Below are 56,009 nucleotides of genomic sequence, written 5' to 3' on the forward strand. Positions count from 1 at the left end.
CCAGATTTTTCGCTACTACACTTCTGGCGATGAGTTTCTGCAAATCAATACCACTGGCGGCGTGGACATCGACGACATTGATGACATCAAGCTCTTCGTGTACGAGGACAGCTTCGGTATCAACGAGGAACGTCACTGGCGTTCAGCTATTGCGCCCGCGGCAATAGGGCCGATAACGCTCGACTGGCAGGAACGACGCTGGCAGCGCTTTTTTAACGCTGAAGAGCCGGGAAATATTGAGCCCGTCTACATGCTGGAAAAGGTTGAAAATCAGCAGGCAGAGAGATGGGACGTTCACAATTTTACGATGGGCTTCCAGCGTCAGGTGGCGGACGATACCTGTGAATATCTTTTATTGACCGGAGAAGAATCATTTAACGAGCGTGGCGAGCCTGAATGGGTATTTTCACGCGCGCTTGGTGTGGATATTCCACTCACTTCACTAACGGTTATTGGCTAAGTACTTAAAGGACAATTATGCATATACTGGATTCATTATTGGCTTTCTGCGCCTATTTTTTTATTGGCGCGGCAATGGTCATTATATTTCTTTTTATTTACTCAAAGATAACGCCGCATAATGAATGGCAGTTGATAAAAAATAACAATACTGCGGCATCGCTGGCCTTTAGCGGTACGTTGCTGGGCTATGTCATCCCTTTATCCAGCGCGGCGATAAACTCAGTCAGTATCCCGGACTATTTTGCCTGGGGCGGCATTGCGCTGGTTATTCAACTGCTGATTTATGGCTGCGTAAGGTTATACATGCCTACGCTGAGCGAAAAAATTATTCATCACAACGTGGCGGCGGGACTGTTTATGGGAACCGCAGCGCTGGCAGGCGGCATTTTCAACGCTGCCTGTATGACATGGTAATGGAAGATCATGGCAAAAAAACGACAATCCAGAAATAAATCCCATACGCGTTATTCGGCAACAACCCGGATAGCTGAGCCAGTGAATCCCTTTGAGCGGAAACAACATCGTTATACCCCCAAATACCTGACGCTGGCGATTATGGGCGGCGCGGCCTTTTTTCTCCTGAAAGGTTGCGGCGATGACGGTAATACCGACAATGATGGCGACGGTACGTTTTATTCTACGATGAATGACTGTATTGACGATGGCAATAGTGCCAGCGTTTGTGCTGACGGCTGGAATAATGCAAAAACAGAATTTTACGCCAATGTGCCTAAACAATTGACGCAGGAAAACTGCCAGTCGCAGTTTGGCGACTGCTACTTTGATAGCACCGAGCGAAGCTGGCTCCCCGTGTTTAGCGGTTTTTTGCTCAGTCGGATAATCCGTCAGAATCGTGATGAACCCTATATCTATAGCAGCGGTGGTTCATCCTATGTGTCCCGCCCCGTCTGGCGCACCGCGTCCGGCGACTATGCGTGGCGCAGCGGCACAGGAGAAAGCAATACTGTGACCCGCCATAGCTATACGACGCGGAAAGCCTCCACCATTTCCCGCGGCGGCTATGGTCGTTCTTCCAGCGCCCGCGGGCATTGGGGAGGTTAACCATGCTACGACATAACGTGCCGGTGCGCCGGGATCTGGATAAGATCGCCTGCGATCACGGTTTCGACTTCCATATTATCGATGACGAAATTTACTGGGATGAAAGCCGGGCATACCGTTTTACATTACGACAAATTGAAGAACAGATCGAAAAACCGACCGCAGAGCTTCATCAGATGTGCCTTGAGGTCGTAGAGCGTGCGGTCCATGATGAACAGATCATGCGGCAACTGGCGATCCCGCCGCTGTACTGGGATGTCATCGCGGAAAGTTGGCGCCGCCGCGATCCTTCGCTTTACGGACGAATGGATTTCGTCTGGTGCGGCAAAGATCCGGTAAAGTTGCTGGAATACAATGCCGATACACCGACTTCGCTCTATGAGTCCTCCTACTTTCAATGGCTATGGCTGGAAGATGCCCGCCGTAGTGGCGCCATCCCGCGTGATGCCGATCAATACAATGCGATACAGGAGCGGTTGATCGCCCGCTTCAGTGAGTTATATAGCCGGGAGCCACTCTACTTTTGTTGTTGTGAAGATACCGATGAAGATCGCACGACAGTACTGTATCTCCAGGATTGCGCACAGCAGGCGGGTCAGGAGACGCGGTTTATCTATATTGAAGAACTGGGGCTTGGCGTAGGCGGTGTACTGACCGACCTGGAGGACAACGTGATTCGCCGCGCGTTTAAACTCTATCCGCTGGAGTGGATGATGCGCGACGATAACGGTCCGCTGCTACGTAAACGCCGTGAGCAGTGGATTGAGCCATTATGGAAAAGTATTCTGAGCAACAAAGGACTACTGCCATTATTGTGGCGCTTTTTTCCTGAACACCCGAACCTGCTCCCGGCCTGGTTTGACGGCGAAAAATCGCTCGCCGTGCCAGGTGAAAGCATGGTACGAAAGCCAATTTACTCGCGTGAAGGCGGTAATGTCACCATTTTCGACGGTCTGCAAAATATTATCGACCATGCTGACGGTGATTACGCCGACGAACCGATGATTTACCAGGCATTTCAGCCGCTGCCGCGTTTTGGCGATAGCTATACGCTGATTGGCAGTTGGATCATCGACGATGAAGCGTCCGGGATGGGGATTCGTGAGGATAATACGCTGATTACCAAAGATACTTCCCGTTTTGTTCCCCATTATATTGCGGGTTAATCCTGCTTTTGTGATCTTCCTCCGGCGTCAATGGCGCAGTCATGACCATACTTGACTGCACCGCCATTGAAGGAGGGAGACACAATGTCCTGGCAAACTCATACCGTTTTTAACCAACCAGCCCCTCTCAATAACAGTAATTTATTTCTTTCTGATGGAGCGCTATGCGAAGCGGTTTCCCGCGAAGGCGCCGGATGGGACAGCGATCTTCTTGCCAGTATTGGCCAACAATTGGGAACGGCAGAGTCACTGGAACTGGGGCGACTGGCGAACGCGTATTCTCCTGAGTTGTTGCGTTACGATCCGCAGGGTCAGCGTCTGGATGACGTTCGCTTTCATCCCGCCTGGCACCTGTTGATGCAGGGGCTGTGCGCTAATCGGGTACATAATCTGCCCTGGCAAGAAGAGGCCAGGGCGGGGAGTTTTGTCGCCCGTGCGGCGCGTTTTGTATTACATGCGCAGGTAGAAGCCGGAACACTTTGTCCTGCCACGATGACCTTTGCCGCGACGCCTTTGTTATTGCAGATGCTTCCTGCCGCTTTCCACGACTGGCTCACGCCGCTGCGCAGCGATCGCTACGATTCGCATTTGCTGCCGGGTGGGCAGAAACGGGGGCTACTCATCGGCATGGGGATGACGGAAAAACAGGGGGGCTCGGATGTACTCAGTAATACGACCCGTGCGGATCGGCTGGCGGATGGTTCATATCGGTTGGTGGGGCATAAATGGTTTTTCTCTGTGCCGCAAAGCGATGCGCACCTGGTGCTGGCACAGGCAAAAGGAGGACTATCCTGTTTTTTTGTGCCGCGTTTCCTGCCAGATGGGCAACGGAACGCTGTCCGTCTTGAGCGTTTGAAAGATAAACTCGGCAATCGTTCTAATGCCAGCGGCGAAGTGGAGTTTCAGGATGCCCTTGGCTGGCTGCTGGGAGAAGAGGGCGAAGGGATTCGGCATATCTTAAAGATGGGCGGTATGACGCGTTTTGACTGCGCGCTCGGGAGTCATGGCTTAATGCGGCGCGCGTTTTCCGTGGCGATTTACCATGCTCACCAGCGTCAGGTTTTTGGTAAGCCTTTGATAGAACAGCCGTTAATGCGGCAGACTTTAAGCCGTATGGCGCTGTGCCTGGAGGGGCAAACGACATTTTTGTTTCGGCTGGCACGCGCCTGGGAACAGCGGAGTGAGGCGAAAGAGGCAGTATTAGCGCGGTTATTCACGCCCGCGGCGAAATTTGCCATCTGTAAACAGGGCATTCCTTTTGTGGCCGAGGCGATGGAAGTACTCGGCGGCTCAGGTTATTGCGAAGAGAGCGAACTCCCGCGTTTGTATCGGGAAATGCCGGTGAACAGTATCTGGGAAGGTTCCGGCAATATCATGTGTCTGGATGTACTCCGGGTGCTAACAAAACAACACGCCGTCTATGACGTATTGGGTGACGTTTTTGCGGAAGTCAAAGGACAGGACCGCCATTATGACCGCGCCGTGCGTCAGTTACAGCAACGTTTACGTAAGCCTGGCGAAGCTACAGGAAGAGAGATTACGCAACAACTTTTTTTGTTGGGATGTGGCGCGGAAATGCTTCGCTACGCCTCGCCGCCGTTGGCGCAGGCATGGTGTCAGATGATGCTGGATACGCGCGGCGGAATGCCGCTGTCTGCTCAGGTGCAAAATGACTTATTACTAAGGGCGACGGGAGGCTTACGGTAACCTTTTTCTGGTTTCGACCTGGCCGGATGGGACGCGGTGTGCCTGATAGCACCTGTTATCTGGTTTGTAGCATATGCCAATTCTGTACGCCGGATAAGGCGTAACCGCCATCCGGCGTCAGTCATGTGGAATCAGGCGTAAAGTATCGCCTGCACGCGCCAGTTATCCGGTTGTTGTTCTTCATACATTTGGATGATCCTGTACCAGGACGCGCCCTGTTCATCGGCTTTCAGGGCGATAATCCGTTCCACATCCTGTGGGTTTCCTGCAACATTACTGACCGAGATCAGGCCGATTTCATTCAGACCCGTTACGCAGTCAGCACTGGCGAATTCGGCAGACTGTGCCGTCGTACTCACCAGTCCGGCAGAAAGCAACAGTGAGGATAAGGCAAGTTCTTGTTTCATCGTCAGCTCCTTATTACATACCCCGCATTTAACAGGACGCTCCATTGCGGTAAGCCTGTTTGCTTATTGTGCACAGGTAAACGCATAGGGACGCAAAGCAATGTAAAACTGACTAAAAATCAATCTACTGTTATTGACGATATAAAATAGCTTGTGAATACCATTGTCCGGTAACAACAGTTTCATCAACCATTACAATAACGTAATAATCGGCTTTCGCAGCGACGGCTTTCGCTCTGATTTCATCTATTGCATCATCCGGGGAACCCCGAACCAGCGCGCTGACACTCCCCATCCGCTGTAGCCCTTGCGTTTGATCGCGCCGGATTTCCTGCGGGTGATCGGCGACAGGCGGCGCAGGTTGTGGCGTACCTTGCAGCACGCTACACGCGCTTAATAACAGTGCTGCTATTAATGAAGCAAACCGACGCATAACTCTATCTCGTTTCCTGATAACCATAGTGTAATGCCTTATTGATTTCCCTTTAGGGGGAATGTTCCCGAAGTGTTACCTGTCACGCGATTTTCGAATGAAAATGTTGCGAAAGCGTAACCCAGTTCTCAACATTATGAATCATTGCGCTATCCATAAACTTGCGTTAAGTATTTCTCCGTGTCATACCGGATAAAAAGGAGAGAACAATGATAACGATTGAAACACGACAACTCGCCGGGCGCACCGTACTTCATGCCTTTCCGGAAGGGAAACGCACTACGCCGCTCCCCTGCGTGGTGTTCTATCATGGTTTCACCTCCTCCAGCCTGGTTTATAGTTATTTTGCTGTCGCTCTGGCGCAGACAGGGTTTCGGGTAGTGATGCCGGATGCGCCGGAACATGGCGCTCGCTTCAACGGCGACTCACAGGCAAGAATGCATAGATTCTGGCAGATTCTGCAGCAAAATATGCAGGAATTTACGACGTTACGTGCGGCGATTCAGGCGGAAAACTGGCTCCAGGACAATCGTCTGGCGGTGGGCGGCGCATCCATGGGCGGTATGACGGCGCTGGGCATTATGGCGCGTCATCCTGAGGTAAAGTGCGGCGCCAGTTTAATGGGGGCGGGCTATTTTACAGAGCTTGCCCGAACGCTTTTCCCGCCGTTATCCCCCCAGACTCCGGCGCAGCAGGCGGAATTTGATAATATCATTGCCCCGCTGCGCCAGTGGGAAGTTACACACCAGCTGGAGCGGCTGGCCGACAGGCCGCTTCTGTTATGGCATGGTCAGGAGGATGATGTGGTGCCTGCGATGGAAACGTTTCGGCTCCAGCAGGCGCTCGCCGGGGCCAGGCTGGATAAGCATTTGACCTGTCTGTGGGCCGCAGGCGTACGGCACCGCATTACGCCAGAGGCGTTATCGGCGACGGTGGCGTTTTTCCGGCAGCATCTTTAAACACGGAGTATGCTTACACCCTGGGCTTCCAGTTGTTGCAACACGTCCGGATTCGCATTTTTGCCAGTAATCAACATATTGATTTGATCGGCACGGCTGAATAACATGCCCGCCCGCTCTCCAATTTTACTGCTATCGACCAGTGCGACCAGTTTCCCGACTACGCTGAGCATTTTTTGTTCCGCCATGGCGGTCAGCATATCGGTTTTGTACAGGCCATCCGCGGTTAAGCCCTTGCCGCTGGTAAACATCCAGTGGCCGGCATAGAGACTATTTTCACTTCCCTGCGGGCTGAGGGTAATCGACTGGCTTTTGTTATACTGACCGCCCATGATAATGACGCTCTCATGCTCTTGATCGATCAAATAATTCGCCAGTGGCAGATAGTTGGTAATGATCTGTACCGGTTTTCCGCACATTTCGCGCCCCAGCAGGAAGGCGGTAGAGCCGCAGTTAATCACCACGCTTTCACCGGGATTTACCAGTTGCGACGCCGCTTTCGCGATGCGCACTTTTTCATCGTGGTTTTGTGCCTGATGCAGATTCATCGGCGTCCAGCGGGGCCGCTGTTGGGTGATGGCTTCTGCGCCGTTGCGTACTTTTTTCAGTTTACCGCTTTCGTCGAGCTTGTTGATGTCGCGGCGCGCTGTCGCTGGGGAAATCCCCAGGCGTTCAATCACGTTTTCGACAGTAACAAAGCCCAGCTGTGCCAACATATCCAGCAGTATTTGATGTCTTTGTGCTTCAGTCATGAGCTATTCCGATACAAATTGATTTGAAAAGATGATATTTGAAATAGCCTGGAAATACTAAAGTAAATAGGAAAAAATGCCGGGTAATCCCGGCATAATATCGACTCACAGGAAGGATTTAAACGGTAGATCGGGCTCGATCGTAAAGCAATCATCAAAACCGCGCGGATAATGGTATTCGAAATTGTCTTTATCCAGTGGCCAGGTAAACTTGCCGCCAACCTGCCAGATAAATGGTTTAAAACCATACTTCAGGCGATCTTTCTTCATTTCCCACAGCACGCGGATCTCCTGCGGATCGGCCTGGAAGTTAGACCAGATATCGTGATGGAACGGGATCACCACTTTGGTATTCAGAGATTCCGCCATGCGCAGGATATCCGCACTGGTCATTTTATCCGTAATACCGCGTGGGTTTTCGCCATAGGAACCCAGCGCCACATCAATTTGATGCTCATTGCCGTGTTTCGCGTAATAGTTGGAATAGTGAGAGTCGCCGCTGTGATAGAGATTGCCGCCCGGCGTTTTAAACAGATAGTTGACCGCGCGTACATCCATGCCGTCCGGCAGTACGCCAGCGGCTTTCTGATCGGCGGGCAGCGTGATTAACGCGGTACGGTCAAATGCATCAAGCGCATGAATTTCAATATCTTTTACTTTCACCACATCGCCCGGTTTTACCACGATGCAGCGTTCTTTCGGCACGCCCCAACCAACCCATAAATCTACGCAAGTCTGCGGCCCGATGAACGGTACATCGTCAGCGCAGTTTTGCATCACGGCGGCAGCTACGTTGACGTCAATGTGATCATTATGATCGTGGGTCGCCAGTACGGCATCAATCTGACGAATAGCGAAAGGATCAAGCACAAACGGTGTGGTGCGCAGGTTGGGCTGTAATTTTTTGACGCCAGCCATACGTTGCATCTGATGGCCGGTTTTCATTAGCGGATTACCGTGGCTTTGTTTGCCGGTACCGCACCAGAAATCAACGCATACGTTGGTGCCACCTTCAGATTTTAGCCAAATGCCAGTACAGCCTAGCCACCACATAGCGAACGTGCCCGGTGCTACCTGCTCCTGCTCAATCTCTTCATTTAGCCAGCTTCCCCACTCCGGAAACGTGCTCAGAATCCATGATTCGCGCGTGATGCTTTGTACTTTACTCATCGCATTTACCTTCATGTTTATTCAAAATAGGTCAAGGTGTGATTTGTTTTGATTAATCCTGACACTATTTCATCAAGAAGGCAATGGGCGATTTTTTAGCTTTTTACGCAGGAATAGCTCCGCTGGCTGAAAGTTTACTCCGGTATAGTGATCTGAATTAGCTTTCATCTTTATGATTTTACTTGATTTAAATAAAATGAAGACCATTTGCAAGTAAACCATGTATTAAGTGTGCTAATTATTGCGTGCTACGTCACATTTAATCAAATTTAATCTTGTTGTGATTACTTTTGAAAATTAGAGTGAAGGGACACTATTCTGAGCGCCAGCGACTCAGCAACCTTGTCTACCGGAGATCGTAATGGAGATCCTCTATAACATCTTTACCGTTTTCTTTAATCAGGTAATGACGAATGCCCCGCTATTACTGGGTATTGTGACTTGCCTCGGTTACATTCTGTTGCGTAAGAGCGTCAGCGTAATCATCAAAGGGACGATCAAAACGATCATTGGCTTCATGCTGCTACAGGCCGGGTCCGGTATTCTGACCAGCACCTTTAAGCCTGTGGTGGCGAAGATGTCCGAGGTCTACGGTATCAACGGCGCGATTTCCGATACCTATGCTTCGATGATGGCAACGATTGACCGCATGGGCGAAGCGTATAGTTGGGTAGGCTATGCGGTGTTGCTCGCATTGGCGCTGAACATTTGTTACGTCTTGTTGCGGCGCATTACCGGTATTCGCACCATCATGTTGACCGGGCACATCATGTTTCAGCAGGCGGGGCTGATTGCGGTCTCTTTCTATATTTTCGGCTATTCCATGTGGACCACCATTATCTGCACGGCGATTCTGGTTTCCCTGTACTGGGGCATCACCTCCAACATGATGTATAAGCCTACCCAGGAAGTGACCGATGGTTGCGGTTTCTCTATTGGTCACCAGCAACAGTTTGCTGCCTGGATCGCCTGGAAAGTCGCCCCTTATCTTGGAAAAAAAGAAGAGAGCGTGGAAGACCTTAAACTTCCCGGCTGGCTGAATATCTTCCATGACAACATCGTGTCAACAGCAATTGTGATGACGATTTTCTTCGGTGCGATCCTGCTTTCTTTTGGTATCGACACGGTACAGGCGATGGCGGGTAAAACCCACTGGACGGTCTATATCCTGCAAACCGGCTTCTCGTTCGCCGTGGCGATTTTCATCATTACGCAGGGTGTGCGTATGTTTGTCGCCGAGCTCTCTGAGGCCTTTAACGGAATCTCCCAGCGCTTGATTCCGGGCGCCGTCCTGGCGATTGACTGCGCCGCTATTTACAGCTTCGCGCCTAACGCCGTGGTCTGGGGCTTTATGTGGGGAACCATCGGCCAATTGATTGCCGTTGGTATCCTGGTGGGTTGCGGTTCTTCCATTCTGATTATTCCTGGCTTCATTCCGATGTTCTTCTCTAACGCCACCATTGGTGTTTTTGCCAACCATTTTGGCGGCTGGCGCGCGGCGCTGAAGATTTGTCTGGCAATGGGCATGATTGAAATTTTTGGCTGCGTCTGGGCGGTAAAACTCACCGGTATGAGCGCCTGGATGGGGATGGCGGACTGGTCGATCCTGGCGCCGCCGATGATGCAGGGTTTCTTCTCCCTCGGCATTGCCTTTATGGCCGTCATCATTGTCATTGCACTGGTTTATATGGTCTTCGCAGGACGCGCGCTGCGCGCTGAAGAGGATGCAGAAAAACAACTGGCAGAAGCTTCTGCTCAATAAGGAGTTTGGTTATGACCGTACGTATTCTGGCTGTGTGTGGTAACGGGCAAGGCAGTTCCATGATCATGAAAATGAAAGTGGATCAATTTTTAACCCAGTCCAATATCGACCACACGGTAAACAGCTGCGCGGTAGGTGAATACAAAAGTGAGCTGAATGGCGCGGACATCATTATCGCCTCTACCCATATCGCAGGCGAAATCAGCGTGACGGGTAACAAATATGTTGTTGGCGTGCGCAATATGCTATCGCCTGCTGACTTTGGCCCAAAACTGCTGGAAGTGATCAAAGCGCATTTTCCACAGGATATGAAGTAAGGACGCATCATGAAATTACGTGATTCACTGGCGCAAAACCATTCTATTCGTTTACAGGCGGAAGCCAGCACCTGGCAAGAAGCCGTTAAGATCGGCGTCGATTTGTTGGTCGCTGCTGATGTGGTGGAACCGCGCTATTACCAGGCCATTCTCGACGGCGTGGCGCAGTTTGGCCCCTATTTTGTACTTGCCCCCGGTCTTGCGATGCCACATGGCCGCCCGGAAGAGGGAGTCAAGAAAACGGGTTTTGCTCTGGTGACGCTGAAAAAGCCGCTGGCATTTAACCACGAAGACAACGACCCGGTCGATATCCTCATCACGATGGCGGCAGTAGATGCCAATACCCATCAGGAAGTAGGCATCATGCAGATCGTCAACCTGTTTGAAGATGAAGCCAATTTTGACCGTTTACGTGCCTGCCGCACCGAGCAGGATGTACTGGATTTAATCGATAACGCCACTGCGGCGGCTGTTTAAGGGAGAAACAAAATGTCATTACCGATGTTGCAGGTCGCGCTGGATAACCAGACGATGGATAGCGCCTATGAAACCACCCGCCTGATCGCCGAAGAGGTGGATATCATTGAGGTGGGCACTATTCTGTGCGTTGGCGAAGGCGTGCGCGCCGTTCGCGACCTGAAAGCGCTCTATCCGCACAAAATTGTGCTGGCGGACGCCAAAATTGCCGATGCCGGTAAAATCCTCTCCCGTATGTGTTTTGAAGCCAACGCAGACTGGGTGACCGTAATCTGTTGCGCCGATATCAACACCGCGAAAGGCGCGCTGGATGTGGCGAAAGAGTTCAACGGCGACGTACAGATCGAGCTGACCGGCTACTGGACCTGGGAACAGGCGCAGCAGTGGCGCGATGCAGGAATTGGGCAGGTAGTTTACCACCGCAGTCGCGACGCGCAGGCTGCCGGCGTAGCATGGGGCGAGTCAGATATCGCCGCTATCAAACGGTTGTCTGATATGGGCTTTAAAGTGACGGTGACGGGCGGCCTGGCGCTGGAAGATCTGCCGCTGTTCAAAGGCATTCCTATCCATGTCTTTATCGCGGGGCGTAGCATTCGCGATGCCGAATCTCCGGTAGAAGCTGCGCGTCAGTTTAAACGCTCCATTGCCCAGTTGTGGGGCTAAGGAGCGGCTATGTTGTCGAAAAACATACCGCTTGGCATCTATGAAAAAGCGCTCCCCGCCGGGGAGTGCTGGCTGGAGCGGCTGCGGTTAGCGAAAACGTTGGGATTTGACTTTGTTGAAATGTCGGTCGATGAGACCGATGCCCGGCTGGCGCGCCTCGACTGGGGTTGTGAGCAACGTCTGGCGCTGGTGAGCGCCATCGCTGAAACCGGTGTGCGCGTGCCGTCCATGTGCCTGAGCGCCCATCGTCGTTTTCCGCTCGGTAGCGAAGATGATGCGGTGCGGGCACAGGGGCTGGAGATTATGCGTAAAGCGATTCAGTTTGCCCAGGACGTGGGGATCCGCGTCATTCAACTGGCGGGGTACGACGTTTACTATCAGGAGGCTAATGACGAAACGCGCCGCCGCTTCCGTGATGGGTTAAAAGAGAGCGTTGATATGGCCAGCCGCGCCCAGGTGACGCTGGCGATGGAGATCATGGACTATCCGCTGATGAATTCAATCAGCAAGGCGTTGGGCTACGCCCATTACCTGAATAACCCGTGGTTCCAGCTTTATCCGGATATCGGTAATTTGTCGGCATGGGATAACGATGTACAGATGGAACTGCAGGCCGGAATCGGTCATATCGTCGCGGTACATGTTAAAGACACCCAACCCGGCGTGTTCAAGAACGTGCCGTTTGGCGAAGGTGTTGTTGATTTTGAACGCTGTTTTGCAACGCTCAAACAGAGTGGGTATTGCGGGCCATACCTGATTGAGATGTGGAGCGAAACGGCAGACGATCCGGCGGCTGAAGTGGCAAAAGCGCGTGACTGGGTGAAAGCGCGCATGGCCAGCGCCGGTCTGGTGGAGGCAGCCTAATGAAAAAGCTCAAGCAGCAGGTATTTGACGCTAACATGGATTTGCCCCGTTATGGACTGGTGACGTTTACCTGGGGCAACGTCAGTGCCATCGACCGTGAACGCGATGTCATCGTGATTAAACCCAGCGGTGTTGCTTATGAAACCATGAAAGTAGATGACATGGTAGTGGTGGATATGGATGGCAAGGTGGTGGAGGGACGTTATCGTCCTTCTTCCGATACCGCTACTCATCTGGCGCTGTATCAACGCTATCCGTCGCTCGGCGGTGTTGTTCATACCCATTCAACCCATGCCACGGCATGGGCGCAGGCAGGGAAGGCGATTCCTGCGCTGGGCACGACCCATGCCGACTACTTTTTTGGCGATATTCCCTGTACCCGGGCTTTGAGCGCAGAAGAAGTTCGGGGCGAATATGAACTCAACACGGGCAAGGTGATTATCGAAACGCTGGGTGACGTAGAGCCGCTGCACACGCCAGGCATTGTGGTGTATCAACACGGGCCATTCGCCTGGGGCAAAGACGCGCACGATGCGGTACATAACGCGGTGGTGATGGAAGAGGTGGCGAAGATGGCGTGGATTGCGCGCGGCATTAACCCAGCGCTGAATCCCATCGATGGTTATCTGATGAACAAGCACTTCATGCGTAAGCATGGTCCGAACGCCTATTACGGGCAGAAGTGAAATACTGCTCCGGAATTCAGTCCTCCCGGGGATGTTATCGGTCAGATTCCGGGGCGCCTTTAACAGCACAACTTATACAGCTTCAGTTTTTTATGACTATCAACGGATTGTTTGTCAAAACGGACCCACGATGCCGACGGTATGGTGTTGCGGCTTTGGTCGGTTTTATGGCAGGTATTATCTCTGCATTTGTTAAATGGGGGGCAGAAGTTCCATTACCACCAAGAACTTTTTCAGGAGGGCGTGACGAATTTAATCCCCCCTACCTATTCTTACGGGATTACTTAGGTATTGACCCGACACAAACAGTTTATACTTTTTCCGAACATATTATTAATCCAGTAATGGTGACCCATATTATCTTCTCGCTGGTATTCGCAATAGGATACTGTGTCGTCGCTGAAATTTTTCCTAAGGTTACATTGTGGCAGGGGATATTGGCAGGGGTGGTGGTGACGGTAGTGGTTCATGGCATATTTTGTCCTGCATTGAATTTAACGCCCCCGCTGACGCAACTCCCCGCCGATGAATACGTTTCTGAAATTTTGGGACATATCTTCTGGTTTTGGGTGATTGAATTAATGCGTCGGGATCTTCGAAATCGCATTACGCATGAACCTGATGCGGAAGTACGGCTGGTTCGATAGCTTTTTCAAAAAAAGCCCCCTGTTCAGGGGGCAAATCACGCTATAGCTTTTTCGTGGGTTTTTCTGGATAGTTAGCGATAAATATCCGCGCTGGCATGAATGTTGCCATTGCTACCCGGTTCCCGAATCAGGATCATGTGATAGTACGTTGCGCCTTGCGCATTGGTCTTTTCATTCAGCGCCCGATCGGCTTCATTTTCTGTCGCGAAATTATGGTTGATATAAATTACGCCTAAGCTCTGCACATCATCCATATTTCTGGCTTGCTGATTGTTTATTTTGATGGCTGCCGTTGCGGTTATGCTAAACAAAAGCGTCGCCAGAAATAACATTATCCGGGCTCGCATGGTGTACCTCCTTAACAGCACTGTCTGGTTGGCGATATCCCCCTTTAGTGAATCGCTTCTGGTTTAATTTTAACCATAACCCGCCGCAGAGATGGCGACCTTTTCTGATGCTGTTGTTCAAAAAATTATCGCATTGTCGTTTTTTACCTGATTAACAACCCGTTGATGTATGCCGCCATGTTTAAGAAACCCTGTGTGGCAAAAAAGCGCGCTGACCACATTGTCAATTCTCTGCCGGAACAGGCCGTTTATAGTGGCGTGCGATATGAAGTTAATATCTCAGCAGCAAAATGCGACGGGATAGGCGTTACGTTCGGCACGATAAATAATTGTACAATCACCTTGAGTTTGCCCGCAGGCGTCAGTATTATAACGCGTCATTTTTCAGCCGACCTTTAACACGTTCCTTGCCTCCATGGGCCGCGGCTGACCCAGACAGGAGGCTGAATAATCCGTAAGGAGCAATTCGATGCGTCATTACGAAATCGTTTTTATGGTCCATCCTGACCAGAGCGAACAGGTTCCGGGCATGATCGAGCGTTACTCTGCTGCCATCACTGGTGCAGAAGGCAAGATCCACCGTCTGGAAGACTGGGGCCGCCGTCAGCTGGCTTACCCGATCAACAAACTGCACAAAGCTCACTACGTTCTGATGAACGTTGAAGCGCCGCAGGAAGTGATCGATGAGCTGGAAACTACCTTCCGCTTCAACGATGCCGTTATCCGCAGCATGGTTATGCGTACTAAGCACGCTGTTACCGAAGCATCTCCGATGGTTAAAGCGAAAGACGAACGCCGTGAGCGTCGCGATGATTTCGCTAACGAAACCGCAGATGATGCTGAAGCTGGGGATTCTGAAGAGTAATTTCTGATGACCAACCGTCTGGCGTTGTCCGGCACCGTGTGCAGGGCTCCCCTTCGAAAGGTCAGTCCATCAGGAATTCCGCATTGCCAGTTCGTGCTTGAGCATCGTTCTGTGCAAGAGGAAGCCGGCTTTCACCGGCAGGCGTGGTGCCAAATGCCCGTCATTGTTAGCGGACATGAAAACCAGGCCATTACTCACAGTATAACGGTCGGCAGCCGCATAACCGTTCAGGGGTTCATCTCTTGCCACAAGGCAAAGAACGGTCTGAGCAAAATGGTTCTGCATGCCGAGCAGATTGAATTGATAGATTCTGGAGACTAGCCATATGGCACGTTATTTCCGTCGTCGCAAGTTCTGCCGTTTCACCGCGGAAGGCGTTCAAGAGATCGACTATAAAGATATCGCTACGCTGAAAAACTACATCACCGAAAGCGGTAAGATTGTCCCAAGCCGTATCACCGGTACCCGTGCAAAATACCAGCGTCAGCTGGCTCGCGCTATCAAACGCGCTCGCTACCTGTCTCTGCTGCCGTACACTGATCGCCATCAGTAATCGGTCACGGTCCATTAATACGACTTTGAGAGGATAAGGTAATGCAAGTTATTCTGCTTGATAAAGTAGCAAACCTGGGTAGCCTGGGTGATCAGGTTAACGTTAAAGCGGGCTATGCTCGTAACTTCCTGGTACCACAGGGTAAAGCTGTTCCGGCTACCAAGAAAAACGTTGAATACTTCGAAGCACGTCGCGCTGAACTGGAAGCCAAACTGGCTGACGTTCTGGCTGCTGCTAACGCACGCGCAGAGAAAATCAACGCCCTGGAAACCGTTACTATCGCGTCTAAAGCTGGCGACGAAGGTAAACTGTTCGGTTCCATCGGTACTCGCGACATCGCTGACGCTGTTACTGCAGCGGGTGTTGACGTGGCTAAGAGCGAAGTTCGTCTGCCGAACGGCGTTCTGCGTACCACTGGCGAGCACGAAGTGAACTTCCAGGTTCACAGCGAAGTATTCGCTAAAGTTATCATCAACGTGGTTGCTGAGTAATCAGTCATTCTCGTTTTGATAGCAACAAAACGTCGGCCTGGTGCCGACGTTTTGCTTTTTTGACCTCACCGATTTTCGACTGGCTATCTCGTTCTCTTTCCGCGATAATTAAAAATAAAACATTATTTTAATTTCTTGGTGAAAGAATGGATACCCAACACCAGGCCTCTCCGTTTGCCCGCAAAAATGTCGTCTATTTGTGTGCCGCATTTTGTTGCCTGTTATGGGGCAGCGCTTATCCAGCTATCAAAAGCGGCTATGACCTCTTTCAGATAGCTACTGATGATATTCCTTCCAAAATTGTGTTCGCCGGATACCGTTTTTTGCTTGCGGGTGTGTTGCTGCTGCTGTTCGTGTGGTTTCAGCGTAAACCGATTGGTCGGTTTCGTCCGCGCCAGTTTGGTCAGTTGATGTTACTGGGACTGACCCAGACGTCGCTGCAATATCTCTTTTTTTATATTGGCCTGGCGTTCACCACTGGTGTGAAAGGGTCAATAATGAACGCAACGGGCACCTTTTTTAGCGTGTTGCTGGCGCATTTTATTTATCAGAACGACCGATTGAGTTACAACAAAACGCTCGGCTGTATTCTGGGCTTTGCGGGCGTCATGGTGGTGAACGTCAGCAGCGGCCTGGATTTCAGCTTTAATCTGCCGGGAGAAGGCTCCGTGGTGCTGGCGGCGTTTATTCTTTCTGCGGCCACGTTGTATGGCAAACGTCTCTCACAGACGGTCGATCCGATGGTCATGACTGGCTATCAATTAGGGATTGGCGGTCTGGTACTGGTCATTGGCGGTTACGTTTTTGGCGGTACGCTGACGATACATGGCTTCTCGTCGGTGGCGATTTTAGTCTATCTGACTCTGCTCTCATCGGTCGCTTTTGCGCTATGGAGCATTTTACTCAAATATAACCGCGTGGGGATGATTGCGCCGTTTAACTTTCTGATCCCGGTTTCCGGCGCGGCTCTTTCGGCTATTTTTCTCGGCGAGAATATTCTGGAGTGGAAATACATGGTTGCGCTGGTGCTGGTATGTTCAGGGATCTGGTGGGTAAATCAGGTGAAGCGGTGATGCTTCACCTGAACGAATAGGGGGAGGTGGGGTAAGGCGCAGCCGGCGTTACTGCGCGCGAATAAAGCTACCGTCAGGCTGACGCGTAAACAGTATCTGTTGACCATTATCGCTATCGATTGTTAAGCCTGTTACCACGCCGCTGGCGTTCTGGCGAATTTTAATCATTTGACCGTTTTTAAGATTACTCAGCGGTTTGCCAGTACCTTCTACCTGCGCCATAGCATAAACGTCTGTCGGGGGCAGTCCGTGGTCGCGGAAGAGTTGCGCCAGGGTTTTACCAGGCTCTACCCGGTACACGCGCCACTGTTGACCGATACCGCTATCCTGTTGGAAAGGCTGCGATTGCGGTTGGTGTGGCTCCTCCGGCTGCCCTTCCTGAACAGGCTCCGGCGCGACAGGCGCCACCTGATCCGGATCGTTTTGCGGGGGGACTAACTGCGCCTGAATCTGCGCGTCGTCAGGCGGCTGGGATGGTGATTGCAGATCTAATTGTGCCTCCCGCGTAACGACAGGCGTATCGTTGGTTTCACTGGCAGGAAGGAGGAAACCAATCACCAGCACGATAGCGGCAATGATAATGCCACGACGATGCATCGGCGGCAGTGGTTCCATGATGCGAAAATTATCCGGCGCGTGCCAGATTTTCGCCAGGGTTGGTTTTAGTTCAAAGCGCCCGGGCATGGTTTACCTCCTGCTCCGCATCTCGTTCCTTAATCATAGAGTATAGATGGCTAACACTATGATACTGGTCGTGCTATCCGCTTTCGTGACGTCAATACGGATAATCTATTGTTTCTTTTTCCCTGAGATTTGTCATCCTCCCTGAGACAAAGTTTTACCAGAAGAAGCGTGGCTGTTATGCTGCCCGTTACTTTTTTGATATCCAATGAAGGAAAAATAATGGCCACCCCGACTTTTGACACTATCGAAGCGCAAGCGAGCTACGGCATTGGTTTGCAGGTAGGACAGCAGCTCAGCGAATCCGGTCTTGAAGGGCTACTGCCCGAAGCGCTGGTTGCAGGCATTGCTGATGCGCTGGAAGGCAAACACCCGGCTGTTCCTGTTGATGTCGTGCATCGCGCGCTGCGTGAAATTCATGAACGTGCCGATGCGGTGCGTCGTGAGCGTTTCAAGGAGATGGCGGCTGAAGGCGTGAAATATCTGGAAGAAAACCGCGAAAAAGACGGTGTGAACAGCACTGAATCGGGTTTGCAGTTCCGCGTTCTGACGCAGGGCGAAGGTGCTATTCCGGCGCGTACCGATCGTGTGCGTGTGCATTATACGGGTAAGCTCATTGACGGAACCGTATTTGACAGTTCTGTGGCTCGCGGCGAACCGGCTGAATTTCCGGTAAATGGTGTGATTGCGGGCTGGATTGAGGCACTGACCTTGATGCCGGTGGGTTCCAAATGGGAACTGACCATCCCGCAGGAACTGGCCTATGGCGAGCGTGGGGCCGGGGCATCTATTCCGCCGTTCAGCACCCTGGTGTTTGAAGTGGAACTGCTGGAAATCCTGTAAACATCCGGCTTTGCCGGATGACAGCGCAAGCGCTTTATCCTGACTACAAAATCGGATGAAATGTAGATCGGATGACGGTGTAAACGTCATGGACGGCCTACAAAACCCCGTAAACCGTAGGCCGGACAAGGCAAAGCCGCCATCCGGCAAGCCTTTAATTTAGTAGATAGCGATATTTTATTTTGCAAATGCAGTCGTTGCGTGTATTTTTGTGAGCTGATTCGCATTATCAAAGTGATATAACACCCACTTTAAACATAAAATTAACATTATATTTAAATCTTAGTATTCATCCCGCCGATTCTTACCTAATATCGATGAGTCCTGATAACAGGATCGTCGTATCATAGACAAAAGGCCGTAGAGCCCGCACAACACAGACAGGTACAGGAAGAAAAAACATGGTAGATCAGGTAAAAGTCGCTGCCGACGAACAGGCGCCGGCTGAACAGTCGCTACGGCGCAATCTTACAAATCGTCATATACAGCTTATCGCCATCGGTGGCGCAATTGGGACCGGTCTGTTTATGGGATCGGGTAAAACGATCAGTCTCGCCGGGCCGTCGATCATATTTGTTTATATGATCATCGGCTTTATGCTCTTTTTCGTGATGCGTGCTATGGGCGAGCTGCTGCTCTCGAATCTGGAATATAAATCTTTTAGCGATTTTGCCTCAGATCTACTTGGCCCCTGGGCGGGATATTTCACCGGCTGGACCTACTGGTTTTGTTGGGTAGTTACCGGCATGGCTGATGTGGTGGCGATTACCGCCTACGCGCAGTTTTGGTTCCCTGGCCTTTCTGATTGGGTCGCTTCGCTGGCGGTGGTGATCCTGCTGCTAAGCCTCAACCTCGCCACTGTTAAAATGTTTGGTGAGATGGAGTTTTGGTTTGCGATGGTCAAAATTGTTGCCATTGTGGCGTTGATTGTCGTCGGACTGGTCATGATTGCGATGCACTTTAAATCGCCGACCGGTGTTGAAGCGTCTTTCGCACATCTGTGGAACGACGGTGGCTGGTTCCCGAAAGGTATCAGCGGATTCTTTGCCGGCTTCCAGATTGCGGTCTTCGCCTTCGTCGGGATTGAACTGGTTGGCACTACCGCTGCCGAAACCAAAGATCCGGAAAAATCACTGCCGCGAGCCATTAACTCGATTCCGATTCGTATCATCATGTTCTACGTCTTTGCGCTGATTGTCATTATGTCGGTGACGCCGTGGAGCTCCGTGGTGCCCGATAAGAGCCCATTTGTTGAGTTGTTTGTGCTGGTGGGGCTGCCTGCTGCCGCAAGCGTGATCAATTTTGTCGTACTGACCTCGGCGGCGTCTTCCGCCAACAGCGGTGTTTTCTCAACCAGCCGTATGTTATTTGGTCTGGCGCAAGAGGGCGTGGCGCCAAAAGCGTTTGCGAAGCTGTCAAAACGCGCGGTACCAGCGAAAGGACTGACTTTCTCCTGTATTTGCCTGTTGGGCGGCGTAGTCATGTTGATGGTCAACCCGAGCGTGATTGGTGCGTTCACCATGATCACCACGGTTTCGGCCATCCTGTTTATGTTTGTCTGGACCATTATCCTGTGTTCATATCTGGTGTACCGCAAACAACGTCCTCACCTGCATGAGAAATCCATTTATAAGATGCCGCTTGGTAAACTGATGTGCTGGGTCTGTATGGCGTTCTTTGCATTCGTGCTGGTACTGTTGACGCTGGAAGACGATACGCGTCAGGCGCTGATCGTGACGCCGTTATGGTTTATTGCGTTGGGTCTGGGCTGGCTGTTGATAGGTAAGAAACGGATGGCGGGAATGCGTTAATGACTTTGCCCGGTGGCGCTGGCGCTTACCGGGCTTACAATGTGGTGTGATTTGTAAGCCCGATAAGGCCGGCGAGTGCTTACTCTCCGGCTAATGCGCGCGGGAACAGTACGTTATTTTCCAGACTGATGTGTTCCATCAGATCATCAATCATCTCATTAATGCCGTTATACATCGCTTTCCAGGTGGTGCAGGCTTCAGGCGGCGGCGTTACATTTTGGGTGACGTGTTTGATCACATCCACCAGTTCCCCCGCCTCGTCATGTTCGCTTTCCATCACGCTGATTGGTCCCGTTGCCTGGCGACCCATCCCCTGTTTGATCATCGGAAACAGGATCTGTTCTTCTTTCATCATATGGCTGGAAAGCTCTTCATGCAGCGCGGTGAGATATTTCGTCAGACCGCGTGGGACGTTTGGCTTATCAGCATGAACGCGTTCCACTTTAGTCGCCTGCAGAATAAGCTCCGGCAGCTGTTCGCGGTGTCGGTCATGATAGCGCGCAACGATATGGTCAATAATCTCTGCCAGCGGAACGGTGCGCCAGTCTTTCTCGACTGGCTGCTCAGCCAGTTGCGCAAGTTGCGCTTCGAGTGCGTCAATATCAACGCCGTTACGTGCGGCGGCGCGCGCCAGCGTCTGTTTACCGCCGCAGCAGTAATCCATGTCATACTGGCGAAACAGCGCCGATGCGCGGGGAATAGAGAGCGCCAGTTCGCCCAAAGGTTGATCGCGATAAGCCATAACCGTTACCTCATGCAATAATATAAGGTGTATTTTAAATGCATCTTTTTGGTGGGGCTATAACTCTTTCGGGGCACGCAGGATTTAAATCAACATGAAATTAACGTTCTGTGACCGGAGCGACGGTCACTTTTTCCGGTTTCGCTCTTACGGCAATGACTACGCCAGTCACCAGCAGAGTAATACCGCTTAATGTCAGTAGTGGCGGGATCTCCTGGCGCAGAATGAAGGTATAAAGCAGTCCTGCCAGCGTTTCGAAAACAATGAGTGGCCCTAAAATTACTGTGGGTAATTTCTGGCTGGCGATATTCCAGCACAGCGCGCCAACCCAGGAACACAGCACCGCAATGGCGATCATCAGTCCGATAAACAGCGCAGGATGCGGGCCGAGGGGCAAGGCAAACGTTGGTTTCTGGATGCTCAGCCATAGACAAGCCGCCGCATAGCCGATTAACGAGACTGGTAGTGTGACCAGCGCCTGCGCCGTTGCCCACATCATGGGATGTTTGTCGGGATTTTCCCGCAGCCATTGGGCGTTGCGCAGTGCATACCATGCCCAGCACGCCACGGCAATCAGCGCCAGCACGATACCTGAACCATAGCGCCAGCCGCTAACATCGGGCAACCCCCGGGTAAGTTCAGCAATATTGACGCACAACAGGCCAAAACCGATAAGTACCAGCGCAGGTACTAAGCGCAGCCAGGATAATCTGCCATCTCGTTGGCTATAAAGAAAGTTCGCGAAAACTGGAATAACTACCGGCAACGTCCCGATAATCATGGTTGATACCGGCGCGCTGGTTCGCTGAATAGCGCTGGCGAGGCAGGCGTAATAGATCAGGTTACCCACCAGGGTCAGCGACAGGGCGGTGATCCAATCTTTGCGCGTCAACTGGCGTAAGCGGGCGCGGCCTAACCAGGCCATTGGCAAGGCAATCAGCCCCAGAGCCAGATAACGTCCCATTGACTGTAAGAGGGCAGGGTAGTCCGGCACGATTAACGGGCCGACGAAGATCAATCCCCACATCAACCCTGCCAGCAGGGCGTACAACACGCCGCTAATCATCAGATTCTCCTCATAAACCGTTCCGTCATTATCAGAGAAGGTCGATGAGGATGCTATTAAAATTAACTAAATTTTAACACTTACAGTACGGAACGGATGCTTTCTGTGAGCGCCGTCGTCGGGCGACCAATGAGTTTACGCAGCGTATGGCTGTCATCAAACAGGCCGCCTTTCGCCGCGCCAGCATCAGAATTTGCCAGCATGTCCGCCAGCCCGTCAGGCAGACCTGCGCCTTTCAGCGCGGCGGCAAAATCAGCTTCGCTCAGGTTCTGGTAGACGATTTTTTTTCCGCTCTGATGAGTAAGTTCATCCGCCAACTGGCTTAATGTCCAGGCGTCATCACCCGCCAGCTCGTAAACATTCCCGGCATGGCCTTCTTCACTGATGACTCGTGCGGCGGCGGCGGCATAGTCAGAGCGCATGGCGGAGGCGATTTTCCCTTCTCCCGCCGCGCCAATAAAGACGCCATGCTTCAGCGCGGCAGGGACGCTCGCCAGGTAGTTTTCCGTATACCAGCCATTACGCAGCAGTGTGTGAGGGATACCTGACTCAGCCAGCATCTTTTCTGTTTCAACATGTTCACCGGCGAGCGCCAGCGGCGATTTATCCGCATGTAGCAAGCTGGTATAGGCGATGAATTTTACCTTCGCCGCGAGGGAGGCCTGAATAACGTTGCGGTGCTGCGCGGCACGTTGTCCCACTTCGCTGGATGAAATGAGCAGCAGTTTATCAATGCCCTGTAAGGCTGTGGCCAGGGCGGCTTCGTTAGCGTAATCCGCCTGACGCACAGAGATTCCGCGCTGGCTGAGCGGGGCAGCTTTCTGTGGGTTGCGGACAATGGCGACGATGTGGCTGGCAGGCATCGTTTTTAGCAAGTTTTCAATAACACGTTGACCCAGTTGGCCCGTTGCGCCGGTGATAGCAATCATGGTGAATTCCTCGGTGTTTGTCTTGTGTTTGGTTACGCTACCACCTAAACTTACTTTTAGTAAGTACGCACAAAAAGGTAAGTATCTATGACTGCTCATTCTCTCTCCCGCCAATTGCGTGAAGGCAATCTCTTTGCGGAACAGTGTCCCTCGCGTGGGGTGTTAAAGCATGTCACCAGCCGCTGGGGCGTGCTGATTCTGGTGGCGCTGCGCGACGGTACGCATCGTTTCAGCGACCTGCGCCGCAAAATGGGCGGCGTAAGTGAAAAGATGCTGGCGCAGTCGTTACAGGCGCTTGAACACGATGGGTTTCTTCATCGGGTGTCATATCCGGTCGTACCGCCGCACGTGGAATACAGTCTGACGCCGCTTGGCGAGCAGGTGAGCGATAAAGTCGCCGCCCTGGCGGACTGGATAGAACTGAATTTGCCGCAGGTATTGGCGCAGCGGGACCGTCAGACAGATGCCGGTTAGCGCCTTATCCGGCCTGCCAGACCGAATAAGCGTAGCGCCATCCGGCACTCACATTACTTAGTTAAATCAACCTGATAAAGAGCAAAACCGATATCATCGGCGGCGACTTTTTTCATGGGATACTGTCCTTTCTCTTTGATAAAGGCGGCGGCTTTATCGCCCGGTGAGGTTTCAAAACGGATATCCAGCGTTGTATCGCTGTGGACTGGCGCCAGTCGCCAGTTATTATCCGCCGCTGGATGGATTTCACCCGCGCGTTTAGACTCTGCGCCAATCCATGCCGCCAGTACGGAGCGATTTTCATCCGGAGACGCAAAGGCGATATGGCTGTCGCCTGTACCGGCAAACTTGCCACCGTAAGCGCGATAGTTATTCGTGGCGACCAGGAATGTGGCGTTCGGGTCGACAGGCTTACCGTTAAAGGTCAGATTTTTAATTCGTTCTGCCTGGGGATTCACCATCTGGCATTCGCCATCATAGCGGGCGGGCTGTGTCACATCGATTTGATAATTCACGCCGTCAATAACATCGAAGTTATAGGTGCGGAAACCGTCCCAGTTGATCAATGATTGTGGTTTGTTGCTGTGGATATCTATTTGGTTAAACTGTCCGGCAGAACATTCCAGCCACTCTTTTATCTCTTTGCCGCTGGCTTTCACCACCACCAGAGTATTGGGATAGAGATAAAGATCGGCGGCGTTACGGAAGGTCAACGGGCCTTTTTCTACCTCGACGAAGCTGGCGGGATCGTTTTTACGTCCCCCGACTTTAAATGGCGCGGCAGCGGAAAGTACCGGCAGTTTCGCCAGATCCGGATCGCCCTGAATAACGTGTTCCACATACGCTTTTTGTGCGTTATTCACCACCTGTACGGTAGGATCGTCCTGCACCAGAGCAAGATAACTGTACATGTTATCGGCGGATTTACCGATAGGCTTGCTGACAAACTCGCGGGTAGCATTGTGGTCGGCTTTCAGAATCGCCACCAGCTTACGGTCTTCCGCCGCCAGCGACTTTTTAGCGGCGGCGTCGTAAATGGGCCTCGCTTCCGCTTTCGCCTGCGTGACCTGCCACTTGCCGCTGTCGTTATTGAGCACCAGATCGACCACGCCCAGATGGTCGCCCCACATGCCAGGCATTACCGCAGGAATGCCGTTAAGCGTACCTTTGGCGATATTCGCGCCTTTGATGTCGGCAAAATCTTTGCCCGGGAAGACCGCGTGCGCGTGGCCAAACATAATAGCGTCTACGCCGGGGACCTCACTGAGGTAATAAACTGAGTTTTCCGCCATGCTGTGGTAAGGATCGGCAGAAAGGCCTGAGTGCGCAATCACCACCACGATATCAGCGCCTTTCTCGCGCATTTCAGGTACATATTTCCGGGCGGTTTGTGTGATGTCGTTCACCGTGACTTTCCCGCTCAGATTCGCTTTATCCCAGATCATAATCTGCGGCGGGACGAAGCCGATATAACCGATTTTTAACGTTTGTGGATTGCCGTCTTTATCAATCACGTTTGTCTCTTTAATCAGATAAGGCGTAAAGAGCGGCTTTTGGGTCTTAATATCGATAATATTGGCGTTAACATAAGGGAATTTCGCGCCGGCCAGTGCGTTATGCAGGTAGTCCAGACCATAATTAAATTCATGATTGCCGAGGTTTCCTACCGCGTAATCCAGAGTGTTGAGCGCTTTATAGACCGGGTGAATATCCCCTTTTTTAAGCCCTTTTGTCGCCACATAGTCACCCAGTGGACTTCCCTGAATCAGGTCGCCGTTATCCACCAGCACGCTGTTTTTGACTTCATTTCGGGCGGCATTAATCAAACTTGCGGTACGTACCAATCCGAATTTTTCGGTTGCGGTATCCTTGTAATAATCGAAATCCATCATATTACTATGTAAATCAGTAGTTTCCATGATACGGAGATCGACGGTAGCCGCATTCACGCTGGCGGCGATCAGCGTAGCCAGAAGCGTTGCACTAAACTTAATCATCAGAGGCGCCTTATAAAAGCCAGATAGTGGAAAATAGCGATAACAAACAGTAAAACCCGATAGGGCATGAGGATCGGGCTGACAATCGATTTGACCGTCGCCAGGAGAAGACGCAACGGCCCATCCGGCTGGTTTCTTGCGATTGTTCACAGAAGGGTGAATCATGCCATGAAAAGTAGTATCAAAACCGCAGACGGTATCACAGTTGGCGGAACCTTTAACGATCGGGTATAAGTAAAACAACGAGTTAACGCCCCTGTCATAAAGAGGTGGAGAATGTTAGAACAAGTATGTCAGCTTGCACGGAACGCGGGCGATGCCATTATGCAGGTTTATGATGGAACCAAACCGATGGAGTTCGCCCGCAAGCAGGACGATTCTCCGGTCACCGCGGCAGATATCGCCGCACATACCGTGATTCTCGAGGGGTTACGTACACTCACGCCGGATATTCCGGTGCTTTCGGAGGAAGATCCGCCTGCCTGGGAAGTGCGCCAGCACTGGCAGCGTTACTGGCTGGTCGATCCACTCGACGGCACTAAAGAATTCATTAAGCGCAATGGCGAATTTACGGTCAATATCGCGTTGATTGAGCAGGGCAGGCCGGTACTGGGCGTTGTCTATGCGCCAGTGCTAAAAGTCATGTACTGCGCGGCGGAAGGTAAGGCCTGGAAAGAAGAGTGTGGGGTACGTAAGCAGATTCAGGTCCGGGATGCCCGCCCGCCGCTGGTGGTGATTAGCCGTTCACATACGGATGATGAACTCACCGAATATCTCCAGCAGCTCGGCGAACATCAGACGACGTCTATTGGTTCTTCGCTGAAGTTTTGTCTGGTGGCGGAAGGACAGGCGCAGCTTTACCCCAGATTTGGACCGACCAGCATCTGGGATACAGCCGCAGGACATGCTATTGCCGTTGCAGCCGGGGCGCACGTTCACGACTGGCAGGGAAAAACGCTGGATTATACTCCTCGTGAATCGTTCCTTAACCCCGGCTTCCGGGTGACTATTTACTGAGCAGCTTATGCAGCAGGTTGACTACCTGCTGTACCTCTTGCTGGGTTAATGCGCCATCTTTTGCCCATTGAACCCGCCCGTCTTTATCAAGCACGACGACGGCGGAACTCTCTTCTCTTAACTGCCATGCGTTGCGCGCCACGCCATTGCTGTCGACAATAAATTGCGACCACGGATAGAGTTTTTTATTACTTTCAATGCTGCTACGGACAAACATACCCGATCCCGGGATCGCATCATCGGTATTTACAATGGTGGTTGTCTGGTATCTATCGTGTGGAAGGTTGGCCGCTTTAATCGCTTCAATCAGCGTGGCATTTTTCTCCTTCGCTGACGTTCGCCCGGCAATATGCTGCAGAACGCGCACTTTTCCCGCCAGCTGCGCGCTATTCCAGTTTTTATAGCTAAACTCATCTTTATTCAGCATGAGTTCGCCACGATCGGTAATCCCCACCGGCGGCACCCGTTGGTTAATTTCAAAGTTATGTGCAGAGGCCATTATCGGGAGTAGCAGGCACGACATTGCCAGAATTTTACGTAGGGTCATGGTCATTCCTTCTTTATTTTTGTGCAGGTGATCCGACCACTTCGGGTCGGCATTTAATCATATGTGCGATTGATGCTTTTTCCCGCAAAGGGGATGCCACTTTGCGGGGGGGCGCACACTTCCTGTGAAAATTGAAGGCATATACTGACAAAAATGAGCTGATGTTTAGATAATTCTGAATAACTGTAATCAGAAGGTAAATATACTTATACATACTGGAAACGACATAGATATGGTCTATAGTCATATGGCATTAAAATTTGCGCCTTAAATGAGAACTGTTGGGCCGATTGTGGCACCGCAAGGGCGTAATACTCAGCAGGAGACAACAATGAAAATTTTCCAACGCTACAACCCGCTACAGGTGGCGAAGTACGTGAAGATCCTGTTCCGTGGACGGTTATATATCAAGGATGTTGGCGCTTTTGAGTTCGATAAAGGTAAGATTCTTATCCCAAAAGTGAGAGACAAACAGCATTTGTCTGTAATGTCCGAAGTTAACCGTCAGGTTATGCGTCTGCAAACTGAGATGGCGTAACCAAAGTGCTATGCAGTAGGTTAAAGAAGTAAAAAAAACGGCTCCTGAATCAGGAGCCGTTGATGTTTCTGGCACAGGGTTTTCAGGCTGTGCCGTCTTCTTTACCTTTTGCGTCGGGCAGTTTTGGCGCCGGCACGTTAGTTTTATTGTCCAGACGCGTGACCAGTAGCTGATCGATTCGATAGTTGTCGATATCCACGACTTCAAATTTGTAGCCGGAAAACTTCACCGAATCGGTACGTTTCGGGATCTTACGCAGCATAAACATCATAAAGCCGCCGATGGTTTCATAGTTGCCGGACTGCGGAAACTCGTCGATATCCAGCACACGCATGACGTCGTCAATCGGCGTACCGCCGTCAATCAGCCAGGAGTTTTCATCGCGCGCCACGATTTGTTCTTCCAGCCCCTGGCCAACCAGGTCGCCCATCAGCGTGGTCATTACATCGTTCAGTGTAATAATGCCGACGACCAGTGCATACTCATTCATAATGACCGCGAAATCTTCGCCCGCTGTTTTGAAACTCTCCAGCGCCTCGGAAAGGGTCAGCGTATCCGGCACGATCAAGGTATTACGAATTTGTACGCCGCTATTCAGCGCCATACTTTGATTCGCCAGTACGCGATTGAGCAGATCTTTGGAGTCCACATAGCCGATGATGTGGTCGATATCTTCATTACACACCAAAAATTTTGAGTGCGGATGCTCAGCGACTTTTTTCTTCAGGCTTTGCTCGTCTTCGTGCAGATCAAACCAGATGATACTTTCACGCGACGTCATGGAAGACGGTACGGTGCGGGATTCCAGTTCAAACACGTTTTCAATCAGCTCATGCTCTTGCTTACGCAGAACGCCCGCCAGCGCGCCGGCTTCCACCACCGCATAAATATCATCGGAAGTGATGTCGTCTTTCCGCACCATTGGAATTTTGAACAGGCGGAAAATGTTGTTTGCCATGCCGTTAAACAACCACACCAGGGGACGAAAAACGAACAGGCAGAAGCGCATCGGGTTGATGATACGCAAAGCCACAGCTTCTGGCGCAATCATACCGATGCGTTTCGGGGTTAAATCCGCGAACAGGATAAACAGCCCCGTCACCAGCGAGAAAGAGAGAATAAAGCTCAACTGTTCGGAGAGTTCAGGCGACATATAGTGCGAGAAAAGGGTGGAAAAGGCGGGCGAAAATGCCGCATCGCCGACGATACCGCCAAGAATCGCGACGGCATTCAGGCCTATTTGCACTACGGTGAAAAACATGCCGGGATTTTCCTGCATTTTTAATACGCGTTGTGCGTTAACGCTGCCTTCATCAGCTAATAACTTAAGCTTAATCTTACGTGACGCGGCAAGCGAGATCTCGGAGATGGAGAAGAACGCACTTACAGCGATCAGGCAGAATATAATAAATATACTGTTTAACATATCTTATCCGGCGAAACACCAGATCCTCGGAAGGGAAGTTTATAAATCCGTGTGGTAACGTTTAATGAAAACCGGCTCGTAGCAGTGAGCCGGAAAGTTCAGGGCTAGTATAGCGTAAGCTACTGTAAAGTCGCCAGAGGGTTCATTTTTAACTCCGCTTAACGACGTATTCACCCTTGCGATCACGCTCCTGGCGGGAGGCAAACGCCGATTCCACCAATTCCGCAGTAGCCGTAAGGGTTTTTGTGCAGATACTGTTGGTGCTCATCTTCGGCATAATAAAACGGTGTCGCATGGGCGATTTCGGTGGTGATTGGGCGTGTGTCTCCGGCGGCGGCCATTGCTGACTGGAAGCGCTCGCGACTGGCGTGAGCGGCGGCGCTCTGCTCCGGCGTTAAGGGATAAATCGCCGATCGGTATTGTGTGCCGTGATCGTTGCCCTGCTGCATCCCCTGTGCCGGATCGTGGTTTTCCCAAAAGATCTGTAAAAGTTGCTCATAGCGAATAACCGCAGGATCATACACCACCCGTACCGCTTCCGTATGGCCAGTCTGCCCGGAGCAGACTTCCCGGTAGGTTGGGTTCGGCGTGAAGCCGCCTGCATACCCTGCCGCCGTGCTGTATACACCGGGTAATTGCCAGAATAAACGTTCTACGCCCCAGAAACAGCCCATAGCGAAATAGGCGATCTCCATTCCGGCAGGGACATTGGTCATAGAGTGCTCATTTACCGCATGTAGAGTGGCGATCGGCATCGGGGTATTGCGTCCTGGTAACGCATCTGCTTGAGTAACAAGATGCTTTTTATCAAATAAACTCATGAGCCATTCTCCCGGAAGCGTTAATTGGCGTTAAGGTTGTAACGAGACGCATCTTTGCACACAATAACAACATTAATGTATCTGGATTTAACCATAAGAAATATTTGGGCTGTCGTCTGCTTTTCAATCGTAATTGTTGATTTTATGTTAAGCCGCGGAGCGGTAGTGTGATTTTTTTTCCAGGGGTGGGAATAGGGGATATTCAGGAGAAAATGTGCCACATATCCGTCAGTTATGTTGGATTAGCTTACTGTGTCTGAGCAGCTCTGCGGTCGCCGCAAATGTTCGTCTGAAAGTCGAAGGGCTATCCGGAGAGCTGGAAAAAAACGTTCGCGCACAGCTCTCTACGATCCAAAGCGATGAGGTTACGCCGGATCGGCGCTTTCGCGCTCGTGTGGATGATGCGATTCGCGAAGGGCTTAAAGCATTAGGCTATTATGAACCCACCATTAATTTTGATTTGCTGCCGCCGCCAGCGAAAGGGCGGCAGGTCTTAATCGCCAAAGTCACGCCCGGCCAGCCAGTACTGATTGGCGGCACCAACGTGATTTTACGCGGCGGCGCGCGTACGGATAAAGATTATCTGGCCTTACTGAAGACGCGCCCGGCAATCGGCACCGTATTGAACCAGGGCGACTATGACGATTTCAAAAAGTCGTTAACCAGCGTGTCGCTACGTAAAGGCTATTTCGATAGCGAATTTGTGAAAAGCCAGTTAGGGATTGCCCTTGGCCGTCATCAGGCGTTCTGGGATATTGACTATAACAGCGGCGAGCGTTATCGCTTCGGGCATGTCACCTTTGAAGGATCGCAGATTCGTGATGCGTATTTACAAAATCTGGTGCCGTTTAAAGAGGGTGATGAATATGAATCAAAAGATTTGGCGGAGCTGAACCGCAGACTTTCCGCTACCGGATGGTTTAACTCTGTCGTGGTGGCGCCGGAATTTGAGAAATCCCGCAAAACAAAAATTCTGCCGTTAAAAGGCGTGGTATCGCCGCGTACCGAAAATACAATTGAAACCGGGGTGGGATATTCCACCGACGTCGGGCCGCGCGTGAAAGCGTCGTGGAAAAAACCGTGGATGAACTCTTATGGTCATAGCCTGACCACCAGCACCAGTATTTCTGCGCCGGAGCAGGTACTGGATTTTAGTTATAAAATGCCACTGCTGAAAAACCCTCTGGAGCAATACTATCTGGTGCAGGGCGGTTTTAAACGTACCGATTTGAATGATACCGAGCAGGACTCAACGACGCTTGCCGTCTCGCGTTACTGGGATCTCTCCAGCGGTTGGCAGCGCGCGATTAACCTGCGCTGGAGTTTCGACCACTTTACCCAGGGGAACGTCACGAATACCACGATGTTGTTTTACCCGGGCGTGATGATCAGCCGCACCCGCTCACGGGGGGGCCTGATGCCAACCTGGGGCGATTCGCAGCGCTACTCGGTGGACTACTCGAATACCGCCTGGGGTTCCGATGTGGACTTCTCCGTACTGCAGGCACAAAACGTTTGGATTCGTACTTTGTACGATCGCCACCGTTTCGTGATGCGCGCCAATTTAGGCTGGATAGAAACCGGTGATTTCGACAAGGTCCCACCGGATCTGCGTTTTTTCGCCGGGGGCGATCGCAGTATTCGCGGTTATAAATACAAATCCATTTCACCTAAAGACAGCGATGGCAACCTTAAAGGTGCCTCAAAACTGGCAACCGGATCGCTGGAGTACCAGTATAACGTTACCGGCAAATGGTGGGGGGCTGTGTTTGTTGATAGCGGTGAGGCAGTGAGTGATATTCGCCGCAGCGATTTTAAAACCGGGACCGGGGTCGGTGTGCGTTGGGCGTCGCCGGTCGGCCCTGTCAAACTCGATTTTGCCGTACCGGTCGGCGATAAAGACGAACACGGTTTGCAGTTTTATATCGGTCTGGGGCCTGAATTATGAGTTTATGGAAAAAAATAAGCCTCGGCGTGCTGATTTTCATTGTGGTGTTACTGGCGAGCGTCGCGTTTCTGGTCGGGACAACGACGGGTCTGCATCTGGTATTGAGTGCGGCGAACCGTTGGGTACCTGGGCTGGAAATAGGGCAAGTCACCGGCGGCTGGCGGAATTTATCGTTGAAAAATATTCGCTATGAACAACCGGGCGTAGCGGTCAATGCAGGCGAAATACACCTGGCCGTCGGGCTTGATTGCCTGTGGCACAGTAGCCTGTGTGTCAATGACCTGTCGCTAAAAGATATTAATGTCGCTATTGACAGCAAAAAAATGTCGCCTGCCGAACCGGCGAAAGAAGCGGAAGAGAGCGGGCCGCTGAATCTCTCCACGCCTTATCCCATCACGCTGTCGCGCGTGGCGCTGAATAACGTCAATATCAAGATTGATGATACTACCGTTTCCGTACTGGATTTTAGCTCCGGGCTGGCGTGGCAAGAGAAAAACCTGACCCTGAAACCAACATTGCTTCAGGGGCTGCTGATCGCGCTGCCGAAGGTTGCCGACGTAGCGCAGAAAGAGGTGGTTGAACCCAAAATCGAGAAACCCCAACCGGATGAAAAGCCGCTTGGCGAAACGTTAAAAGATCTGTTTGCAAAACCGGTACTGCCGGAGATGACCGATATTCATCTGCCGCTCAATCTGAATATCGAGTCATTTCGCGGCGAGCAGCTACGCGTCACTGGCGATACCGATCTGACGGTGCGCACAATGCTGCTTAAAGTCAGCAGCATCGACGGCAATATGAAACTGGATACCCTGGATATTGATGCCAATCAGGGGGCTGTAAAGGCCTCGGGTACGGCGCAGCTCGCCAATAACTGGCCTGTCGATATTACGCTCAACAGTACGCTGAATATCGATCCGCTGAAGGGTGAAAAGATCAAACTCAAGATTGGCGGCGCGCTACGCGAACAACTGGAGGTAGGGGTGAACCTTTCCGGGCCAGTCGATGTTGTGCTACGCGCCCAAACGCGGCTGGCGGAGGCCGGTTTACCGCTCAATCTTGAAGTCGCCAGCCAACGCATTGCCTGGCCGTTCACGGGCGACACACAATTTCAGGCTGACGATCTGAAGCTCAAACTCAGCGGTAAGATGACCGACTATACGCTGTCGATGCGAACCGCCATCAAAGGGCAGGATATCCCGCCAGCAACCATCACGCTGGATGCCAAAGGGAATGAACAGCAGATTAATCTCGACAAACTCACCGTCGCCGCGCTGGAAGGTAAAACCGAACTGAAAGCTCTGGTGGACTGGCAGCAGGCGATTAGCTGGCGTGGCGAATTAACACTGAATGGTATCAATACTGCTAAAGAGATCCCGGACTGGCCCTCTAAACTTAATGGCGTGATAAAAACCAAAGGCAGCCTCTACGGTGGCACCTGGCAGATGGATGTCCCGGAACTGAAACTGACCGGCAACGTGAAGCAAAATAACATTAACGTCAACGGGACGTTAAAGGGCAACAGTTACATGCAGTGGACGATCCCGGGGCTGCACCTTGAACTGGGGGCAAATCGCGCCGATGTAAAAGGCGAGCTTGGCATTAAGGATCTGAATCTCGACGCCACCATCGATGCGCCAGGGCTGGATAACGCGCTGCCAGGACTGGGCGGCACTGCGAAAGGTATTGTCAACGTCCGCGGAACGGTAGAGGCGCCACAGTTGCTGGCGGATATTACTGCCCGTGGCCTGCGCTGGCAGGAGCTGTCTGTCGCCCTGGCGCGCATCGAGGGCGATATTAAATCTACTGATCAGATTGCTGGCAATCTCAATGTGCGCGTGGAGCGAATTTCGCAGCCTAACGTTAACATCAATCTGGTGACGCTTGACGCCAAAGGCAGCGAGAAGCAGCATCAACTACAACTACGGGTTCAGGGAGAGCCGGTATCTGGCCAGCTTTCCCTGACGGGGAGTTTCGATCGCGATGCGGCGCGCTGGAAAGGGACGTTAAGCGACACCCGCTTCCAGACGCCGGTAGGGCCATGGTCATTGACCCGCGCGATTGCACTGGATTACCGCAATAAAGAACAGAAAATTAGCATCGGACCGCATTGTTGGCTTAACCCGAATGCTGAGCTGTGCGTACCGCAAACTATCGATGTAGGCACCGCAGGGCAGGCAGTGGTCAATCTCAACCGCTTTGACTTGGCGATGCTGAAGCCCTTTATGCCGGACACCACCCAGGCCAGCGGGGTCTTTAGCGGGAAAGCGGACGTGTCATGGGACACCACCAAAGAGGGATTGCCGCAGGGGAAGGTCACGCTTTCCGGTCGTAACGTGAAGGTCACGCAGACTATCAATGACGCGCCGTTGCCGGTCGCGTTTGAGACGCTGAACCTCAGCGCCGATCTGCACAATAATCGCGCCGAGCTGGGATGGCTGATTCGCCTGACGAACAATGGTCAATTCGATGGCCAGGTGCAGGTAACCGATCCTCAGGGGCGGCGCAATCTCGGCGGTAACGTCAACATGCGCAACGTCAATCTGGCAATGGTCAACCCCATCTTTTCGCGCGGCGAAAAAGCGGCGGGAATGTTGAATGCCAGACTACGCCTGGGCGGTGATGTACAAAGCCCGCAGTTGTTTGGTCAATTACAGCTTAGCGCGCTGGATATTGACGGTAATTTTATGCCGTTTGAGATGCAGCCGAGCCAGCTCACCATGAACTTTAGCGGTACGCGTTCGACGCTCGCCGGTATCGTGCGAACACAACAAGGACACATTAACCTGAACGGCAACGCCGACTGGAGCCAGATTGACAACTGGCGCGCGCGGGTGACGGCGAAAGGGAGCCGGGTACGGATTACCGTTCCGCCGATGGTGCGTCTGGATGTCTCGCCGGATGTGGTTTTTGACGCGACGCCTTCGCTGTTCACGTTGGATGGGCGTGTGGACGTTCCATGGGCGCGAATTGTGGTACATGAGCTGCCGGAGAGCGCGGTCGGCGTCTCCAGCGATGTGGTTATGCTCAACAATAATCTCCAGCCGGAAACGCCGCAGACTGCCTCTATCCCGATCAACAGCAATTTGACGGTACACGTCGGCAACAATGTGCGCATCGACGCTTTCGGACTTAAAGCGCGTTTGACTGGCGATCTGAAAGTCGCGCAGGACAAGCAGGGGCTCGGGCTGAATGGTCAAATCAATATTCCTGACGGGCGATTCCGTGCCTACGGTCAGGATCTGCTTGTTCGTAAAGGCGAACTGCTATTCTCCGGTCCGCCGGATCAACCGCTGCTAAACATCGAAGCGATCCGTAACCCTGACGCTACCGAAGACGATGTGATCGCGGGCGTGCGTGTCACTGGCACCGCGGATGAACCCAAAGCGGAAATTTTCTCCGATCCAGCGATGCCGCAGGCTGAAGCGCTCTCTTATCTGCTGCGTGGCCAGGGGCTGGACAGCAATCAGAGCGATAGTGCGGCAATGACCTCCATGCTTATTGGCCTGGGGGTTGCACAAAGTGGTCAGGTTGTGGGTAAAATCGGGGAGACATTTGGCGTAAGTAATCTGGCGCTGGACACACAAGGGGTAGGCGATTCGTCTCAGGTGGTGGTCAGTGGCTATGTACTGCCAGGTCTACAGGTGAAGTATGGTGTAGGGATATTTGACTCTCTGGCGACGCTCACGTTACGTTATCGCCTGATGCCTAAGCTATATCTGGAAGCAGTGTCTGGCGTAGATCAGGCACTTGATTTGCTCTATCAGTTTGAGTTTTAGCAATGCGAATATTTGTCTATGGCAGTTTACGACAGAAACAAGGCAACAGTCACTGGATGACCAATGCCCAATTGCTTGGCGATTACCGTATCGATAATTACCAGTTGTATAGTCTGGGCCACTATCCAGGCGCAGTTCCGGGAAACGGATCGGTACACGGTGAAGTTTATCGAATTGATAACGCCACGCTGGCCGAACTTGATGCTTTGCGCACCAGGGGCGGTGAATACGCACGCCAGTTAATCCAGACGCCTTACGGCAGCGCATGGATGTATGTTTACCAACGTCCTGTTGATGGGTTAACTCTGATTGAAAGCGGTGACTGGTTAGACAGAAACCAGCCCTGAACTGAACACGCCACCCTCGGGTGGCGTTGTTTTTTGCATCCAGCCTGATGGCGTTAACGCTGGGCATGGTTAGTTTTGATTCTGCCGTAGATCAATAATGATGCGCCGCCCAGGATAACAATGCATCCGAGAACCATAAATCCCTGCATATAGCTGCCGGTTGTCCGGTAAAAATAGCCGACCATCAGGCCTGCCAACGTACCGCCGCCGCCAGCACCGACGCCATTAATAATACCGGAGGCAGGGCCAATCGCATGAGGCTTAACGTTCGACTGGATAATCGACCAGATATTGGGGGTAAAGCTGGCGGCATAATAGCCCATCGCCAGGGTAATGAGCGTGATTTTAAAGCCCGGTGCATCGACAAATGGCAGGAGAAATAACATCACGCCGGGGATTAATAGGCCCAGTGAAGCAATAAGTACACGCTTTTGTGTCTTATCACTGATCCATGAGATAGGGATTGCCAGTATGACCGCAGTCAGATAAGGCAGAGAACTGACCAATGCTTTGCTGAATCCGGTATAGCCGAGAGAATTGACAACCATGGGGATCCATAACGTAATTCCCCAAAACAACATCCCTTGGGTGATATAGGTAAAAATAAGGAGTAGGAAGGGGAGCCCGCCCAGCGACTCCAGGGTAAGTTTAGTTTTCTCTGTTGGCGTCGGAGCACGATAATAGGGCGCTTCTTCCTGTTTTTTCAGCATTGTTATATATAGTGGAACCACGACAATAATGCCGATAACGCCAGTGATAATAAAAACATTTCGCCACCCGAAGGCAGCATCCAGCGGGGACAAAATTATAAATCCCAGGCCTAATGCCAGGAACTGTCCATAATACTGGATAATGCTGTTCGCCTGTGTCCGTTCTTTTTCTGCAAACCAGTCGCTGGCGAAGCGGGACTGTTGCGGCCAATAAATGCCTTCGGTAATACCAAGTACCAGTCGACAAATTAGAATAACGTACACTGATGAGGTAAATCCGACACAAACGGTTGCAATCGACCAGATTAGCACCATCAGGACGACTATTTTTTTCGGATCGTATCGCTGGGTAAATACGCCGCCAAAAATATTTGAAAAGGCATAGCCAATAAGAAATATGGTTAATACAATGCTGGCCGTTGCACCATCAATATTCAGGTCGTGTGTAATAGTAGGTAACGTAACGGAAAGATTAGAGCGGTCAAGGTAAGCCACAAAAAGACCGAACATTAATGTCGCGCCGATCCGTAGCCATTTCTGCATTGAGGTCATTTTTTAACTCCGATTGGCTGCGCGCCAAAATCAATTTGACGAAATAATATCTCGCCAGATTTTATGGTCATTTGTGGTACCAGCACATGCGTCCCAGTGATCGCTTCACCATGAATATCGGCAAATTCAACATGCCTGTTTTTTAATTTAAAGATGGCGATATCGGCAAATGCACCGGGGGCCAGCGTACCAATCTCTGCTGCCATACCCAATAAAACTGCTGGGGTATGAGTACAGGCGTTAATCACATCGGTAAGCGCGACGCCGAGTGCTAAATATTTCGATAAAATCCACGGTAAGGCGTAAACAGGCCAGGCGAGTTTAGTGATGGTTGAGAGATCGCTACTGATGATATCCGGAAGAAAGCCATTGGCGATGGCCCGGCGTGCAGTGTTCATTGAAAAATGGCTGCGACCATTGGCGGCATCAAATATAACGCCCCTTTCTCTTGCCTGGCGGACTTCGGCTAAGACAGCGCCTTCATCAGTAAGAATGGTGCTACCTTTGCCGTGAAACGCATGGGCGATAATATCGCCGCGGCGTAGCCAGGAGACAAGTTCTTTCATGGGAACGACGGGATGAGTCGAGTGTATTGCCAGGGGACACCTTAAATCGTTGGCAATACGAAGGGATTCAGTCAGCGGTTTTAAACCATATTCAGCAATGTCCTCAGTCTGAACCTTGAGTTTTAATCCCTGAAGAACGTGGCGATACTGGCGAAACAGCGCGTGGATCTTATTTTCATCAATATTGTCCGGATCATAATTTTCTTGTGACCAGGTTTGGCCCGGCGGCGACACGGTCAGAAACGCTTTGATTCGAACTTTGCTGGCGCAAATCACCGTTCGGTAGAAGGCATCAAAGTTTGCCGTACCGGCAGAACCGGCATCTACGACGGTAGTGACTCCATTTGGCGGCATATACATATCAGGCCTGACACCGCCTTCCGTCGCGTCATAAAAAACATGCGCGTGATAATCGATAAGACCGGGAGTGACGATCATGCCATTGGCATGGATAAGCTGGGTATTCGAAGTAGCAGGATAGTTATCAGCATCAACGATAATATCGTTAATAATGCGTAACTTGTTAATCTCATTAATATTACGTGCGGGATCGATGATATGTCCACCAGTAATTAATATATCATTTTTCATCATAATCTCTTAAAGTAGTAAATAATTATGGTAACCTTTAAAAATATATTAATAATTGTGTTTTAAGTGATTGTTATGTTAGGGGGGGAAATACAACCCTTGACAGAAAAGCTTAGGGTACCTTATTAAAAAGGTAATCGGTCTTATGCACTGAATAAGGATTCAGCACTTGCTAATATTTAGGGCGTAAGTCCAGGGGAGTTTGAAGTTATTCACAAAAGAATTATTATCTTAGCTTTTTTAGAGAAACAGTGAGCTTATTCAACCCTTTTTAATAAAAAATAAAGTAAGGTCTTATTCATTTCATGAATGTTAAGTTAATAATGATAAAAATTTTTTCCACTGATTAATCAATAAAAAGGCCCTCATTACTATGAGAGCCTTTACCTTGACAATGATGTAAAAGTGAACTTATTTCTTCGCGGCGCGCTCGAAGGACGCCACGATTTCTGCTTTAGCGGCTTCGGCGTTGTCCCAACCTTCAACTTTCACCCATTTGCCTTTTTCGAGGTCTTTATAGTGCTCGAAGAAGTGAGCGATCTGCGCTTTCAGCAGTTCCGGCAGGTCATTCACATCTTTAATGTGATCGTAATCTTTGCTCAGTTTGGTGTGCGGTACGGCAACCAGTTTCGCATCTTCGCCTGCTTCGTCGGTCATTTTCAGGACGCCAACCGGACGGCAGCGGATGACGGAGCCGGGTTGCAGCGGGTACGGCGTCGGGACCAGAACGTCTACCGGGTCGCCGTCCAGAGACAGAGTGTGGTTGATGTAGCCGTAGTTGCACGGATAGAACATCGCGGTGGACATGAAGCGGTCAACGAACAGCGCGCCGCTCTCTTTGTCAACTTCGTATTTGATTGGATCTGCGTTAGCCGGGATCTCAATAACGACGTAGATATCTTCCGGCAATTCTTTACCCGCCGGGACGTTGAGTAAGCTCATGTCTGTTTCCTTAGAATTTATGACAAACAAGTGGCGAGTATTATAGCCAACTTGTGCCGAAAGTCTTTGCTTGTTTTCGTTTCCGCCTCGTCTGGCGCGTCGTTGGGGAGCATAAACGACAAAGGTTAAGAACCGGAAAAATCACGGGCCTGATAAGGCAAAGCCGCCATCGGACATATTATTGCCCAATGGCGGCTTTATGCTTTATTCCGCATGATGGTAAAGGTTACGCGTCCGGGTATTCACGGATAAAACGTTCAACATCTTCCACCATATGACGGTTGCCGACGAAGAACGAGCGGCGCTGGTGCAGGCTTTCCGGAATGATATCCAGAATGCGTTCTTTACCGTCGCTGGCTTTGCCGCCGGCCTGTTCCGCGAGGAAAGCCATCGGGTTGCACTCGTACAGCAGGCGCAGTTTCCCCTGCGGATGGCTGGCGGTGCTTGGATACAGGTAGATGCCGCCTTTCAGCAGGTTGCGGTGGAAATCGGCGACCAGTGAACCGATGTAGCGCGAGGTGTAAGGGCGACTCGTTGCGCTATCTTCTTCCTGGCAGAATTTGATGTACTTCTTCACGCCATTCGGAAACTTAATGTAGTTGCCTTCGTTAATGGAGTAGGTTTTACCCTTCTCCGGAAAACGCATACGTTCCTGACACAGGCAGAATACGCCCAGCGACGGATCGTAGGTAAAGGCATGGACGCCGCAACCAGTGGTGTACACCAGCATAGTGGAAGAGCCATACACGACATAGCCCGCCGCGACTTGCTTGTTGCCGGGTTGCAGGAAATCCTCTTCGGTGACCGGCGTGCCGACGGGCGTCACGCGGCGGTAAATCGAGAAAATTGTGCCGACAGAAACGTTAACGTCGATGTTGGAAGAGCCATCCAGAGGGTCCATCAGCACCACATATTTTGCGTGTTCACAGCCTTCAAAGACAACGATTTCGTCCTCTTCTTCCGACGCGATGCCCGCTACTATATCGCGCGCTTTTAGTGCAGCTTTCAGTTTCTCGTTCGCGAACAGATCGAGTTTCTGCTGAACCTCGCCCTGTACGTTCTCAGCACCGCTGGCACCCAGGATATCGACCAGTCCGGCCTTATTGATATCGCGGTGGATGATCTTGGCGCCCAGTTTTATTGCCGACAGCAAAGCAGTGAGCTCACCAGTAGCCTGAGAGAACTCGTGCTGCTTTTCGACAATAAATTCACCTAACGTTTTCATAACACTTTCCCTGCAATTGATTGGAGTAAAGCGACCGTAACAATCTTAACAAACATTTCAGACGATGCGCTCAGGTGAATCGCGCCAGCAAAGTACAGATTTACCTGAAATGCGTTTCTCACTTGCCGGACATGTGCGTAAAATGGCTCGCAGATAAAAAAAGGATAGTGACGTATGCGCATTCATATTTTGGGAATTTGTGGCACTTTCATGGGTGGACTGGCGATGCTGGCTCGCTCACTCGGTCATGAAGTAACCGGTTCGGACGCCAATGTGTATCCGCCGATGAGTACTTTACTTGAGAAGCAGGGGATCTTCCTGATTCAGGGATATGACGCCAGCCAGCTCGATCCGCAGCCGGATTTGGTGATTATCGGCAATGCAATGACGCGTGGTAATCCGTGCGTGGAAGCGGTGCTGGAAAAAAATATTCCTTTTATGTCCGGCCCACAATGGCTACACGACTTTGTATTGCGCGATCGCTGGGTACTGGCGGTCGCCGGTACGCACGGTAAAACGACTACCGCAGGTATGGCGAGCTGGATACTGGAAGCGTGTGGATATAAACCGGGTTTCGTTATCGGCGGTGTTCCGGGCAATTTTGAGGTATCCGCGCGCCTGGGCGAGAGCCCGTTCTTTGTTATCGAAGCGGATGAGTACGACTGCGCGTTCTTTGATAAGCGCTCTAAGTTTGTGCATTACTGCCCGCGCACGCTAATCCTCAACAACCTTGAGTTTGACCATGCGGATATTTTTGACGATCTGAAAGCGATCCAGAAACAGTTCCATCACCTGGTGCGTATCGTGCCGGGGCAGGGACGGATCATCTATCCGGAAAACGACATTAACCTGAAGCAGACGATGGCGATGGGTTGCTGGAGCGAGCAGGAACTGGTGGGCGAGCAGGGCCACTGGCAGGCGAAAAAACTGACCACCGATGCATCTGAGTGGGAAGTGTGGCTGGACGGTGAAAAGGTCGGTGAAGTGAAGTGGGGCCTGGTAGGCGAGCACAACATGCACAATGGCCTGATGGCGATTGCCGCTGCGCGCCATGTGGGCGTGACGCCATCGGAGGCTGCCCATGCGCTGGGAACGTTTATCAATGCCCGGCGTCGTCTGGAACTGCGCGGCGAAGCTCACGGCGTGGCAGTCTATGACGATTTTGCCCACCACCCAACGGCGATTCTGGCCACCCTCGCGGCGCTACGTGGGAAGGTTGGCGGCACGGCGCGGATTATCGCGGTGCTGGAACCTCGTTCTAACACCATGAAAATGGGATTATGCAAAGACGATCTGGCACCGTCATTAGGGCGTGCGGATGAAGTGTTCCTGCTGCAGCCGCCGCATATTCCGTGGCAGGTTTCAGAAGTGGCGGACGCCTGCGTACAACCGGCTCACTGGAGCGGGGATGTCGATACGCTGGCGGATATGGTGGTAAAAACCGCGCAGCCTGGCGACCATATTCTGGTAATGAGCAATGGCGGTTTCGGCGGCATCCATCAGAAATTGCTGGATGGACTGGCGAAAAAAGCGCAGGCCAGCGAGTCATAAAAAATGCCCGGCGGCGCTACGCTTACCGGGCTTACATTCCCGTAGGCCGGATAGACGCCAGCGCCGCCATCCGGCAGACGCTATCAACGCGTAAAATTACCCTTCGTTTTCCGCCAGCTCGCGCAGATACTGGAAGATCTGACGCGCCGATTTTGGCGGTTTGTTGCCTTCTTTCTCTTTCTTCGCATTGCGGATCAGTGAACGAAGCTGTTGACGGTCGGCGTGCGGCCACAGGGTTAGTACTTCGGCTACCGCGTCATCGCCTTCGACGATCAGACGATCGCGCAGGTGCTCAAGTTTGTGAAACAGCACTACCTGCTGATTATGGCGGTTCTTCAGCTTGTCCAGCGCCTGGCGAATCGGTTCAACGTCGCGCTGGCGCAGCATTTTTCCGATAAGCTGTAACTGACGGCGGCGTCCTTCCATTTTGATGCGCTGGGCCAGTTCAATGGCGTCGCGCAGATCGGCATCCAGCGGGATCTTATCCAGCGCGTTTTTCCCCAGATCCACGATTTCCGCGCCCAGGCGTTTTAACTCCTCGGCATCGCGTTTAATTTCACTTTTGCTGACCCAGATAATTTCATCGTCTTCGTCTTCGATGTCATCACCGGGAACGTCGTCGAGCCAGTCTTCGGGCTGCTTTGTCATGTCAGGCTCCTTAAAAAAAGAGGCTAATGTTACCAGTTAAGATGCGCACTGAAAAACGGTTCTCTGTTAGACTTCAGAGAAACTCTCTCTACATTATGGCATTTGCAATGAAAGTAATCTCACAAGTTGAAGCGCAGCGTAAGATTCTGGAAGAAGCAGTCTCAACAGCGCTGGAGTTAGCCTCAGGCAAATCGGATGGGGCGGAAGTGGCCGTCAGCAAGACTACCGGCATTAGCGTCAGTACCCGTTATGGTGAAGTAGAGAATGTCGAATTTAATAGCGACGGCGCGCTGGGGATTACGGTGTATCACCAGAACCGCAAAGGCAGCGCCTCCTCGACAGATTTAAGCCCGCAGGCGATTGCCCGTACCGTCCAGGCTGCGCTGGATATCGCTCGTTATACGTCGCCAGATCCGTGTGCTGGGGTGGCTGATAAAGCGCTACTGGCGTTTGACGCGCCGGATCTGGACTTGTTCCACCCGGCAGAGGTTACGCCAGACGAAGCCATTGAGTTGGCAGCACGCGCGGAGCAGGCTTCTCTAAAGGCGGATAAACGCATCACCAATACCGAAGGCGGTAGTTTTAACAGCCATTACGGCATTAAAGTGTTCGGCAACAGCCACGGCATGTTGCAAGGATATTGCTCCACGCGCCATTCGCTCTCAAGCTGCGTCATCGCCGAAGAGAACGGTGATATGGAGCGTGATTACGCTTACACCATCGGCCGGGCGATGGACGATCTGCAAGCGCCGGAATGGGTCGGGGCCGAGTGTGCGCGCCGCACGTTATCCCGTCTGTCGCCGCGTAAGCTCTCTACCATGAAAGCGCCGGTGATTTTCGCCAATGAAGTGGCGACAGGATTGTTTGGCCACCTGGTCGGGGCGATTGCCGGCGGCGCGGTATACCGTAAATCCACGTTTCTGCTCGACTCGCTGGGCAAACAAATTCTGCCGGAATGGCTGACCATCGAAGAACATCCGCATTTGCTAAAAGGGCTGGCGTCTTCACCGTTCGACAGCGAAGGCGTGCGAACGGAACGCCGCGACATTGTGAAAGATGGTGTACTAACCCAATGGCTGCTGACCAACTATTCCGCTCGCAAGCTGGGGTTGAAAAGTACCGGCCATGCGGGTGGGATCCATAACTGGCGTATCGCCGGACAAGGGTTGAGCTTTGAGCAGTTGCTGAAAGAGATGGGGACCGGTCTGGTGGTGACGGAACTGATGGGGCAGGGCGTCAGCGGCATTACCGGCGACTACTCCCGTGGTGCTGCCGGATTCTGGGTGGAGAATGGAGAAATCCAGTACCCGGTGAGTGAAATCACCATTGCCGGCAATTTAAAAGAGATGTGGCGTAATATCGTCACCGTCGGCGACGATATTGAAACGCGCAGTAATATACAGTGTGGTTCAGTACTGTTACCGGAGATGAAAATCGCCGGACAATAATAAATACCCGACATATTCCAGACTGCAGGACAAAACGACAAAACGTTAAAGCAGTTTGTTCTGCAGCCAAATGAGTTAGGGTATTACGCTTATCGTTAATAATAAAAAGGAAGTGAGCAATGCGTAAAAGCCTGTTAGCTATTCTTGCTGTGTCATCGCTGGTGTTCGGTTCGGCCGCGTTTGCTGCCGATCTTGAAGATAATATGGATATTCTCAATGATAACCTGAAAGTCGTTGAGAAAACGGATAGCGCCCCTGAACTGCAAGCGGCGTTAACCAAAATGCGCGCCGCCGCGCTGGATGCCCAAAAAGCTACGCCGCCAAAGCTGGAAGATAAAGCGCCGGATAGCCCGGAAATGAAAGATTTTCGTCACGGTTTTGACGTCCTGGTCGGTCAAATCGATGGCGCGCTGAAGCTGGCGAACGAAGGGAAGGTCAACGAAGCGAAAGCGGCGGCGGAGGCGCTAAAAACCACCCGCAATACGTATCATAAGAAGTATCGTTAATTTTTGTGGGATGGCGGCTTCGCTTTATCTGTAGGTCGCCATCCGGCAAAATGTAATACCCATCACACTTTCTCACTTTATACGACAACGTCATTATTTGTGTCTGCCACGCCATTTCTTCTCTACGCCGCGATAGATCTCACACTTTCCCGGCGATAATTTATCAATGCCGCCTTTTCTGTGGCGCAGATCACCCCTTCCACTCGCCTTTCCACTTTGAGGTGGAAAATAACTCGCTACAAACTTTTAACCCCTACCGCTAGTTTTATCTCATTGCTATTAACGGGGTGAGACGCGTGGATAACGGAGCAGTAAAACACAATGCCGGGGAGCGGATTAACGAACTGGCTGAACAGGTGTTAACCCAGGTGGACGGCCTGCTGGGACAACATCACATTGTCCCCAATGCGGTACAGACGCAAATGCTGACTTCGCACGTTCGCGCGATGGCGCACCGGTCAATTACCGGCGAGCCTTTACCAGAAGTCGATGCCAGCCTGTTTGATGAAATTTCAGCCGAATCAATGGCGCTCGCCCGCGAAATCGTGGCGGCGTTTGGCAACCTTCCTGACGAAGAAGCCTGGCTGCTATCGGTACATTTTGAAGTCGCGAAAGACAACCTCTAAGGAGCAAAAAAATGGAACAGATTACCGTCGTGATCGGTGATCGCCTGGGTAAAGGCCAGAAAGTGGCGGCGGGCGTGGAAAAAGCGGGCGGACGCGCGGTCGTTGTACCGGGCGTTGCGGCAGACATGAAGCTGGGCGATGTGATGAAAGCAGAAAACGCCACTTTCGGCGTTTCATTTTGCGGCAGCGGTGGTGCGGGTGCCATCACTGCGCAAAACAAGCATGGCTACAAAGCCCGGTATGGGATGCGGTCGGTAGATGAAGGCGTCACCGCTATCAATGAGGGATGCAACGTACTGGGTTTCGGCTTTATGGATAAAGAAGAGCTCGGTGAGCGCCTGGTGCAGGCGTGGCAAAAGAAATACGGCGCCTGATGATGAAAGAGCAATTCACCACCACGGTGAGAGTAAAAGGCAAGGGCGATGCCAAAGCGCGCGCCTTTGCCGATGCGCTGAACCATGTTCAGTCAACGGTGATGAGAGCATCGCCGTATATCTTATTGCGTATTGAGCCACAGGATGTGCGGATTGTTCAGGCGCATGAGTCGGTGCGTAAAGAGGCCTTTCTGTTTTTCTTTTTGCGCCGGGAACGACGCACCTACAGCGTGGAGCTGGATGTGACCGTCAACGTGACCGCCATCAATCTCGACAGGGTGGATTTCGTCGCGAAACGCTGATTTTTATTAAAAAGGCATAGTTATGTTCCTGATAATACTAATTAAATCGCTCATCATCGGCGCACTGGTCGGCGTTGGGGTGGGGGCTGGGGCTGCACGCATGTTTCATGCGCCTACCACGCAGGGGATGGGCGCGTTCCGTACGTTGGGTGAACTCAACTCTTGCGAAGGCGACCCGGCATCCCATTTTTCCTTTGGGTTAGGCTTTTTCTTCAACGCCTGGGCGTCGTCCGTTGCCGCCGGATCGTTCACTCAGGATGTTGATCATCGCATCATCCCTAACTGGGGCGCGGCGGCGCTCATGATCAAAAACCGTAATGTCGGCGAGACGCTGCACGACCCGAAGAGAATGGCGATCGCCTGCGCTGTCGTCGGCATGATCGTCGTAACGTTCCTTAACCTGACCGCTTCATCCGTACCACAAGCGCTACAGGTGACGGCGGTTAAGGTGCTGGTGCCAGCGGCAAACCTGCTGGTCAACATTGTTATGCCCGTGATCTTCTGGTTAGCGGCGATCGACGCGGGTAAAAAATCGGGCTTCTGGGCCACCGTTTTCGGCGGCGCGGCGCAGCTCATTATGGGGAACGCCGTACCGGGACTGGTGCTGGGGATTTTGATCGGTAAAGGCGTGGAAGAGAGCGGCTGGAACCATGTCACCAGGGTAATGATGGTCGCCATTGTGTTGCTGTTTGTGTTGAGCGGCTTTTTCCGCGGCTTCGACATGAAAATGATCGAATCCTTCAACATGACGGTACCGAACTGGCTTGAAATGATCCACAACTCGCTCAGCGGCAAATAACGGAGGCCACAATGGAAGAAAATAAAGGGTTTTGGTATGCCGACTGGTCGTTTCCGATCTTTGTGGGCCTGCTCTCTTCCGGCGTTTTCGCCGGGACGCATATGTATTATCTGTACGGTATCGGCGCATTCAACGAAGTGGCCTTTGTGGCGATGCTGAAAGCGGGAATGGATACCGGTGTCTATGGCGCGGTTGCCGCCTTCGGCGCCAGCTTTTTATTCGCCCGTATTATCGAAGGATCGCTGGTCGGCATTCTGGATATCGGCGGCGCGATTCAGACTGGGGTGGGTTTAGGCGTTCCGGCGCTATTGTTGGGGGCGGGGTTTGTCTTCCCGGTAGCGAATTTTATTGCCTCGTTGATTACCGGCCTGGTGATTGGCCTGGCGATTGGCTACATCATTATTCTGGCGCGTAAGTTCACGATTAATCAGAGCGATTCTACTTACGGGGCGGATGTCATGATGGGCGCCGGTAACGCTTCAGGCCGTTTTCTGGGGCCGTTGATTATCCTCAGCGCTATGACGGCGTCGATTCCCATTGGCGTCGGTTCGCTGGTGGGCGCGCTGCTGTTTTATATCTGGCAGAAGCCGATTACCGGCGGCGCGATTTTAGGCGCGATGATTTTAGGCTGGCTGTTCCCGGTGGCTCTTTGATACCTACGGGCGCTCCGGCGCTCGCCTTTTCAGGAAAATGTTATGTTTGATTTACTCCTGCGCCATGCGCGACTGGTCGACGATACGGTCTGCGATATTGCCCTACAAAACGGCAAAATTGTCGCGCTGGGCCAACTTTCCGGCCCGGCGGTGAAAACCCTCGATCTACGCGGTGACTGTTTTGTCAGCGCCGGCTGGATTGATTCTCACGTCCACTGCTACCCCAAATCGCCGATTTATTTCGATGAGCCGGATAGCATCGGTATCGCGACGGGGGTGACCACGGTGGTTGACGCAGGCAGCACTGGCGCAGACGACATTGATGACTTCTATACGTTGACCCGTCAGGCGATCACCGACGTTTATGCGCTATTGAATATTTCCCGCGTCGGGCTGATAGCTCAGAATGAACTGGCGGACATGAACAACATTGATGCCAATGCGGTAACGCTGGCGGTAAAACGCCATCCGGATTTTATCGTCGGCCTCAAGGCGCGGATGAGCAGCAGCGTGGTGGGCGAGAACGGTATTACGCCGCTGCAACGCGCTAAAGCCATGCAGCAAGAAAACGGCAACCTGCCGCTGATGGTTCATATTGGCAATAACCCGCCGGATCTGGACGAAATAGCGGAGCGTCTGACGGCGGGCGATATCATTACCCACTGTTACAACGGTAAGCCGAACCGTATCCTGACGCCGGAAGGCGAGCTGCGCGCCTCAGTCACACGGGCGCTGGCGCGCGGCGTGCGTCTGGACGTCGGACATGGTACCGCCAGCCTGAGCTTTGCGGTAGCGAAATGCGCCATTCGCCTGGGGATTTTACCGCATACCCTCAGTTCCGATATCTACTGCCGTAATCGCATCAATGGCCCGGTGCATTCGCTGGCTAATGTGATGTCGAAATTCCTTGCCATCGGCATGTCGCTGCCGCAGGTCATTGCGTGCGTGACGGCCAATGCCGCCGATAGCCTGAATCTGAAAACCAAAGGGCGTCTTCAGCCTGGTCTGGATGCCGACCTGACCCTCTTTACGCTCAAACGACAGCCCACCGTGCTGGTGGATGCGGAAAACGACAGCTTACAGGCTGAGGAATTGCTGGTGCCGCTTGCCGCGATACGCGCAGGCAAGGGCTATATGACCGAACAAGGGAGCGCGGAATATGCCTTCGATTTTTGAAAAATATAAACTCAAACAGGTGATTAACACCTCCGGGCGTATGACGGCGCTTGGTGTCTCCACGCCGCGCCCGGAAGTGATAGAAGCGGCGATGGCGGGAATGAATCAGTATTTTGAGATGAAAGATCTGGTGAATAAGACCGGCGAGTATATTGCGGGATTGCTGGAGGTTGAAGGGGCGACAGTGGTCTCCTGCGCCAGCGCGGGTATCGCCCAGTCGGTTGCCGCGGTACTGGTTCAGGATAGCGACTGGCTACTGGAAAACCTGCATGTGACCGCCATTGAAAACAACGAAATCGTCTTGCCAAAAGGCCATAACGTCAACTTTGGCGCGCCGGTGGGGACAATGGTGGCGCTGGGCGGCGGCAAACTGGTGGAGGCCGGTTATGCTAATGAATGTTCCGCTGCGCAACTGGCGGCGGCTATCACGCCGCGTACGGCGGCCATTCTCTATATCAAATCTCACCACTGCGTACAGAAAAGTATGCTGAGTGTGGAACAGGCGGTCGTTGTGGCACGTAAACACCATCTGCCGCTCATTGTGGATGCCGCGGCGGAAGAAGATTTGCAGTGCTATTACCGTTCCGGCGCGAGTCTGGTGATTTACAGCGGCGCGAAAGCGATTGAAGGGCCGACCAGCGGGCTGGTGATTGGCAAAACGCAGTACGTTGAGTGGGTAAAACGCCAGTCAGCGGGCATTGGCCGGGCGATGAAGGTCGGTAAAGAGGGAATTGTTGGCCTGACCTGCGCCATTGAACTCTATCTGCGGGCACAAAAAGAGAGCGGGGCGGAGATGGCGGAAAAAATGGCGCCCTTTATCGATACTCTGAATTCGCTTAATGGCGTCAGCGCCCGCGTGGTGTGGGACAGTGCCGGGCGCGATATTGCGCGTGCGGAAATCCAATTTGATGAGGCGGTAACCGGCATCGCCACTGGCGACCTGGTGGAGGCGCTCAAACAGGGTGAATACGCGATTTATTTCCGCGGCTACAAAGCCAACGACGGAATTATTGAGGCGGATGTCCGCAGCGTCGATCGCGCGCAGTTAGCGATTGTGGCGCGGCGTATTGCCGATGTCCTTCATCAGGAGAAAAAAGCATGAAATTGACCCCTAACTTTTACCGCGATCGCGTCTGTCTGAATGTACTGGCCGGCTCGAAAGATAACGCCCGGGAAATCTACGCAGCGGCGGAAGGTCATGTGCTGGTTGGCGTGCTCTCCAAAAACTACCCCGACGTTGAACGCGCAGTCGTGGAAATGCGCGAATACGCCGCGCTTATCGATAATGCACTTTCCGTGGGGCTGGGAGCTGGCGATCCGCGCCAGTCGGTGATGGTGAGTGAGATTGCCCGTCAGGTACAGCCACAGCATGTTAATCAGGTCTTTACCGGCGTGGCGACCAGCCGGGCGTTGCTGGGGCAGTCTGAGACGGTGGTGAATGGTCTGGTCTCGCCGACCGGCACGCCGGGACGGGTGAAAATTTCCACTGGCCCGCTAAGCAGCCGCGCGCCGGACGGCATCGTACCGATAGAGACGGCAATTGCTTTGCTCCAGGACATGGGCGGCAGTTCAATAAAATACTTTCCAATGGAGGGACTCAACTGCCGTGATGAATATAAAGCGGTGGCTGAGGCCTGCGCCCGCCATGATTTCTGGCTGGAACCGACGGGCGGTATCGATCTGGAAAACATCGACGAGATTTTGCACATCGCCCTTGAGGCTGGAGTAAGCAAAATCATTCCTCACATTTATAGTTCAATTATTGATAAGGTGAGCGGCAACACCCGTCCGGACGATGTGCGTCAGTTACTGGCTATCGTCCGGTCCCGTGTCGGCTAACCATGAGGAGAGAAACGTGCGATTCCCCAACCAACGTTTAGCACAGTTGTTTGAAATGCTGCAAAACGAGGCGCTGCCGCAGGACGAGCTGGCGCAGCGGTTGTCGGTTTCCACACGTACCGTCCGGGCAGATATCGCGACGCTGAATATGTTATTAACGCCGCATGGGGCGCAATTTATCCTCAGCCGCGGCAGCGGTTATCAGCTTAAAATTGATGATCCGGCGCGTTACCAGAGCCTGCAAATGCAGCCGTCTCCCGCGCTGGTGCGCAGTCCCCGCACCAGCCAGGAGCGGATATACTATTTGCTGGCGCGTTTTTTAACCTCCGCCTTCTCGCTGAAGCTGGAGGATTTAGCGGATGAATGGTTCGTCAGCCGTGCGACGCTACAGAATGATATGGCGGACGTGCGCGAGCATTTGTTGCGTTATCATCTGACGCTGGAAACGCGTCCGCGTCACGGTATGAAACTGTTTGGCGGAGAGATGGCGATTCGCGCCTGTCTGACCGATCTTTTATGGACGCTGGCGCAGCAGGAGCCGACCCATCCGCTGGTCGTCGGGACGGCGCTGAATAGCGATGTGTCTCAGCGGCTGCGGTCGCTTTTGCCGGACATTTTCTCACGTTTTCACATCCGCCTGACCGATGAGGGCGAGCTATTTCTGCGTTTATACTGCGCGGTGGCGGTACGGCGTATTTGCGAGGGGTTTCCGTTATCGGAATGCGTAGCGGAAGAGGTAGATGAAAAGGTGCGCTATGCGGCGCATGAGATTGCGGAACTGCTACAACATCTGACCGACAAGCCACTGTCGGCGCCGGAAGTGAGCTGGCTGAAGGTGCATATTGCTGCCCGCCAGGTACAGGAGATTGTCCCCAGCGCCATTAATGCTGATGATGAAGACGCGCTGGTGAACTATATCCTCAGCTTTATCAATACCCAGTACAACTACAACCTGTTGGATGATAAACAGCTTCATGCGGACTTGCTAACCCATATTAAAACGATGATCACCCGGGTGCGCTACCAGATCATGATCCCCAATCCACTACTGGACAATATTAAGCAGCACTATCCGATGGCGTGGGATATGACGTTGGCGGCGATATCAAGCTGGGGAAAATACACGCCGTATATCATCAGCGAAAACGAAATCGGTTTTCTGGTGCTGCATATTGGCGTTGGCCTGGAGCGTAGTTACAACATAGGATATCAGCGGCAGCCGAAAGTGCTACTGGTATGCGACGCTGGTAATGCAATGGTACGAATGATTGAGGCGGTACTGGCGCGCAAATATCCGCAGATCGAGATTGTTCGCACTCTGACCCTACGCGACTATGAGGCGCGGGAAAGCATTGTGGAAGATTTTGTGATTTCCACGGCGCGGATCGGTGAAAAAGATAAACCGGTCGTTATGATTGCGCCCTTTCCCACCGACTATCAACTGGAGCAGATCGGTAAGTTGGTGCTGGTGGATCGTACCCGTCCGTGGATGCTGGATAAATATTTCGATCCCTCGCATTTCCTGATCGTGAAAGGTGAAATAGATCAACAGACGCTGTTTAAAACGCTATGCGATCAGCTACGCGATGAAGATTTTGTGGATGCCGCGTTTCTTGATTCGGTTATTGAGCGTGAAGCTATCGTCAGTACGTTATTAGGCGACGGGATTGCCTTGCCGCACGCGTTGGGGCTGCTGGCGAAGAAAACGGTGGTTTACACGGTGCTCGCGCCGCAGGGGATTACCTGGGGTGATGAAACGGCGCATGTTATTTTTTTACTCGCCATCAGCAAAAGTGAATATGAAGAAGCGATGGCCATCTACGATATTTTTGTCACTTTCCTGCGCGAACGCGCCATGACGCGCCTCTGCGCATGCCGGAATTTCATTGAGTTCAAAACGGTCGCAATGGAGTGCGTGAGTCGTTTTTGACACTTTCTTGTCACGTCATTGTTAAGAAGATTTATGTGCTTGTCGGTATGCCAGCACGGGTTATTTTACCCAATCTTCGTACTGCAAACCCGGTACCCGCTCAAACTCCCTCACGTTATTAGTGACCAGTCGTGGCCGGCGATAGCCGCATCGTTTGATCCAATTGCCGTACCGGCGGCGGCCAGTACGGCACGGATCTCTGTGGTGGCATCCACTGCCGCCCGGTCCCAGGCCAACACGGCATCCAGGCGGCTACAAAATGCATCGACCAGTTGGGCATGGCGCGGCGAGGCCTTTTTGCCCGTCCAGCCAAAACGCATTTCGGCGTAGGTAATCGCCGACACCACAATACAATGGCGGCGCAACACGGTCTGTTCAAGGCGTTTCAGCACAGCTTCCGGCTGCTTACGCATAATGAAAGAACAGATGCAGGTATCCAGCATGTAGGTTTTACTCTTAGTTCAAAGCGTCCCTCATTGCTGACGATGTCTTCGCGCTCCGTCAGAAAGTCCGGGCTGGCTTTTTCCTCATGACGGAACGATCCCCAGGAAGGGCGGGCTGGGCGCAGAATAATCGTGTCGCCTTCGCGGAAGATTTCAAGTTCGTTGACGCCGTCAAAATCCAGATCGCGTGGAAGACGGATCGCACGGTTATTGCCATTTTTAAATACAGATACGGTTCCATGGTCGTCTCCTTGCTCTTGTGGGCGTGATGTTATAGGCCTGTGTCGGAGTTAATTATATGTCTGTGGGTGACATAGGTATGGGCATATGCATATCCCTGTAAGCAGGAGGCGAAAGAAGGGGGTAAAAGTAGCGGACGAGTAACGGCTTTGACCCAGTATCCCCGCATTAGCGCAAATGATGCACCACCTGGTTGCTGCTGCCGCGCCAGATAAGCGCCGGGTCTTTCAAAGCCTGCACAAATTTACCGTCGACCAGCACGTTGATGAGATCGACAACCTGCATTTGCGCGGCATTAAGTTCATCAAGCTTATATCCCGTCCACACCCAGATATCCTTCCCGGGACATTCGGCGCGAATACGCTGTACCAGCTTCAGGATATCCGGCACGTTTTGTGGATGGAGCGGATCGCCGCCGGAAAGCGAGATCCCCTGACGGTGAATGCGCGTGTCGTTCAGATCGGCAATGATCTTATCTTCCATCTCTTTGGTAAACGGCTGGCCGGAATTGAGCCGCCAGGTGCTTTTGTTATAGCAGCCTGGGCACTCATGCACGCATCCTGACACAAACAGGGTGCAGCGGGTGCCGGGACCGTTGACGATGTCGACGGGGTAATATTGGTGGTATTGCATTTTCGCGTCTCAATTGACGTCATTACTGTGTTGGCTGCGCTCGCTCACCCGGGTTACTTACTTATGTAAGCTCCCCGGGATTCGCTTGCTTGCCGCCTTGCCCTGGCGCCAATTGCTTTGCGAAAAGCGTCGTAACGTCGGGCAATAATACTGTCGGAATTAACCTATCTGTCCGTTGCCTAAATGCTTAACGCGGCGCTTCACTTCTTCCTGCTTACCGGCGTTAAACGGACGCGCGTCCGGGCTGCCTAAATAGCCGCAAACGCGACGGGTAACCGACACGCGGGCGGCGTCATGGTTGCCGCATTTCGGGCAGGTGAAGCCTTTACTGGTGCATTCAAACTCACCGGTAAAACCGCACTCGTAGCACTCATCGATCGGCGTGTTGGTGCCGTAATACGGTACATGCTGATAACTGTAATCCCAGACGTCTTCCAGCGCTTTCAGGTTATGCTGAATGTTCGGATATTCGCCGTAGCAAATGAAACCGCCGTTCGCCAGCGGCGGATACGGCGCTTCGAAATCGATTTTGTCGTACGGGTTGACCTTTTTCTCCACGTCGAGGTGGAAGCTGTTGGTGTAGTAGCCTTTATCGGTTACGCCCGGCACCACGCCGAACTCAGCGGTATCCAGACGGCAGAAGCGGTCACAGAGGTTTTCGCTTGGCGTGCTGTACAGGCTGAAGCCATAGCCGGTCTCTTCTTTCCACTGATCCACGGCCTGGCGCAGACGCTCCACAATCGCGATGCCTTTAGCGCGAAGCTGCTCGCTATCGTACATATGCTCATTGCCGAACAGCGCGTTAATGGTTTCGTGGATGCCAATATAGCCAAGCGAAATGGATGCGCGACCATTTTTAAAGATTTCAGAAACGTCATCGTCCGCGTTCAGACGCACACCACAGGCGCCTTCCATATACAGAATTGGCGCAACGCGGGCTTTGACTCCTTCCAGACGAGCGATACGGGTCATCAGCGCTTTACGCGCCAGCGCCAGACGCTCATCAAGCAGTTTCCAGAACGCCTCTTCATTACCTTTGGCTTCCAGCGCAATGCGGGGCAGGTTGAGGCTAATCACGCCGAGGTTGTTACGTCCGTCGTGGATTTGCTCGCCATTTTCGTTTTCCCATACGCCAAGGAAGCTGCGGCATCCCATGGGAGTTTTGAACGAGCCGGTGACTTTGACCACTTGATCATAGTTCAGAATGTCCGGATACATGCGCTTGCTCGCGCATTCCAGCGCCAGTTGTTTGATATCGTAGTTTGAATCGCCAGGCTTATGGTTCAGGCCATCACGAATGGCAAAGACCAGTTTCGGGAACACGGCGGTTTTACGATTTTTACCCAGACCGGCGATACGATTACGCAGGATAGACTCCTGAATCAGGCGTGATTCCCAACTGGTGCCAAGGCCGAAACCGAAGGTGACAAACGGCGTCTGTCCATTGGCGGTATGCAGAGTGTTCACTTCATACTCCAGAGACTGGAACGCGTCGTAACACTCTTTCTCAGTACGGGAACGCGCATAGCCTTCCGCATCCGGAATCTGCCACTCTGCGGCGGTGTTACGGTGTTTGTTAAAGCTGGCGGTCACAAACGGCGCCAGTACTTCATCAATACGGTTAATGGTGGTGCCGCCATAAATATGGCTGGCGACCTGAGCGATGATCTGTGCCGTTACCGCGGTGGCGGTTGAAATGGATTTTGGCGGCTCGATCTCGGCGTTACCCATCTTAAAACCCTGGGTCAGCATGCCTTTCAGATCGATCAACATGCAGTTGAACATCGGGAAGAATGGCGAGTAGTCGAGATCGTGATAGTGAATATCGCCGCGTTCGTGCGCCTGCACGACGTCGCGCGGCAGCAGATGCTGACGGGCATAATGTTTTGCCACGATCCCGGCCAGCAGATCGCGCTGGGTCGGAATGACTTTACTGTCTTTGTTGGCGTTCTCGTTCAGTAACGCCGAGTTGGTTTGCTCAACCAGGCCACGAATCTCCTGGTTCAGACGGCCACGTTTTTCACGTTCAATATCACGGTCGTGACGGTACTCAATATAGGCGCGGGCAAGCTGTTTATACGGGCCAGACATCAGTTGGTTTTCAACTGCCGTCTGGATCTCATTAATATCGACCTGACTGCGAGCGTTCATTTGACTGCTAACGACTTCTGCGACGGTAGCACAGTAATCTGCGTCGTCGACTCCCGCTGCTTTAGCTGCACGTAGAATGGCTTCTTTAATGCGCTCTGATTTGAATGGCACTTTACAGCCATCTCGTTTCATCACATGCGGTGTCATGATCACTCCATATTTATAAGAACAGGTTATCCACAGAGGTTGAGGAAGCGCACTGGGTTATATTCATCTCGCTATCCAATGACTTCCCGCAATCCTGACCCACTTATCCACAATTTATCCGTTTTAACGGA

At 52.2% G+C, this 56,009-nt stretch carries 58 protein-coding genes and 3 pseudogenes (1 of these 61 running past the window's edge); 39 read left to right on the plus strand and 22 right to left on the minus strand.

Going from position 1 to position 56,009, the window contains the following annotated elements:
- The 5 genes from SBG_RS20005 to SBG_RS20025 form a co-directional block, all read left to right on the plus strand.
- Positions 1-460, plus strand: the 3' portion of a protein-coding gene (locus tag SBG_RS20005; RefSeq protein ID WP_020845907.1) for a YjfK family protein. The gene continues 200 nt to the left of window position 1, outside the view; 460 of the gene's 660 nt are visible here — the last part of the coding sequence; the start codon falls outside the window, past its left edge; the stop codon is at positions 458-460.
- 17 nt (positions 461-477) lie between these two features.
- Positions 478-876, plus strand: coding sequence for a DUF350 domain-containing protein (locus SBG_RS20010; protein WP_000547745.1), 399 nt, complete (start codon positions 478-480; stop codon positions 874-876).
- A gap of 9 nt (positions 877-885) precedes the next feature.
- The gene (locus SBG_RS20015; RefSeq protein ID WP_001085612.1) at positions 886-1,524 is read left to right on the plus strand and encodes a DUF1190 domain-containing protein; all 639 of its coding nucleotides are present in this window, start codon (positions 886-888) and stop codon (positions 1,522-1,524) included.
- Positions 1,525-1,526: 2 nt separating this feature from the next.
- The gene (locus SBG_RS20020; RefSeq protein ID WP_000943941.1) at positions 1,527-2,690 is read left to right on the plus strand and encodes a glutathionylspermidine synthase family protein; all 1,164 of its coding nucleotides are present in this window, start codon (positions 1,527-1,529) and stop codon (positions 2,688-2,690) included.
- Between the two features lie 84 nt (positions 2,691-2,774).
- Positions 2,775-4,397 carry an isovaleryl-CoA dehydrogenase gene (locus SBG_RS20025; RefSeq protein ID WP_000118992.1) on the plus strand — a complete coding sequence of 541 codons (1,623 nt, stop codon included), beginning with the start codon at positions 2,775-2,777 and terminating at the stop codon, positions 4,395-4,397.
- Between the two features lie 131 nt (positions 4,398-4,528).
- On the opposite strand, the gene yjfN is transcribed toward SBG_RS20025, so the two are convergent.
- On the minus strand, positions 4,529-4,804 hold the full coding sequence (gene yjfN, locus SBG_RS20030; protein ID WP_001664967.1) for a DUF1471 family protease activator YjfN: 276 nt from the start codon (positions 4,802-4,804) through the stop codon (positions 4,529-4,531).
- Positions 4,805-4,934: 130 nt separating this feature from the next.
- Positions 4,935-5,264, minus strand: coding sequence for a biofilm peroxide resistance protein BsmA (gene bsmA / locus SBG_RS20035; RefSeq protein WP_000236759.1), 330 nt, complete (start codon positions 5,262-5,264; stop codon positions 4,935-4,937).
- A gap of 182 nt (positions 5,265-5,446) precedes the next feature.
- Here bsmA and yjfP point away from each other — a divergent pair, with 182 nt between their 5' ends.
- Complete coding sequence (yjfP, locus tag SBG_RS20040) at positions 5,447-6,196, plus strand: esterase (RefSeq protein WP_000628306.1); 750 nt, start codon at positions 5,447-5,449, stop codon at positions 6,194-6,196.
- Here the strand turns inward: yjfP and ulaR are convergent.
- Both ulaR and ulaG read right to left on the minus strand, forming a co-directional pair.
- Complete coding sequence (ulaR, locus tag SBG_RS20045) at positions 6,193-6,948, minus strand: HTH-type transcriptional regulator UlaR (protein WP_000133623.1); 756 nt, start codon at positions 6,946-6,948, stop codon at positions 6,193-6,195. The two genes, yjfP and ulaR, sit on opposite strands and share 4 nt — an antisense overlap.
- Positions 6,949-7,053: 105 nt before the next feature.
- The gene (gene ulaG / locus SBG_RS20050) at positions 7,054-8,118 is read right to left on the minus strand and encodes an L-ascorbate 6-phosphate lactonase (protein ID WP_000049161.1); all 1,065 of its coding nucleotides are present in this window, start codon (positions 8,116-8,118) and stop codon (positions 7,054-7,056) included.
- A gap of 361 nt (positions 8,119-8,479) precedes the next feature.
- On the opposite strand from ulaG, the gene ulaA reads away from it, so the two are divergent.
- The 7 genes from ulaA to SBG_RS20085 all read left to right on the plus strand — a co-directional run bounded on the left by ulaA (position 8,480) and on the right by SBG_RS20085 (position 13,534).
- A complete protein-coding gene (gene ulaA, locus SBG_RS20055) occupies positions 8,480-9,880 on the plus strand; it encodes a PTS ascorbate transporter subunit IIC (protein WP_000404882.1) in 1,401 nt (466 codons plus the stop codon).
- An 11-nt stretch (positions 9,881-9,891) separates the two neighbouring features.
- On the plus strand, positions 9,892-10,197 hold the full coding sequence (gene ulaB / locus SBG_RS20060; RefSeq protein ID WP_000218352.1) for a PTS ascorbate transporter subunit IIB: 306 nt from the start codon (positions 9,892-9,894) through the stop codon (positions 10,195-10,197).
- Between the two features lie 9 nt (positions 10,198-10,206).
- Positions 10,207-10,674: a PTS ascorbate transporter subunit IIA gene (ulaC, locus tag SBG_RS20065; RefSeq protein WP_000776541.1), complete on the plus strand. Its 468-nt coding sequence runs from the start codon at positions 10,207-10,209 to the stop codon at positions 10,672-10,674.
- A 12-nt stretch (positions 10,675-10,686) separates the two neighbouring features.
- Positions 10,687-11,337 carry a 3-keto-L-gulonate-6-phosphate decarboxylase UlaD gene (ulaD, locus tag SBG_RS20070; RefSeq protein WP_000056751.1) on the plus strand — a complete coding sequence of 217 codons (651 nt, stop codon included), beginning with the start codon at positions 10,687-10,689 and terminating at the stop codon, positions 11,335-11,337.
- A gap of 9 nt (positions 11,338-11,346) precedes the next feature.
- Complete coding sequence (gene ulaE, locus SBG_RS20075; RefSeq protein ID WP_000949464.1) at positions 11,347-12,201, plus strand: L-ribulose-5-phosphate 3-epimerase UlaE; 855 nt, start codon at positions 11,347-11,349, stop codon at positions 12,199-12,201.
- Complete coding sequence (locus SBG_RS20080; RefSeq protein ID WP_000734360.1) at positions 12,201-12,887, plus strand: L-ribulose-5-phosphate 4-epimerase; 687 nt, start codon at positions 12,201-12,203, stop codon at positions 12,885-12,887. Before ulaE ends, SBG_RS20080 begins: the two co-directional genes overlap by 1 nt.
- A 92-nt stretch (positions 12,888-12,979) precedes the next feature.
- The gene (locus SBG_RS20085; RefSeq protein WP_015703108.1) at positions 12,980-13,534 is read left to right on the plus strand and encodes a YagU family protein; all 555 of its coding nucleotides are present in this window, start codon (positions 12,980-12,982) and stop codon (positions 13,532-13,534) included.
- 71 nt (positions 13,535-13,605) lie between these two features.
- Here the strand turns inward: SBG_RS20085 and yjfY are convergent, their stop codons facing one another.
- Entirely contained in the window at positions 13,606-13,881 is a 276-nt protein-coding gene (yjfY, locus tag SBG_RS20090; RefSeq protein WP_024135176.1) for a DUF1471 family protein YjfY, read from the minus strand.
- A gap of 193 nt (positions 13,882-14,074) precedes the next feature.
- Here yjfY and SBG_RS23305 point away from each other — a divergent pair.
- The 6 genes and pseudogenes from SBG_RS23305 to SBG_RS20120 all read left to right on the plus strand — a co-directional run bounded on the left by SBG_RS23305 (position 14,075) and on the right by SBG_RS20120 (position 16,863).
- Positions 14,075-14,280: pseudogene (locus SBG_RS23305) on the plus strand (hypothetical protein).
- 70 nt (positions 14,281-14,350) lie between these two features.
- Positions 14,351-14,746 carry a 30S ribosomal protein S6 gene (gene rpsF / locus SBG_RS20100; protein WP_001216673.1) on the plus strand — a complete coding sequence of 132 codons (396 nt, stop codon included), beginning with the start codon at positions 14,351-14,353 and terminating at the stop codon, positions 14,744-14,746.
- Between the two features lie 6 nt (positions 14,747-14,752).
- Entirely contained in the window at positions 14,753-15,067 is a 315-nt protein-coding gene (priB, locus tag SBG_RS20105; protein WP_001519453.1) for a primosomal replication protein N, read from the plus strand.
- A gap of 4 nt (positions 15,068-15,071) precedes the next feature.
- On the plus strand, positions 15,072-15,299 hold the full coding sequence (gene rpsR, locus SBG_RS20110) for a 30S ribosomal protein S18 (protein ID WP_000135199.1): 228 nt from the start codon (positions 15,072-15,074) through the stop codon (positions 15,297-15,299).
- A 41-nt stretch (positions 15,300-15,340) separates the two neighbouring features.
- Positions 15,341-15,790 carry a 50S ribosomal protein L9 gene (gene rplI, locus SBG_RS20115; protein WP_001196065.1) on the plus strand — a complete coding sequence of 150 codons (450 nt, stop codon included), beginning with the start codon at positions 15,341-15,343 and terminating at the stop codon, positions 15,788-15,790.
- A gap of 146 nt (positions 15,791-15,936) precedes the next feature.
- Positions 15,937-16,863, plus strand: coding sequence for a DMT family transporter (locus SBG_RS20120; protein WP_000380895.1), 927 nt, complete (start codon positions 15,937-15,939; stop codon positions 16,861-16,863).
- 48 nt (positions 16,864-16,911) lie between these two features.
- Here SBG_RS20120 and SBG_RS20125 read toward each other — a convergent pair whose 3' ends face one another.
- Entirely contained in the window at positions 16,912-17,547 is a 636-nt protein-coding gene (locus tag SBG_RS20125; RefSeq protein WP_001119440.1) for a LysM-like peptidoglycan-binding domain-containing protein, read from the minus strand.
- A gap of 219 nt (positions 17,548-17,766) precedes the next feature.
- Here SBG_RS20125 and fklB point away from each other — a divergent pair, with 219 nt between their 5' ends.
- Positions 17,767-18,387, plus strand: coding sequence for an FKBP-type peptidyl-prolyl cis-trans isomerase (fklB, locus tag SBG_RS20130; protein WP_000235163.1), 621 nt, complete (start codon positions 17,767-17,769; stop codon positions 18,385-18,387).
- A 401-nt stretch (positions 18,388-18,788) separates the two neighbouring features.
- The gene (cycA, locus tag SBG_RS20135) at positions 18,789-20,198 is read left to right on the plus strand and encodes a D-serine/D-alanine/glycine transporter (RefSeq protein WP_000228324.1); all 1,410 of its coding nucleotides are present in this window, start codon (positions 18,789-18,791) and stop codon (positions 20,196-20,198) included.
- Positions 20,199-20,277: 79 nt separating this feature from the next.
- On the opposite strand, the gene ytfE is transcribed toward cycA, so the two are convergent.
- From ytfE to SBG_RS20150, 3 genes are all read right to left on the minus strand, one after another.
- Positions 20,278-20,940: an iron-sulfur cluster repair protein YtfE gene (gene ytfE / locus SBG_RS20140; protein WP_000331475.1), complete on the minus strand. Its 663-nt coding sequence runs from the start codon at positions 20,938-20,940 to the stop codon at positions 20,278-20,280.
- 100 nt (positions 20,941-21,040) lie between these two features.
- Complete coding sequence (locus SBG_RS20145) at positions 21,041-22,006, minus strand: DMT family transporter (protein ID WP_000623293.1); 966 nt, start codon at positions 22,004-22,006, stop codon at positions 21,041-21,043.
- An 80-nt stretch (positions 22,007-22,086) separates the two neighbouring features.
- Positions 22,087-22,935 (minus strand): SDR family oxidoreductase, encoded by an 849-nt coding sequence (locus tag SBG_RS20150; RefSeq protein ID WP_000560628.1) that lies wholly within the window; start codon positions 22,933-22,935, stop codon positions 22,087-22,089.
- 87 nt (positions 22,936-23,022) lie between these two features.
- Between SBG_RS20150 and SBG_RS20155 the strand changes: the two genes are divergently transcribed.
- A complete protein-coding gene (locus SBG_RS20155; protein ID WP_000123974.1) occupies positions 23,023-23,409 on the plus strand; it encodes a winged helix-turn-helix transcriptional regulator in 387 nt (128 codons plus the stop codon).
- A gap of 53 nt (positions 23,410-23,462) precedes the next feature.
- Here SBG_RS20155 and SBG_RS20160 read toward each other — a convergent pair whose 3' ends face one another.
- Positions 23,463-25,406: a bifunctional 2',3'-cyclic-nucleotide 2'-phosphodiesterase/3'-nucleotidase gene (locus tag SBG_RS20160; protein WP_000589406.1), complete on the minus strand. Its 1,944-nt coding sequence runs from the start codon at positions 25,404-25,406 to the stop codon at positions 23,463-23,465.
- 276 nt (positions 25,407-25,682) lie between these two features.
- Between SBG_RS20160 and cysQ the strand changes: the two genes are divergently transcribed.
- Positions 25,683-26,423, plus strand: a complete 741-nt coding sequence (cysQ, locus tag SBG_RS20165; protein ID WP_000893404.1) for a 3'(2'),5'-bisphosphate nucleotidase CysQ — start codon at positions 25,683-25,685, stop codon at positions 26,421-26,423.
- Here cysQ and SBG_RS20170 read toward each other — a convergent pair.
- Positions 26,413-26,970 carry a YtfJ family protein gene (locus SBG_RS20170; protein WP_000175307.1) on the minus strand — a complete coding sequence of 186 codons (558 nt, stop codon included), beginning with the start codon at positions 26,968-26,970 and terminating at the stop codon, positions 26,413-26,415. The genes cysQ and SBG_RS20170 overlap by 11 nt on opposite strands.
- A 331-nt stretch (positions 26,971-27,301) precedes the next feature.
- Here SBG_RS20170 and SBG_RS20175 point away from each other — a divergent pair, with 331 nt between their 5' ends.
- Positions 27,302-27,508: a DUF1107 domain-containing protein gene (locus SBG_RS20175; RefSeq protein ID WP_000689229.1), complete on the plus strand. Its 207-nt coding sequence runs from the start codon at positions 27,302-27,304 to the stop codon at positions 27,506-27,508.
- A gap of 82 nt (positions 27,509-27,590) precedes the next feature.
- Here the strand turns inward: SBG_RS20175 and SBG_RS20180 are convergent, their stop codons facing one another.
- Both SBG_RS20180 and msrA read right to left on the minus strand, forming a co-directional pair.
- A complete protein-coding gene (locus SBG_RS20180; protein ID WP_000934976.1) occupies positions 27,591-28,934 on the minus strand; it encodes a hemolysin family protein in 1,344 nt (447 codons plus the stop codon).
- Between the two features lie 182 nt (positions 28,935-29,116).
- The gene (gene msrA / locus SBG_RS20185) at positions 29,117-29,755 is read right to left on the minus strand and encodes a peptide-methionine (S)-S-oxide reductase MsrA (RefSeq protein WP_000051463.1); all 639 of its coding nucleotides are present in this window, start codon (positions 29,753-29,755) and stop codon (positions 29,117-29,119) included.
- A gap of 214 nt (positions 29,756-29,969) precedes the next feature.
- Between msrA and tamA the strand changes: the two genes are divergently transcribed.
- The 3 genes from tamA to SBG_RS20200 are packed head-to-tail and all read left to right on the plus strand — an operon-like array spanning position 29,970 to position 35,826.
- Positions 29,970-31,703 (plus strand): autotransporter assembly complex protein TamA, encoded by a 1,734-nt coding sequence (tamA, locus tag SBG_RS20190; protein WP_001120222.1) that lies wholly within the window; start codon positions 29,970-29,972, stop codon positions 31,701-31,703.
- The gene (gene tamB, locus SBG_RS20195) at positions 31,700-35,479 is read left to right on the plus strand and encodes an autotransporter assembly complex protein TamB (RefSeq protein ID WP_000060839.1); all 3,780 of its coding nucleotides are present in this window, start codon (positions 31,700-31,702) and stop codon (positions 35,477-35,479) included. The genes tamA and tamB overlap by 4 nt, the downstream gene beginning before the upstream one ends.
- A gap of 2 nt (positions 35,480-35,481) precedes the next feature.
- A complete protein-coding gene (locus SBG_RS20200) occupies positions 35,482-35,826 on the plus strand; it encodes a gamma-glutamylcyclotransferase family protein (RefSeq protein ID WP_001219169.1) in 345 nt (114 codons plus the stop codon).
- 53 nt (positions 35,827-35,879) lie between these two features.
- Here SBG_RS20200 and SBG_RS20205 read toward each other — a convergent pair whose 3' ends face one another.
- The 4 genes from SBG_RS20205 to fbp form a co-directional block, all read right to left on the minus strand.
- Positions 35,880-37,088, minus strand: coding sequence for an MFS transporter (locus tag SBG_RS20205; protein WP_000203138.1), 1,209 nt, complete (start codon positions 37,086-37,088; stop codon positions 35,880-35,882).
- On the minus strand, positions 37,085-38,248 hold the full coding sequence (locus SBG_RS20210; RefSeq protein WP_000977199.1) for a metallo-dependent hydrolase: 1,164 nt from the start codon (positions 38,246-38,248) through the stop codon (positions 37,085-37,087). The genes SBG_RS20205 and SBG_RS20210 overlap by 4 nt, the downstream gene beginning before the upstream one ends.
- Before the next feature lie 408 nt (positions 38,249-38,656).
- Complete coding sequence (gene ppa, locus SBG_RS20215; protein WP_000055081.1) at positions 38,657-39,187, minus strand: inorganic diphosphatase; 531 nt, start codon at positions 39,185-39,187, stop codon at positions 38,657-38,659.
- A gap of 226 nt (positions 39,188-39,413) precedes the next feature.
- Positions 39,414-40,412 carry a class 1 fructose-bisphosphatase gene (gene fbp, locus SBG_RS20220; RefSeq protein WP_000853763.1) on the minus strand — a complete coding sequence of 333 codons (999 nt, stop codon included), beginning with the start codon at positions 40,410-40,412 and terminating at the stop codon, positions 39,414-39,416.
- A 174-nt stretch (positions 40,413-40,586) separates the two neighbouring features.
- Here fbp and mpl point away from each other — a divergent pair, with 174 nt between their 5' ends.
- On the plus strand, positions 40,587-41,963 hold the full coding sequence (gene mpl / locus SBG_RS20225) for a UDP-N-acetylmuramate:L-alanyl-gamma-D-glutamyl-meso-diaminopimelate ligase (protein WP_001219851.1): 1,377 nt from the start codon (positions 40,587-40,589) through the stop codon (positions 41,961-41,963).
- A gap of 96 nt (positions 41,964-42,059) precedes the next feature.
- Here the strand turns inward: mpl and yjgA are convergent, their stop codons facing one another.
- Positions 42,060-42,611: a ribosome biogenesis factor YjgA gene (gene yjgA, locus SBG_RS20230; protein ID WP_000166280.1), complete on the minus strand. Its 552-nt coding sequence runs from the start codon at positions 42,609-42,611 to the stop codon at positions 42,060-42,062.
- A 95-nt stretch (positions 42,612-42,706) separates the two neighbouring features.
- Between yjgA and pmbA the strand changes: the two genes are divergently transcribed.
- From pmbA to SBG_RS20285, 11 genes are all read left to right on the plus strand, one after another.
- Positions 42,707-44,059, plus strand: a complete 1,353-nt coding sequence (pmbA, locus tag SBG_RS20235) for a metalloprotease PmbA (RefSeq protein WP_000852987.1) — start codon at positions 42,707-42,709, stop codon at positions 44,057-44,059.
- Between the two features lie 119 nt (positions 44,060-44,178).
- Complete coding sequence (gene cybC / locus SBG_RS20240; RefSeq protein WP_001232229.1) at positions 44,179-44,565, plus strand: cytochrome b562; 387 nt, start codon at positions 44,179-44,181, stop codon at positions 44,563-44,565.
- A 287-nt stretch (positions 44,566-44,852) separates the two neighbouring features.
- A complete protein-coding gene (locus SBG_RS20245; protein ID WP_001255105.1) occupies positions 44,853-45,191 on the plus strand; it encodes a glycine dehydrogenase in 339 nt (112 codons plus the stop codon).
- 11 nt (positions 45,192-45,202) lie between these two features.
- Complete coding sequence (locus SBG_RS20250) at positions 45,203-45,565, plus strand: SFCGS family glycine-rich protein (RefSeq protein ID WP_000435391.1); 363 nt, start codon at positions 45,203-45,205, stop codon at positions 45,563-45,565.
- Positions 45,565-45,867, plus strand: a complete 303-nt coding sequence (locus SBG_RS20255; RefSeq protein ID WP_000975188.1) for a DUF4312 family protein — start codon at positions 45,565-45,567, stop codon at positions 45,865-45,867. Before SBG_RS20250 ends, SBG_RS20255 begins: the two co-directional genes overlap by 1 nt.
- A gap of 22 nt (positions 45,868-45,889) precedes the next feature.
- On the plus strand, positions 45,890-46,666 hold the full coding sequence (locus SBG_RS20260) for a DUF4311 domain-containing protein (RefSeq protein WP_000478579.1): 777 nt from the start codon (positions 45,890-45,892) through the stop codon (positions 46,664-46,666).
- Positions 46,667-46,677: 11 nt separating this feature from the next.
- Positions 46,678-47,319 (plus strand): DUF4310 family protein, encoded by a 642-nt coding sequence (locus SBG_RS20265; RefSeq protein ID WP_000392125.1) that lies wholly within the window; start codon positions 46,678-46,680, stop codon positions 47,317-47,319.
- Positions 47,320-47,361: 42 nt separating this feature from the next.
- A complete protein-coding gene (locus tag SBG_RS20270) occupies positions 47,362-48,495 on the plus strand; it encodes an amidohydrolase/deacetylase family metallohydrolase (protein WP_000459959.1) in 1,134 nt (377 codons plus the stop codon).
- Positions 48,479-49,597, plus strand: a complete 1,119-nt coding sequence (locus tag SBG_RS20275; protein WP_001139164.1) for a DgaE family pyridoxal phosphate-dependent ammonia lyase — start codon at positions 48,479-48,481, stop codon at positions 49,595-49,597. Before SBG_RS20270 ends, SBG_RS20275 begins: the two co-directional genes overlap by 17 nt.
- Entirely contained in the window at positions 49,594-50,334 is a 741-nt protein-coding gene (gene dagF / locus SBG_RS20280; RefSeq protein ID WP_000779268.1) for a 2-dehydro-3-deoxy-phosphogluconate aldolase, read from the plus strand. Before SBG_RS20275 ends, dagF begins: the two co-directional genes overlap by 4 nt.
- A gap of 16 nt (positions 50,335-50,350) precedes the next feature.
- Positions 50,351-52,264 carry a BglG family transcription antiterminator gene (locus tag SBG_RS20285; RefSeq protein ID WP_001212157.1) on the plus strand — a complete coding sequence of 638 codons (1,914 nt, stop codon included), beginning with the start codon at positions 50,351-50,353 and terminating at the stop codon, positions 52,262-52,264.
- A 60-nt stretch (positions 52,265-52,324) separates the two neighbouring features.
- Here SBG_RS20285 and SBG_RS20290 read toward each other — a convergent pair.
- The 4 genes and pseudogenes from SBG_RS20290 to nrdD all read right to left on the minus strand — a co-directional run bounded on the left by SBG_RS20290 (position 52,325) and on the right by nrdD (position 55,878).
- A pseudogene (locus SBG_RS20290) lies at positions 52,325-52,707 on the minus strand (type II toxin-antitoxin system VapC family toxin).
- Positions 52,708-52,721: 14 nt separating this feature from the next.
- Positions 52,722-52,982 (minus strand): annotated as a pseudogene (gene vapB, locus SBG_RS22365) (type II toxin-antitoxin system VapB family antitoxin); the annotation flags it as partial.
- A 133-nt stretch (positions 52,983-53,115) separates the two neighbouring features.
- Positions 53,116-53,580: an anaerobic ribonucleoside-triphosphate reductase-activating protein gene (nrdG, locus tag SBG_RS20300; protein ID WP_001199276.1), complete on the minus strand. Its 465-nt coding sequence runs from the start codon at positions 53,578-53,580 to the stop codon at positions 53,116-53,118.
- Between the two features lie 159 nt (positions 53,581-53,739).
- Positions 53,740-55,878: an anaerobic ribonucleoside-triphosphate reductase gene (nrdD, locus tag SBG_RS20305; protein ID WP_000187812.1), complete on the minus strand. Its 2,139-nt coding sequence runs from the start codon at positions 55,876-55,878 to the stop codon at positions 53,740-53,742.
- Positions 55,879-56,009: the final 131 nt, after the last annotated feature.

It is taken from the genome of Salmonella bongori NCTC 12419, from assembly GCF_000252995.1.
Classification (GTDB): domain Bacteria; phylum Pseudomonadota; class Gammaproteobacteria; order Enterobacterales; family Enterobacteriaceae; genus Salmonella; species Salmonella bongori.

What these genes read in the sequence shown, in the direction of transcription:
- SBG_RS20180 (WP_000934976.1), bottom strand. Translation starts at nt 28,934, where the DNA reads ATGTTAAACAGTATATTTATTATATTCTGCCTGATCGCTGTAAGTGCG.
- yjfP (WP_000628306.1), top strand. Translation starts at nt 5,447, where the DNA reads ATGATAACGATTGAAACACGACAACTCGCCGGGCGCACCGTACTTCAT.
- ulaA (WP_000404882.1), top strand. Translation starts at nt 8,480, where the DNA reads ATGGAGATCCTCTATAACATCTTTACCGTTTTCTTTAATCAGGTAATG.
- pmbA (WP_000852987.1), top strand. Translation starts at nt 42,707, where the DNA reads ATGGCATTTGCAATGAAAGTAATCTCACAAGTTGAAGCGCAGCGTAAG.
- SBG_RS20255 (WP_000975188.1), top strand. Translation starts at nt 45,565, where the DNA reads ATGATGAAAGAGCAATTCACCACCACGGTGAGAGTAAAAGGCAAGGGC.
- ulaE (WP_000949464.1), top strand. Translation starts at nt 11,347, where the DNA reads ATGTTGTCGAAAAACATACCGCTTGGCATCTATGAAAAAGCGCTCCCC.
- SBG_RS20010 (WP_000547745.1), top strand. Translation starts at nt 478, where the DNA reads ATGCATATACTGGATTCATTATTGGCTTTCTGCGCCTATTTTTTTATT.
- cysQ (WP_000893404.1), top strand. Translation starts at nt 25,683, where the DNA reads ATGTTAGAACAAGTATGTCAGCTTGCACGGAACGCGGGCGATGCCATT.
- fklB (WP_000235163.1), top strand. Translation starts at nt 17,767, where the DNA reads ATGGCCACCCCGACTTTTGACACTATCGAAGCGCAAGCGAGCTACGGC.
- SBG_RS20250 (WP_000435391.1), top strand. Translation starts at nt 45,203, where the DNA reads ATGGAACAGATTACCGTCGTGATCGGTGATCGCCTGGGTAAAGGCCAG.
- SBG_RS20265 (WP_000392125.1), top strand. Translation starts at nt 46,678, where the DNA reads ATGGAAGAAAATAAAGGGTTTTGGTATGCCGACTGGTCGTTTCCGATC.
- SBG_RS20125 (WP_001119440.1), bottom strand. Translation starts at nt 17,547, where the DNA reads ATGCCCGGGCGCTTTGAACTAAAACCAACCCTGGCGAAAATCTGGCAC.
- yjgA (WP_000166280.1), bottom strand. Translation starts at nt 42,611, where the DNA reads ATGACAAAGCAGCCCGAAGACTGGCTCGACGACGTTCCCGGTGATGAC.
- SBG_RS20080 (WP_000734360.1), top strand. Translation starts at nt 12,201, where the DNA reads ATGAAAAAGCTCAAGCAGCAGGTATTTGACGCTAACATGGATTTGCCC.
- SBG_RS20145 (WP_000623293.1), bottom strand. Translation starts at nt 22,006, where the DNA reads ATGATTAGCGGCGTGTTGTACGCCCTGCTGGCAGGGTTGATGTGGGGA.
- nrdG (WP_001199276.1), bottom strand. Translation starts at nt 53,580, where the DNA reads ATGCAATACCACCAATATTACCCCGTCGACATCGTCAACGGTCCCGGC.
- rpsR (WP_000135199.1), top strand. Translation starts at nt 15,072, where the DNA reads ATGGCACGTTATTTCCGTCGTCGCAAGTTCTGCCGTTTCACCGCGGAA.
- SBG_RS20210 (WP_000977199.1), bottom strand. Translation starts at nt 38,248, where the DNA reads ATGATGAAAAATGATATATTAATTACTGGTGGACATATCATCGATCCC.
- SBG_RS20270 (WP_000459959.1), top strand. Translation starts at nt 47,362, where the DNA reads ATGTTTGATTTACTCCTGCGCCATGCGCGACTGGTCGACGATACGGTC.
- SBG_RS20170 (WP_000175307.1), bottom strand. Translation starts at nt 26,970, where the DNA reads ATGACCCTACGTAAAATTCTGGCAATGTCGTGCCTGCTACTCCCGATA.
- SBG_RS20205 (WP_000203138.1), bottom strand. Translation starts at nt 37,088, where the DNA reads ATGACCTCAATGCAGAAATGGCTACGGATCGGCGCGACATTAATGTTC.
- SBG_RS20120 (WP_000380895.1), top strand. Translation starts at nt 15,937, where the DNA reads ATGGATACCCAACACCAGGCCTCTCCGTTTGCCCGCAAAAATGTCGTC.
- SBG_RS20260 (WP_000478579.1), top strand. Translation starts at nt 45,890, where the DNA reads ATGTTCCTGATAATACTAATTAAATCGCTCATCATCGGCGCACTGGTC.
- ulaD (WP_000056751.1), top strand. Translation starts at nt 10,687, where the DNA reads ATGTCATTACCGATGTTGCAGGTCGCGCTGGATAACCAGACGATGGAT.
- ppa (WP_000055081.1), bottom strand. Translation starts at nt 39,187, where the DNA reads ATGAGCTTACTCAACGTCCCGGCGGGTAAAGAATTGCCGGAAGATATC.
- ulaC (WP_000776541.1), top strand. Translation starts at nt 10,207, where the DNA reads ATGAAATTACGTGATTCACTGGCGCAAAACCATTCTATTCGTTTACAG.
- msrA (WP_000051463.1), bottom strand. Translation starts at nt 29,755, where the DNA reads ATGAGTTTATTTGATAAAAAGCATCTTGTTACTCAAGCAGATGCGTTA.
- yjfN (WP_001664967.1), bottom strand. Translation starts at nt 4,804, where the DNA reads ATGAAACAAGAACTTGCCTTATCCTCACTGTTGCTTTCTGCCGGACTG.
- nrdD (WP_000187812.1), bottom strand. Translation starts at nt 55,878, where the DNA reads ATGACACCGCATGTGATGAAACGAGATGGCTGTAAAGTGCCATTCAAA.
- tamB (WP_000060839.1), top strand. Translation starts at nt 31,700, where the DNA reads ATGAGTTTATGGAAAAAAATAAGCCTCGGCGTGCTGATTTTCATTGTG.
- SBG_RS20275 (WP_001139164.1), top strand. Translation starts at nt 48,479, where the DNA reads ATGCCTTCGATTTTTGAAAAATATAAACTCAAACAGGTGATTAACACC.
- rplI (WP_001196065.1), top strand. Translation starts at nt 15,341, where the DNA reads ATGCAAGTTATTCTGCTTGATAAAGTAGCAAACCTGGGTAGCCTGGGT.
- yjfY (WP_024135176.1), bottom strand. Translation starts at nt 13,881, where the DNA reads ATGCGAGCCCGGATAATGTTATTTCTGGCGACGCTTTTGTTTAGCATA.
- SBG_RS20175 (WP_000689229.1), top strand. Translation starts at nt 27,302, where the DNA reads ATGAAAATTTTCCAACGCTACAACCCGCTACAGGTGGCGAAGTACGTG.
- rpsF (WP_001216673.1), top strand. Translation starts at nt 14,351, where the DNA reads ATGCGTCATTACGAAATCGTTTTTATGGTCCATCCTGACCAGAGCGAA.
- SBG_RS20020 (WP_000943941.1), top strand. Translation starts at nt 1,527, where the DNA reads ATGCTACGACATAACGTGCCGGTGCGCCGGGATCTGGATAAGATCGCC.
- SBG_RS20025 (WP_000118992.1), top strand. Translation starts at nt 2,775, where the DNA reads ATGTCCTGGCAAACTCATACCGTTTTTAACCAACCAGCCCCTCTCAAT.
- SBG_RS20155 (WP_000123974.1), top strand. Translation starts at nt 23,023, where the DNA reads ATGACTGCTCATTCTCTCTCCCGCCAATTGCGTGAAGGCAATCTCTTT.
- ulaB (WP_000218352.1), top strand. Translation starts at nt 9,892, where the DNA reads ATGACCGTACGTATTCTGGCTGTGTGTGGTAACGGGCAAGGCAGTTCC.
- ulaR (WP_000133623.1), bottom strand. Translation starts at nt 6,948, where the DNA reads ATGACTGAAGCACAAAGACATCAAATACTGCTGGATATGTTGGCACAG.
- cycA (WP_000228324.1), top strand. Translation starts at nt 18,789, where the DNA reads ATGGTAGATCAGGTAAAAGTCGCTGCCGACGAACAGGCGCCGGCTGAA.
- SBG_RS20150 (WP_000560628.1), bottom strand. Translation starts at nt 22,935, where the DNA reads ATGATTGCTATCACCGGCGCAACGGGCCAACTGGGTCAACGTGTTATT.
- SBG_RS20200 (WP_001219169.1), top strand. Translation starts at nt 35,482, where the DNA reads ATGCGAATATTTGTCTATGGCAGTTTACGACAGAAACAAGGCAACAGT.
- SBG_RS20160 (WP_000589406.1), bottom strand. Translation starts at nt 25,406, where the DNA reads ATGATTAAGTTTAGTGCAACGCTTCTGGCTACGCTGATCGCCGCCAGC.
- priB (WP_001519453.1), top strand. Translation starts at nt 14,753, where the DNA reads ATGACCAACCGTCTGGCGTTGTCCGGCACCGTGTGCAGGGCTCCCCTT.
- bsmA (WP_000236759.1), bottom strand. Translation starts at nt 5,264, where the DNA reads ATGGTTATCAGGAAACGAGATAGAGTTATGCGTCGGTTTGCTTCATTA.
- mpl (WP_001219851.1), top strand. Translation starts at nt 40,587, where the DNA reads ATGCGCATTCATATTTTGGGAATTTGTGGCACTTTCATGGGTGGACTG.
- SBG_RS20085 (WP_015703108.1), top strand. Translation starts at nt 12,980, where the DNA reads ATGACTATCAACGGATTGTTTGTCAAAACGGACCCACGATGCCGACGG.
- fbp (WP_000853763.1), bottom strand. Translation starts at nt 40,412, where the DNA reads ATGAAAACGTTAGGTGAATTTATTGTCGAAAAGCAGCACGAGTTCTCT.
- ytfE (WP_000331475.1), bottom strand. Translation starts at nt 20,940, where the DNA reads ATGGCTTATCGCGATCAACCTTTGGGCGAACTGGCGCTCTCTATTCCC.
- SBG_RS20015 (WP_001085612.1), top strand. Translation starts at nt 886, where the DNA reads ATGGCAAAAAAACGACAATCCAGAAATAAATCCCATACGCGTTATTCG.
- dagF (WP_000779268.1), top strand. Translation starts at nt 49,594, where the DNA reads ATGAAATTGACCCCTAACTTTTACCGCGATCGCGTCTGTCTGAATGTA.
- cybC (WP_001232229.1), top strand. Translation starts at nt 44,179, where the DNA reads ATGCGTAAAAGCCTGTTAGCTATTCTTGCTGTGTCATCGCTGGTGTTC.
- ulaG (WP_000049161.1), bottom strand. Translation starts at nt 8,118, where the DNA reads ATGAGTAAAGTACAAAGCATCACGCGCGAATCATGGATTCTGAGCACG.